The organism is Winogradskyella tangerina (assembly GCF_003260205.1).
In the GTDB taxonomy this organism is placed as follows: domain Bacteria; phylum Bacteroidota; class Bacteroidia; order Flavobacteriales; family Flavobacteriaceae; genus Winogradskyella; species Winogradskyella tangerina.
On record NZ_QERF01000011.1, the window covers coordinates 1 to 57,671 of the forward strand.

Below are 57,671 nucleotides of genomic sequence, written 5' to 3' on the forward strand. Positions count from 1 at the left end.
CTGGTTGAGCGCCTGTAACTTCTCCCGTGGCAGCGTCTATCACAGAACCATCCATTGGGTCTGGTGAAAATGCAAATACGCCACCTGCCGTTCCCGTTACTGTTGCCGTTCCTCCATCACAACTCGGAGTTAGTGTGAAGGTGGCATCATCGAGAGGTAAAACACTAAAAGTCTGTGTACTTGTAGTTGGACAAGTACCATTAGTTAAATATTCAATCGTATAAGTTGCACCAGGAGTACCATTAGTAACCTCTCCGGTGTTAACATCAATCACAGCAGCATCAGCAGGTGCAGGATTAAAGGAAAAAGTACCACCTGCTAGCCCTGATACAGTAACAGTACCACCATCACATGTAGGTGTTACTGTAAATGATGCATCATCCGTAGGTATTACAATTAGATTGAATACAGGATTAGCCGAGGCATTATAACAATTTGAATCACCAACACTTTCAACTCTAACAAAAATTGGCTGTGGTGAAATGGTATTTGGAAATGGACTGGATAATGCTCCAGTATCGGCGTCTGCATCAGCAAAACTTAAATGATAAGTTACATTGAAATCTGCTGCGGATTGCGCACCTAGGATTCCTAAAGTTTGAGATTCTAAATTAAATAATTCTGTTCCGTCATTCAAACCATCATCACATCGAACGAGGTCTGGAACTGGATTTATATCTGGTTGACCTGAAACATTCAAGGTGAATTGAAGAACTTCATAACACCCAGACGTTTGATATTCAACCCTAATGAAAATAACTTCTCCATCAGTACCTGAATAATTATTCAAACCACCTATTGCACCTGTATTAGCATCTGCATCAGCAAATGAGTTGTGATAGGTAACAACTAGATCGGCTGCATTTGGCGCACTACCAAGAACAACTGCAGTATTCGACTCTAAGTCAAAAATGTAAGGCGGCATACCGGTATCACAGACAAATAAATTATTAGGTGCATCTGTGATGATTTCTGGCAGAACATCAATACAAACTTCTTCGGTATACTCGCAACCAAAATCATCAGTAACTCTATACGTGTAACAGAATTGACCTTCAGAAGGTGGTGCTACAGTAATAACATTACCGGCTGTATTAGTAATTGTAGGGTCAGTATCCCAAGCTTGAGAAGTAATTGCAGGCGTAAACGATAATTCAGGAGGTTGAAGATTCGGGTCGAATTCTATACTCCATGAAAATATGTGTCCGTTATCAGCACCAATATTATCTACAACACGAATTGTCCAATCACCATTCAGTGGTGAACCAACAAGACCGGCTAGTGAATTAACCGATTCATAATTTCCTGCAGGAACAAATGAATCATTATAGGTCCCTGGTCCATTTCCGTTTGGAAAAGTACCACCAGTTTGAATCCCTTCAACTAAAGTTTGTAAACTTGGATCAGGAAGGAAACAGTAATCAAACCCTGTCCCTGGTGTTGTATTTGCGCTATTGCCATCTACTTGACCTGTTGCCCATGGAATACCTAAATTGGCAGAACCACCACCTTGATCATGCATTCTAACCACCTGACCATTAGGTGAAATAATTTCAATATCTAAATCTCCTAGGTATGAATGCTCCATGTTGAGACAAATACTCACAATTTGATTGACATCGGTTAGTGTTTGTGCTGAATCATAACAATCAACTGTTACGGATGTTTCATAACTCACACCATTACCATCTGGCAGGAAAGTCACTCCACTCACTGGCGGAGTACAGTCATTAATAAATTCTACTTCACTAACAACACCTTCAATCGTGGTACTATCGCCAAAACAGATCGTATTTTCGGCTGCTGCAGTTCCTGTGAAATCAGGTTCTGTTGCCACCTGTACCACTTGATTAATTAAATTATTATTGGTACAACCCAATGGGTCTTGTGTTGTATTTGTATCTCGAATATTCAGATTAACAATATAGACGCCTGGCGTTGGATACGAGAATGTTGCTGTTTGCCCAGTAACAGTATTGCCATCACCTAAATCCCACTCGTAAGTTGCTCCTGTTCCATCAACAGAGAACACGCCACTTCCTTCGAGGGTTATCTCTTCATTAGGGCAAACTCTAATATATCCATCAGCATTAGGTGCTGGAGTTGCGTTATCAATTTGCGAATTGATCGTCTGACAAGGTGTTAAACATGAAATATCAGCTGCCCATCCGGTTGTATTACCTGATCCATTGGAGATAAATTCAATGGTTAAACAACCTGAAGTGTTATCAGCAGTAGCCTGAAAAAATCCAGGATTATTCGCCCCAGAATAGGTTCCGAAGAGAGGTTCTGCCACCGAATCACCATTATAGATAGACATTGTATCTTGATTAAGCTGTGTGCTGAATTCTGTAAAATTGAGCTGTACTTTTTGTCCTGGATTTTCTGGACAAATAGTGAGGACTAAATTTTCATCATTACCGTACGGGCCAAATTCACCCCCAGAATCATAAAAAACGCCACCACATTGATTAACTGTGGCGGTTTGCATATTAACATCTTGGGCAAATAGTATAAATGAAAATGCGAGACTTATAGTAGTTAGTATATATTTCATACCAGAAATTTTATTGATGTTGGGACTTAATGATTATGTAGTAATTTGTGTTATCAACCTGATACATATAAGCACCAACTGAATAAAATTGGAAATTATACTTTAAAGGGTTAAAGTCCTGCGGATTAAAATTTTGATCCCGTTCTAATTCTGGAACATAAGCATTGAATAATGGAACCTCAGAAAGCTTTGGACAAGGTTTTTTATCCTTATCGTCATTAATCTGCTTAATGACCACTCTATTTCTGAGAATTTGCTTTATGGTTTTGAGTCTATTTTTATTGTTGAAAACATACTCATCTGCAAATTCGCCGTATACTTCGATTATTTGTTGACGCTCTTTCGCGGATAAAGGCAATTCTACGTTTTTTTCAAACTTCGCGAGCGGGGTCGGATGCTTTGTTTGTTTTTGCTGTCCGAACGCACAAAAAGGTAAGATCGTCAGAATAAGGATAGTTAGTAATTTATTCATGGTTTTAGCTAAATAATAAAGTTTCGAAAATTAAGAAAATTTTAATAATACAGTTGTTAATTCGTCAAGGTTATTGGTATTTTAACGGTTTTAATTATATAACAGTTATAATTATAAAAGTCCTACCCTAACTAAACTATTTTTATTGCTTATCTTTGCGATTCGATTTTAGATACTCTGATTATCTGACAAATACAATTAAATTATGAAAATCGACGGCGATTTTAATGATATAGATGCAATAGGTGATGATCACATTAGTTCATCAAGTGAGACTCCAATGCGCGATGATGCTTTCAGGCTTTCAAAAGATGAAAAGATTGAGATCATTAAAGATGATGTGAGGCACATCATGGAAACTCTTGGTTTAGACCTTAGTGACGATAGTTTGAAGGGAACACCAAATAGAGTTGCTAAAATGTTTGTGAACGAAATTTTTGGTGGTTTAGATCCTGATAAAAAACCAAGTGCATCAACCTTCGAAAATAAATATAAATATGGCGAAATGTTGGTTGAAAAAAACATTACAGTTTATTCAACCTGCGAACATCATTTACTTCCAATCGTTGGGAAGGCACATGTAGCCTATATTTCTAATGGTACTGTTGTTGGACTTTCTAAAATGAATAGAATTGTGGATTATTTTGCAAAGCGTCCACAAGTTCAAGAACGCCTAACTATTCAGATTGTACGAGAGCTTCAAAAAGTATTGAATACTGACGACGTTGCATGTGTTATCGACGCCAAGCACTTATGTGTTAATTCGCGTGGAATTAGAGATATTGAAAGTAGCACGGTAACTTCTGAATTTGGCGGAAAATTCAAGGAAAAAGAAACCCGAAGAGAATTTTTAGATTACATTCAATTAGACACTAAATTTTAGTTGTTTAATCATACATAGTTCGTTAGCTTTGTTCACATATTGAATGAAATTAAGCTGTATGCCTCTTTACGAATCCCAAACTATAAAAATTTACAACTCCCTTTCAGGTGAGAAAGAAACGTTCAAACCCATAAATGACGGTTATGTAGGTATGTATGTTTGTGGACCAACGGTTTACAGCAATGTGCACTTAGGTAATGTAAGAACCTTTATGTCTTTTGATGTTATTTTCAGATATCTGAAGCATTTAGGTTATAAAGTAAGATTTGTTCGAAATATCACAGATGCTGGTCACCTTGAAAATGACGCAGATGAAGGCGAAGACCGAATTGCAAAAAAAGCGCGACTTGAGGCCATTGAGCCAATGGAAGTGGTGCAGCGCTATACCGTAGATTTTCATAATATTCTGAATAAATTCAATTTTCTTCCTCCGAGTATTGAGCCAACTGCTACTGGTCATATTATTGAACAAATAGAGATCATAAAATCGATCATCGACAATGGTTTAGCTTATGAGGTGAATGGATCCGTTTACTTCGATGTGCACAAATACAACGAAACCAAAGCCTACGGAATTTTGAGTAAACGTAAGCTTGAAGACCTCATCCATAATACAAGAGCATTAGACGGACAATCTGACAAGAAAAATCCGCAGGATTTTGCACTTTGGAAACGTGCCGAACCACAGCATATTATGCGCTGGCCTTCGCCTTGGAGTGACGGATTTCCTGGTTGGCATTTAGAGTGTACTGCAATGAGTACCAAATATTTGGGAGAACAGTTTGATATTCACGGTGGTGGAATGGATTTAAAATTCCCGCATCACGAATGTGAAATTGCACAAGCACAAGCTTGCAATGGTCAATCACCTGTTAACTATTGGATGCATGCCAATATGTTGATCATGAATGGTAAAAAAATGGCTAAATCAACAGGGAATTATATTTTGCCAAACGAGATCTTTTCGGGTGATAATCCACATATAACAAAGGCATATGCGCCAAGCGTGGCTCGTTTCTTTATGCTTCAGGCGCATTACAGAAGTATACTAGATTTTACTAATAATGGACTTCTGGCTAGCGAAAAAGGCTTCTACAGATTAATGGATGCTATTAATCTCCTTAATGATTTGAAAACGAGTGATTCCTCGACTTTCAATGTTTCAGAATGGCAACAGAAATGTTATGATGCCATGAATGACGATTTTAATACGCCAATTTTAATCGCTACACTTTTTGACGCGGCTAAGTTTATTAATCAGGTTAAAGATGGTAGTGCTACGGTATCTGCGGAAGATCTTGAGCTATTAAAGCAGACCTTCGATATATTTGTTTTTGATGTTTTAGGCCTAGTAAATGTGGCTAAGGAAAGTTCGGGTTCTGACCAATTATCGGCAGCAGTAGAAATTTTGATCAACCTCAGAAAAGAAGCACGTCAGAATAAAGATTTTGCCTTATCTGATAAAATTAGAGATGAATTGGCAGAAGCAGGTATTCAGCTAAAAGATAGTAGGGAAGGCACAACCTTTACGACTAACTGATCGTGAAAAAATTCCTTACATACCCTTTTTTATTCTTAATTAAAGTCTATCAAACCTTAATTTCTCCACTTACACCTGCAACGTGCAGGTATCAGCCAACATGTTCTCATTACGCTAAGGAAGCCTTGGAAGTCCATGGTTTGTTTAAAGGTGGAAGGTTAGCTATTAAACGTATTTTTAGTTGTCATCCATGGGGAGGAAAAGGTTTCGACCCTGTGCCGCCGAAAGAGGATTAATATAACGTTAATCTCGTTTTCAATCTGTTTCAAAATAGTATATTTACGGCATAAAGTAAACATGTATGCATATTTTACAGACGTCCTGGAAACCTATTAAATCCATAGATTTAGGTTTTTTCGAGCTTCATTTTTATAGTGTGATGTGGATTATCGCCTTTGTATTAGGTTTTTACATCACAAAACGCATTTGGAAAAATGAAAATCAATCAAGTGAGTCGCTAGATTCCTTATTTATATATTCTGTTTTAGGAATTATGATTGGTGCACGATTGGGCCATGTTATCTTTTATCAACCTGAGTTGTTTAAAGACGACTTCTTTAGTATCTTTTTACCTTTTAGCTTTAAAGACGGAATTCGCTTCACCGGTTTTGCCGGTTTGGCTAGCCATGGTGCCGCCATTGGAATGATCATTTCAATGTATCTGTTTAACAAGAGAGTACTTAAAAAGAGTATTCTTTGGATCTTGGATCGGGTTGTTGTAGCAACGGCTCTAGGTGCCGTATTTGTTAGAATCGGAAATTTTATTAATTCTGAAATTGTCGGAAAAGAAACAGACAGTGCGTTAGGCGTTATATTTGTTGACAATGGTGAAACTTTTGCACGTCACCCTGCGCAATTGTATGAAGCTTTTTGTTACATCTTTGTGTTCTTGATCTTGTTTTATTTCTATTGGAAAACTAAAAAATCAAAGCAGGAAGGATTTTTATTCGGGTTATTTCTTGTTTTACTCTGGACCATCAGATTCTTTGTTGAGTTTGTGAAGGAAGCTCAGGTTGATGGCCGAGACGACTATGTGTGGTTTATGAATACCGGACAAGTATTGAGTGTGCCATTTATACTTATTGGTCTCTATTTCATGTTTGTTTACAAACCTAAAAAAGCATTGAATTAATGCGATTAAAGTCGTTCTTTAAATACATGATATTGTCTTTTGGACTTTTTGTAACCATTGGTTGCAAGGAGGAAAAGGTCAATAAAACAGAAGACAAAGTCGTTGTAAGTTTCAAGAAAGAAGGTATTCTTCAACTAAAAAAAGCAAATACAGATTCTATCATTAAAACGCTCGACATTGAGATTGCAGATAATGAATATGAAACCCAAACCGGTTTGATGTATAGAACCGAACTTGGTACAACTCAAGGCATGTTATTTATATTTCCTGATGTACAAATGCGAAGCTTTTACATGAAGAATACTAAAATTCCTTTAGATATCATTTATCTTGACGGAAACAGAACCATTGTAAGCTTTCAGAAAAATGCCAAGCCTTTTGATGAATCCTCTTTACCTTCAGAAGCTCCAGCGCAATATGTGTTAGAAATAAATGCTGGACTTTCCGACAAATGGCAACTTGAGGTTGGTGACCAGATGGAATTTCAAACAATTAAATAAGTAATAACCACGCTGAATGAAGAAAGCCATTTCACAATTCTTCAATGTTAATGAATCAGAAAAGAAATGGTATAAAATCATTTTATGGTGGGAATTAAGACGCATTCCCTACAACCTCATCTTGTTAATACTTGGTTTAATTTCATTGTATGTTTTATCTTTTTTTCCTAATGACGGATTTTTTAGATTAACCGCTGGCCCTGGATTAGTTGTTGGCTTTTATGCTTCAATACTTTTATTTGGTTTAGGCGCTAATTTGTTATTCACCTTAGGATGGATCGTTCAATTAATTCTGAAGCAATTCAATCATAAAACCATCAGATTGTTCATTAAAAAGTCCTTTATTCTAGGTTTGGTTATTTCAGCTTTAATTACATTAAGCCCCATATTGCTCTGGATCTTAAATATGATCATCGGCCAATTTGCATAGAAAAAGCCTTTCATTTCTGAAAGGCTTTTTTATTCAATCTAGAAAACGAAACTTATTCTTCGTCTTCTTCTTTTACTTTTTTCTTAAGTGATTCTGCTGCATCACCTTTCTTAGCTGTATCGTACATTAATGGTGTTGCGATAAACATAGAAGAATATGTACCAACAACTACCCCGACTATCAAGGCGAATAATAATCCTCTAAGAGATTCTGCTCCGAAAATAAACATCGCTAATAACACAACCAATGTAGTTACAGATGTATTTAAGGTTCTACTTAAAGTACTGTTTAATGATGCATTGATAGTCTTACCAAATTCCCATGAAGTATGCTCATTTAAGAATTCACGAATTCTATCGAACACAACCACGGTATCGTTAAGCGAGTAACCGATAACTGTTAAGATCGCCGCAATGAATGCCTGATCAATTTCCATACTAAATGGCATAAACTTCCATGTTAATGAGAAGATACCTAGTACGATTAACACATCGTGGAATACCGCCGCAACAGCACCAAGAGAGAATTGCCATCTCTTAAATCTGAATAAAATGTAAAGAAATACCACAACTAACGATCCTAATACCGCCCAGAAAGAGGACTTCTTAATATCATCTGCAATCGTCGGACTCACTTTACTAGATAACATCTTACCAATTTTTGCTTCACCTGAACCATCCTGGAATTCGGTATAAGTCATACCTGCTGGTAAGTATGGTTTTAAAGCTTCGAAAAGTTTTTGCTGTACGTCTTCGTCTGCTTCGACCGAGTTATCCTCTACTCTATATTTGGTGGATATTTTTAATTGATTTGCGGAACCGATCGTTTTAACTTCAGCACTAGAGAATACCGCAGGATCACTTAATACTGTCGTGATTTCCTCAGTACTTACTGGTTGCTCAAATCGTACTTGATAAGTTCTACCACCAACGAAATCAATCCCTTGGTCCAATCCTGTTGTAAATAATGAACCTAAACTTGCTGCAAGAAGCACACCTGAAATCGCATAAGCAATTTTACGTTTTTTCAAGAAGTTGATATTGACATTCTTGAATAATCCTTTAGTCATTGCAGTAGCGAAATCTAATGTTCCTCCTCTACTTACCCACCAGTCAATTAATAAACGTGTGATGAATATTGCCGTAAATAAAGAGGTTAGAATACCGATTATTAATGTTGTAGCGAAACCTTTAATTGGTCCGGTACCAAACACGAATAAAATAAGTGCTGTTAAACCTGTAGTGATATTCGCATCTAAAATTGAAGATAAGGCATTTGAGAAACCATCTTTAATTGATTCTTTTTGAGATTTGCCTTTAGCTAATTCCTCTCGAATACGCTCAAAGATAAGTACGTTAGCATCAACCGAAATACCAATGGTTAATACGATACCCGCAATACCTGGTAATGTTAATACCGCTCCTAAACTGGCAAGTACACCAAAGATCAATAAAATGTTTAACAATAAAGCGATATCAGCAAAAATACCAGCCTTACCATAATAGAAAATCATCCAAATTAAAACAAATGCTAAGGCAATAAGGAATGACTTCATTCCGCTATCGATAGCTTCTTGTCCTAATGATGGACCAACTTCATCCGCTTGAATAATTTCAGCAGAAGCTGGTAATTTACCTGCTCTAAGTACGTTTGCTAAATCTACGGCTTCCGTAAGAGAGAATGCCCCAGAAATCTGAGAATTTCCTCCTGCAATTGGACCAGTAGTTACGCTTGGCGCAGAGTAAACAATATCATCTAGAACAATAGCAATGTAACCTTGAGTTTCAAAAGCCACTTTAGTCATCGCTTCCCAGATCTTAGCACCTTTAGCATTCATTTGCATACTAACTGCAGGTCTGCTAATTTGATCATAATCTTGTCTCGCATCCGTAATTACAGCTCCACTTAACTGAGGTTGATTATCTCTATTACTCTTAATTGCATAGAGTTCTGAAAACTCAGAATCTTTGGCCTGAATACCCCAAACAAATTTTGCATAGCGCATTTCTGAAGGCAGTTTAGCTCTGTTCTCTGGTGCATTAAGTGCTTCTAATACTTTCTTTTTATCCTTAGCTAAAAAACGTGCAATAACTGGTCCGTTACCTGGTCCTTGAATTCCTAATGGATTTACATTTGCAACGCTAGTTGTATCGGTATCGATCTGACCTGTTAACTCTTCAATGGTACTAGATGTAGTGTCTTGCTCAACTTCATTTACCTCAGTGTCTTCAGTCTCTTGCTCTTCCTCTTTTGCAGCATCGACCATAGCTTGGTTAACCTCGAAAACATAAGACATCATTTCTTCAGCTTTGTAAGTCTCCCAGAATTGTAACTGTGCAGTTTTAGTGATAATATCAACAACACGTTTCTTATCTCTAGCTCCAGGTAATTCAATAAGAATACGCCCAGAGTTTCCTAATCGTTGAATATTAGGAGAAGATACACCGAACCCGTCAATACGATTTCGTAATACTTCAAAAGCCGAAACAATAGACTCATCGATTTTGGTTTCTAAAACAGCTTTTACTTCTTCGTCTGACATATCAAATTTGATATCGTCACTAAGATCACGATTGGCAAAAATGTCTGGCGAGGCTAATTTTGTATCGCCCTTGATGGCATCGAATGCTCTGAAGAATGACTCCAAATATGACTCCTGAGCATCTTTCTGTAATTCTTCTGCATCGGCTAATGCCTTATTGAAAACTGGGTCTTTACTATTGTTTGCTAATCCTTTCAAGATATCTTTTACAGAAATCTGAATGATCGCATTAATACCACCTTTAAGGTCTAATCCCAACTTCATAGCATTACCTTCTACCTCATTATAGGTATACTGAGAAACGAATAAGTCATAAACTTCGATGGATTCAAACTTATCCCCAACCTGAACTTTTGAGGTTTTTAAAGAATCTAAATAATCGATTTCCGATTGTGTTCTTAGATCCTGATAATCTTTTACTGTCTCGTCATATTTAGCTATAGCTGCTAATTTTGCCTCTTCTTCAATTTGGTTAGCCTTGAATGTAAATGATAATTGGTAGATACTAACTAATCCAAAAAGAAGTGCAAACAGTTTAATTATTCCTTTGTTTTGCATTTTGATTTGTTTTACGTCTGAATTTTTGGTTCGTAAATATCGATTTACGAGACCATCAGACTATTGGTTTAAATATTAAAATTATTTGAAATTTTGCTTTTCTTGATTGATAAAAGCGAACTGAAAATAATGAGATAACTTATAGTATGATCTCCCTAGGCTAAAGGCCCAGCTCTAACTTCAGGAAAGCTATAAGCACAGTGCTCTTTAATAAGTTTTTTATGAATGGCGTTCAAGGTAATTTTAACGCCTTCGGTAATAAATTCGGATTGAATTTGATGTCCTGAAAAATGCTTTTTAGGATTATTGAATCTATCACTTTTCTGATTGTGTTCTACAACCTGAATACCGTCAAAATCCCAGCTATTCGAGTTACTATTCTCATGAATCTCAGTAACATTGACTTTATAAGTATCGGACTTTTCATCCGGTGATCCATTACCCGAATGCTCTTTTTCAAAACCATAAGTCAGTTTGAAATTTGCGTTGTCTGAGAGAATATTTTGAATCTCCTCAACCGCGGTATCGCTGTAATAGGTGATTTTTAGGTGACCGTCGGCATCCTGCCCAACTTGAATCTGTTCAACCCCAATAACATGAAGTTTTGTTCTAATTGCATCAACTGTTTTCGCTGTAAGATTATCAGTGATCTCTGACTCTGAAAACTGAATAACAATCTGCTGATTAGGCGCAACAGGAGTTTCTAAAAACCTAACGATGAAGGTGATTAGAACAATTAAAATACCAAAATGCAGTTTGGATTTCATCCCGCGAATATAACAAAAATAAAGACTGTAGCGAACTACAGTCTTTATTTTAATATCTTATTTTTTGTTGAGGCCGTATTACATTTCTGTATAACCTTCAGGAGGATTCATACTAAACTTAGAATCATCCATTTTTTCCGCCTTCAATTCAGTTACTTCAGTTATAATCGTAAGCACTGTATCGCCTTGCAATACGGTAGCTTCACTATATAATGGCAAACCGGCAATCTTATCACCGTACTGAATAGTTTGTTGGTTTAATATTGGTCTGATCTTATCTGTTGTAAAAAATCTCATTTTCAGTTCGTTCTCACCTTCTTTGTAAGTAAGAATTTTTTCTTTACACAGGTAACCAAGAATTGTCTTTGTTTCAGTACCATCTTTAACCTTGATGTTTTCTAAACCAATATTATTGGAATCAATATTACTTATTTGATATTTTTTTCCCAACATCGGACTATCCATAAGTGTCAATCCTTGTAGAGTTTCAGAATCGGAGATGACGGCAACATCACCACTCATAGGATTAGATACCTCAACACGCGATTTAGAATCTTTAAAATAGGTAGTACTAACGACATCTCCCATCAACTCTAATTGTGCCTTAATGGTCTCATCGTCTGTTGTTAATGTTTGCTTCGCGATAAAAAATCCTTCTGTAATAACTTCTTGAGCAATTACTGTAGTACTGAATAATATCAACAAGGCGAAACTGAATAGTTTTTTCATAAATATTGTTTTTCGAAATATACAAAAAAACCTTACCAACCTATTGGCTAGTAAGGTTTATGTTTATTTATAATTCTTAATTATAACTCTAAAAGACCATTAGTCTTTTTAACACCCTCAGCACTTTCAGCTAAGTGTGCTTTTTCAGCATCACTTAACGGAACGTCTACAATGCTTTCAATACCGTTTCGTCCTAATATTACAGGTACGCCGATACAAAGATCACTTAATCCATATTCACCCTCTAAGAAAGCTGAGCAAGGGAACATTTTCTTCTGATCACATGCGATAGCTTGTACTAAAGCGCTCACCGCTGCGCCAGGTGCATACCAAGCTGATGTTCCTAATAATTTAGTAAGCGTTGCCCCACCAACTTTAGTATCTTCCTTAACTTGATTCAAACGTTCTTCAGAAATAAATTCTGAAACATTAATACTATTTCTTGTTGCGTGTGATGTTAATGGCACCATTCCTTTGTCGCTGTGGCCTCCGATAACCATACCATCAATATCGCTAATTGGTGCATCTAAAGCTTCTGCTAATCTATACTTAAAACGTGCAGAATCGAGTGCGCCACCCATTCCTATGATTTTATGTTTTGGAAGATCCGTAGTTTTATGAGCCAAATAAGTCATTGTATCCATTGGGTTACTCACCACTATAAGAATAGTATTTGGTGAATGTTCAACCAAACTCGCAGATACTGATTTCACGATACCAGCGTTAATACCGATCAATTCTTCACGCGTCATGCCTGGTTTACGAGGAATACCTGATGTAATTACACAAATATCACTATTTGCTGTTTTAGAATAATCGTTTGTACTACCTGTAATTTTGGTATCAAACCCATTTAATGACGCACATTGCATTAAATCCATGGCTTTACCTTCGGCATAACCTTCTTTAATGTCTAAAATAACGACTTCTGAAGCGAAATCTTTAATGGCAATATATTCTGCACAACTTGCGCCTACTGCACCAGCGCCAACTACGGTTACTTTCATTTTATAATTGTTTTTTAGCGTTAAAAAATTCGAATACAAAATTAAGGCTTTAAGGTCAAAATTCAATGACTTATGTCATAGTATTCAGAAATAAAAAAAGCACAAGACTATGCTTGTGCTTTCTCTATAAAACAATATAATAATTCTAATTTATAATGATATTCTTTGGACCAACCCAATCTGTTCTAGAGCCATCCACGCAGACTACTCTAATATAGAAATCGTATGGCGTATTTAGAAATAGTCCTTGACTGTAAAACTAAGTTCCTATCTAAATCCAAAATTCACACCAACTGAAAAGGCATTAAACTCAGATAAGTGGTATTCTGCGTTTAGTCTGAAAAAACCTAACTTCAATTTTGCTCCCACAGTACCTCTTAATGCTGAAACATCGTGTGAAACTGAGAAAGGATCTACAATGGTTTCTGAAGTAAGAAATCCATCAGTAACTCTGTAGCTTCCTAATAAATCTGACTCTGAATTTCCAGTTAAATAGCCCAATCCACCATAAAGGTTAACTACGGGAAGTTTAGTAGAAACTATAAGTTGAAAAAGCCATGTATCTGTATTGTTTTCGAGGCGTTGATTTTCACCTTCTATGCCCGAAGATTCCGTAATATCATAAGAACCATTCAAGTGATTATACGCCACTAGAGCCGAAAGAGACACTGGCCATAATTTATCTGCAGGTAGCCACTCCGTAAATTCAAGTTGAATACCAGCTCCGTACATTCCTAATTCAACATCATCTGTTTCTAGCTTTGGAAAGTATCTTGCTTTTAATTCAACTCCACTTCCTAAACCAACCGCAGCTTGAAGGAAGGCCGATGGCACCAAGTTTGCACTTGCATCACCAATTCCCTGTGGAAGTTCTAATTCAACAGTTTGTGATCCAAATATTGGATCGTCATATTCTACTTCAACAAAAATGGTTGGGTCGTTTTCACCTAATACACTAGCCACGTTCTGTTGACTCGGTCCTTGAACGAAGGAGACATTATTATACTCCGAGGTATCCATATTGAATACTTTGTCCTCATCGCTTACCAAAGCGGCATTAGCTACAAGTGAAATTTCAAAACCGCCTAAGGGTTTAACCTTTGCCGAATTAAACCAGTTCGCATTCATACTATGCATGAGGCCACTCGTTCCAGGTGCTAAATAATCTGTTGCAAATCGCTGTGCATCTTCGACACCAGCTGTAAGTAATACATCCAGGTCATTTTGCGCATTGACCGTAAAAACGGAGGTAAATAAAGTAATACCTAATAGTAGTCGTTTCATTTTGGTAGATTTGAATTTGGGCTAGCAATATACAAAAATACACATGCATTTTATCTATTTATCGTATTTTTTTGTATTTAGTCGGATTTTTAATCCCTAGTAAAAAACAAAAGCACCCCAAAACTGGAGTGCTTTTTCAATATAAATTGTTGTGTTATTTAAGCATCAATATTCGCGTAGATTGCATTTTTCTCGATGAATTCTCGACGAGGTGGTACTTCGTCACCCATCAACATAGAGAATATACGATCGGCTTCTCCTCCATTATCGATCTGCACTAAACGCATCGTTCTAAATTCTGGGTTCATTGTGGTATCCCAAAGTTGTTCAGCATTCATTTCACCAAGACCCTTATAACGTTGAATCTTAGAACCATCACCAAACTGAGCAATAATCTCATCGCGCTCTTTATCTGACCAAGCATACTGCTTTTTGGCACCTTTCTTTACTAAATATAAAGGTGGCGTTGCGATATAAACATGACCGTTTTCAATCAATTCTTTCATATATCTGAAGAAGAATGTAAGAATCAATGTGGCGATGTGACTACCATCAATATCGGCATCACACATAATCACGATTTTATGATATCTTAATTTTGAAAGATTAAGTGCTCGTGGATCTTCTTCTGTACCAATAGTGACACCTAGTGCAGTGAAAATATTCTTGATCTCTTCGTTTTCGAACACTTTGTGTTGCATTGCTTTTTCAACATTAAGGATTTTACCTCTTAATGGTAGAATTGCTTGGAACGCTCGGTCGCGACCTTGTTTAGCGGTCCCACCTGCAGAATCACCCTCAACTAAAAACACCTCACATTTTGCCGGATCCTGCTCTGAACAGTCCGATAATTTACCTGGCAAACCACCAATGCTCATTACCGTCTTACGTTGCACCATTTCGCGTGCTTTCTGTGCTGCGTGACGTGCCTGAGCTGCTAAGATCACCTTTTGAACAATGGTTTTAGCATCGTCTGGGTGTTCCTCTAAATAATCCGTTAACATCTCTGAAACGGCCTGCGACACAGAGGCTGATACCTCTCTGTTACCTAATTTGGTTTTGGTCTGACCTTCAAACTGTGGTTCAGCCACTTTCACAGAAACGATCGCTGTTAAACCTTCACGGAAGTCATCACCAGAAATATCAAACTTTAATTTATCTAGCATTCCTGAATTATCAGCATATTTTTTCAAGGTATGTGTTAATCCACGACGGAATCCTGATAAGTGCGTACCTCCTTCATGTGTATTAATATTGTTTACATAAGAATGAAGGTTTTCAGCATAAGACGTATTGTACACCATTGCTACCTCAACCGGAACACCGTTCTTTTCACCTTCAAAAGAGATCACGTCTTTCATTAACGGCTCGCGATTTCCATCTAAGAACTTAACGAATTCTGGTAATCCATTTTCAGAATGAAAAGTTTCACCTTCGAAAGAACCGTCTTCTTTTTTACTTCTTCGGTCTACAAGATGAATTGTGATACCTTTATTAAGATAGGCCAGCTCGCGCATACGACTTGCTAGCGTGTCATAGTTATATTCTAAAGTAATCTGAAAAATTTCAGGATCTGGCTTAAAGGTCACAGTAGTACCTGTTTTTTCTGAAGCTCCTACAACTTTCACTGGGTACATGGTTTTACCACGCTCGTACTCTTGCTCCCAGATCTTTCCTTCACGATGCACGGTAGCTTTAAGATGTTCAGATAGTGCGTTTACACAACTCACACCTACACCATGCAATCCACCAGAAACTTTATAAGAATCTTTATCGAATTTACCACCTGCACCGATTTTAGTCATTACTACTTCTAATGCAGATACGCCTTCCTTCTTGTGAAGACCAACAGGAATACCTCTACCATCATCTTCAGTAGTGATTGAGTTATCCTCGTTTATGGTTACTGTAATATTATCGCAATATCCTGCCAAAGCTTCGTCGATAGAGTTATCCACGACTTCGTATACCAGATGATGCAGACCTCTAACACCAACGTCTCCAATATACATGGATGGACGCATTCTAACGTGTTCCATCCCTTCAAGGGCCTGGATACTGTCTGCGCCATATTGCTTTTTATTCTCTTCGCTCATAATTATATTTACTCTTAGTTTTAGATTTGTTCTATACAAAAAAAAGACGCTTTAGCGCCTCTTCTGAGTACATACAAATATAAGAAATAATGAAGCTTTTTTAAAGCTTTTTATCGACTTTATGCAATAATTATTAACAATTGTTAAAAACGGAAAAGTGTCTTAAAACGCCTAAAAAGTAGCTTAAATTCAATTTTAACATATTTTTTCTAATAGACTTACTGCCAGAGTATTCAAAATTCCTTAGAACGCAGATTTACATTAAATTTTGTACTTCGAAAGTAATAACAAACCGACGAATTTCAATATATTTCATTACCATATTCTTAAAGATATATTGCAGGTGTTCGATTTGAAATTCTAAAAAATATTGTTGTTATGCTTTTGTTTTTTTCTTCTTAACTTTTCGGTTAGTAAAAGTGCAATCACTAAAATCAGTACCTGTAAAAGCATACCAATAGTTTCAGTTTGCTGAATCATTTCAGAAGTTGGTTCAATAGCATATTCCAAATTCCAGACACCTTCCCTATTTTCTTTTAGGCCAACCAAGGCTAAAACTACATTCAGCGCCATATGTAACCCTGTTGGCAATGCTATCCCTTTAGAATAGATCGCTGCCAAACCAAAAACAAAGGCCCAAACACCTGGTCCTAAAAGTTGTACAAAAAAGGATGCTCCAGAAAAATCGTGATACCATGCGAATAGCAGTGCTAATAATATTTGAGCTGGCCAAATGCCGTAGTTCTTATAAATTTTAGCGAAGGCATAGCCCCTAAAGATTACTTCCTCCATAAAAGCCAAGATAAAAATGCCTGCAAACCAAAGAGGTAAACTCGATAGATCCAGGTCTTCATTCAAGGAAATTCCTAAGCTTGAAAAATTCAATATAATGCCAATCATTACAAGAGCAATGACACTTCCAATTAGAAAGCCATACGCAAATTTTAATGGTGTTCTGGCATTCATTGAAAAGCCACCTTCTTTAAGTGATTTACCATCGATTCGTAAAGCAAAAAAGCTTACAATAAGGGCTATAACAGTAATTAATACCCCTCCAAATCCATACTTACTTACTGAACTAAATGGTAGTACACTCAATAGGATTAAAATTAGAATGAAAGAAATGGGCAATAGTAGAGCTGAGCTCAGTTTAATGAACTTGGTTTTCATAATAAAAAGTTTTAGATATAGATTAAAAGTTAACTGGTCTTATTTTTTAAGAACGGAATAGATAAAGGGTATTTACAGGTTTGTTTATTCAAGGCTGAGGATATATTGATCAAACAAACGATGATACCGAATACGAAAATCGCAGCAGTAAATATAAAGTTGAAACCGGGTAAGACGAAAAACATGAGGAGTGAGATAATTAGAAGAACATTAAGTGTTGCATGAAAATTTACAACGGCTCTACCATGCTCGTCATAGAGTTTATGATCATCTGCTTTACTTACCCATATGAAAAGTGGCACCAATACATTTGCCAAAGGAAAAATTAGCCCGAAGAATGGAGTTCCATGGATGAGTAACATCCATTTTCTTTCGACAACTTCCTCATTAGGATTTTCTAGTACCAAGAGTTCATCAACATCAATCTCCAAACCAGTGGCCAACAGCTTTACAGTCTGCAAATGTGGTTGAACTTCGCCTTTTTCGATTCGTTGAATAGTTCTAACAGCAACAGTACATTTATCTGAAAGTTCTTCTTGGGTATAGCCTTTTAACTTTCTTTGATAAACTAAATTCTCACTTAAGGATTGATTTTTCATTTCATTTGTTTTGATGACACAAATCTACATGATGCACATGGTTTTTTTCACGTCATTTAAATGTCACCTATCTGTCAGTTGCAGTAAATATAGTAGTTTACCGGGCTTCGCATGTCGTAATTTGAAAAATCTTTAGCAGGAATAAAAAAAGAGGTAAGCCAAAAGCAAACCTCTTTCATTTATGGTTAGGGTGAAAATTTTATTAATAAGCATCCTCATGAACCTTCGCTACCGCTCTTCCTGAAGGGTCATTCATGTTTTTAAAAGCTTCATCCCATTCTAAAGCAATTTTTGTGCTACAAGCTACGCTAGGTTCTTGAGGTACACTCAAGGCAGCAGCATCACTAGGAAAATGCGATTCAAAAATAGTTCTGTAGTAGTACTCTTCCTTATTCTGAGGTGTTTGAATGGGGAAACGGAAATGTGCATTGGCCATTTGCTCATCACTTATTTCTTTCTCCACAATGTCTTTTAGAGTATCGATCCAGCTATAGCCTACACCATCGCTAAACTGCTCTTTCTGTCTCCAAGCTACACTTTCGGGTAACATATCTTCAAAGGCTTTACGAACCACCCATTTTTCCATTCGTTCGCCATTAATCATTTTATCTTGTGGGTTAATGCGCATGGCCACGTCCATAAAATCTTTATCTAAAAATGGCACACGACCCTCAATACCCCAAGCTGCTAAACTCTTATTCGCTCTTAGGCAATCGTACATATGAAGTTTACTTAATTTACGTACCGTTTCTTCATGAAATTCTTGAGCATTCGGAGCCTTGTGAAAATATAAATACCCACCAAACAGCTCATCAGCGCCTTCGCCCGACAATACCATTTTAATACCCATAGATTTTATTACACGCGCCATTAAATACATTGGTGTACTTGCTCTTACCGTTGTAATGTCGTAAGTTTCTAATTGATAAATGACATCTTTAACCGCATCTAAACCTTCCTGGATAGTGAATTTAATTTCGTGATGAACGGTACCAATATGGTCTGCAACTTTTTGTGCAGCTGCCAAATCCGGTGATCCTTCTAATCCAACCGAAAAACTATGCAATTGCGGCCACCACGCTTGTTCTTTATCGTCGGCTTCGATTCGGCGCTGTGAATACTTTTTTGCAATAGCAGAAGTCACAGAAGAGTCTAATCCCCCTGAAAGAAGCACTCCATAAGGCACATCACTCATTAATTGCCTGTGAACCGCATCTTCTAAAGCTTGTCTCAATTCGGCAATACTAGTCTCGTTGTCCTTTACAGTATCAAAGTCTTCCCAATCGCGCTTATACCACTGAACTAATTCACCATCCTTACTACTTAGGTAATGTCCTGGAGGAAATAATTCAATTTTTGTACATACACCTTCAAGGGCTTTTAATTCTGAAGCAACATAGAATGTTCCGTATTTATCCCAACCCATATACAATGGAATAATTCCCATATGATCACGCGCAATGAAATACTCATCCCTTTCCACATCATAGATGGCAAAACCGAAAATGCCATTCATCTCATCAATAAATTCATGGCCCTTTTCTTTGTACAATGCCAAGATCACTTCGCAATCGCTTTCTGTTTGAAACTTATAATCGGGGAATTGCGCACGCAGTTCTCTATGGTTATAGATTTCGCCATTTGCTGCAAGGATTAATGACTTATCTTCACTAAAAAGTGGCTGCTTACCTGAAGCCGGATCAACAATTGCCAAACGCTCATGAGCCAAAATGGCTTTATCATCGCTATAAATACCACTCCAATCTGGTCCGCGATGTCTTATGGACTTTGCCATTTCTAATACCTGAGGTCTTAAAACTTCAGATTTTTGTTTTATATCAAACGCACATACTATTCCGCACATAATTTCTATTTTTTTTAGTTTGAGAAAGACTTTAATTCAACTAGTCTTTCTATTAATTATTAATTATGAAGCAAATATTAAGATAAACTTTCAAATATTAAATACAAAGACACCAAATAATAATGATTTGAAACCTTAATAAGTATTTTTAAAAAAATATATAACTTTATTCCGTGAAACAGCCTAATTCAGTTTAAATCTGTAAACTTTAATATTTCTTTACGACCTTATACTTTATGTAAGACGTAATTTTACATTCAATAAAACTTTAATAACTCATGAAAACAACACGACTAATGTCAACCATCGCTTTTGCATTTATGATGTTTTTATCATTTAATGCTGAGGCTCAAAAATTTAGAGGATTAGATAAAAGTCCAATGGACGCAGCTACTTTAGGTAGAGGAAGTAATACACTTGCTATTGTTTATTACAGTAGACCGCAATTAAAAGGCAGAACTGTTGGTAAGGAAATTGCCACTTATGGTAAGGTATGGAGAACTGGAGCTAATGAAGCCACAAAACTCATTCTGAGTGTAGATATGAAACTTGATGGAAAAAACATCGAAGCCGGAACTTATTCTATTTTCACTATTCCTGGTGAGAAAGAATGGAAGGTTATGATCAGTTCTGACACCAATAATTGGGGTTCTGGAGGCTACAGTGAAGACAATATTGTTGCTAGCATTTCAGTTCCTGTGACTGAAGGTAAAGAATCTCTAGAAGCGTTCTCAATGGCTTTTGAAGCCACTGATGACGGTGCACATTTACATATGGGCTGGGACAAAGTGAGAGTTGCTGTTCCTTTCACTAAGTAAAACAAGAAATACATATTAACTAAAAACACCTTGATTTCTCAAGGTGTTTTTTTATGGAATATTTAAATATTTATGCGTCTGGAGTGAAACCTTCCATTTAGGGTTGGCCATCACATAATTAACTATAAGGGGCATCATTTTATCTCGCTTGCTCCACTCTGGCTGCAGGTATAAAATACAATTCTCATTTACCTTTGAAGCTTGTTCTTCTGCAAATCGCAAGTCGTCTTTGTTATAAACAATACACTTTAATTCGTGTGCCTTTTCATAGATCTCCTCTTTTGGGAGTTTCACTTTTTTAGGCGACAAGCAGATCCAGTCCCACTCACCTGTTAATTTATAAGCACCTGAAGTCTCGATATGCGTTTGAACACCTTTTGCCTTTAGCTGTTCTGTTAATGGCCCCATATCCCAAGTTAGCGGTTCACCTCCAGTAACTACGATAGTGTCGCTGTAGTTCACAGCATTCTCAACAATCTTTTCTGTCGCAGTTGGCGGATGTAATTCGGCCAACCAGCTTTCTTTAACATCACACCAATGGCACCCAACATCGCAACCACCAATTCTAACAAAATATGCAGCTGTACCTTTGTGGAATCCTTCACCCTGGATAGTGTAAAACTCCTCCATTAATGGAAGTAAATGTCCTTTATCTATTAATTCTTGTCGTTCTCGTCTTGTCATGGCTGGCAAAGATAGGATATAAAGTTATAAGTTATAAGTTATAAGTTATAAGTTGGAAGTTGAGTGTACCTAGTCCTTCGACTTATTTAGCCGCTATCACATCGATCTCAATACTAGCGCCACCAGCCAATCCTGCAGCAGCAAAAGTTGTACGTGCTGGTTTTTTGGTAAAATATTTGGTGTATACCGAATTGAAGGCTTTAAAATCATTTATATCTTTCAGGATAACGGTGCATTTAACCACGTTATCTAAAGACAAATGATGATGCTCTAAAACGTCTTTGATGTTTTCAATGACTTGTTGTGTTTCAGCTTCAATTCCGCCAGTTACAAGGGTACCTTTTTTATGATCCTTTCCAATCTGACCCGTCAAAAACAAAAGATCTTCAGTTTCTACGGCATCGCTAAAAGGCACATTTGCTCTGCTGGGTTCGTGAGATTTATGAAAAATGATTTCTGAATTGGATTCAGAACAGGATAGAAAGCTGAATACAATTAAAAAACAAAGTGATGAAATTACTGACTTCATGGTTTCTGGTTTTAATCTTGATTAAAATTACATTATTTTTATGCAAATTTTCTGACCGATGACGAATTCTGATAAATTCATAGCTGATATTGCCGCTGGCAATACGTTTAAAGGAGACTACATTACCCTTGGAGCTGCCATGCTTGAAGGTGAAACCAAAACAAATGCTTTTGTAAATGTTCCCCTCAAAACCATGAATCGTCATGGTCTTATTGCAGGTGCTACAGGAACAGGAAAAACTAAAACATTACAAGTTTTGGCTGAACATCTTTCAGAAAAAGGCGTGCCCGTTTTACTGATGGATATAAAGGGTGATTTGAGTGGCTTGGCAAAAGCGAGTCCAGGGCACCCAAAAATTGATGAACGTCATGAGAAAATCGGTTTACCTTTTGAAGCTAAATCATTTCCTGTTGAGATCTTAACACTTTCAGAACAAGATGGTGTAAGATTAAGAGCAACGATTAGTGAATTTGGACCTGTTCTCATATCAAGAATATTAGGTGTCACTGAAACACAGGCCGGAATTATTTCAGTAATCTTTAAGTATTGTGATGATCATAAATTGCCACTTTTAGATCTTAAAGATTTCAAGAAGATGTTGCAATATGCCACGGGTGAAGGTAAAAAGGAATTTGAAGAATCCTACGGAAGAATTTCAACAGCGTCAACCGGTGCTATCCTCAGAAAACTTATAGAAATAGAACAACAAGGAGGTGATCTTTTCTTTGGTGAAACTTCCTTTGATACGCAAGATCTTCTAAGAATCGATGAGAATGGTCGTGGATATATCAATATTATCAGGCTAACAGATATTCAGGATAAACCAAAGTTGTTTTCAACCTTCATGTTAAGTCTTCTAGCAGAGATTTATTCTACTTTCCCTGAACAAGGCGATAGCGGTAGACCAGAACTCATTATGTTTATTGATGAAGCTCATTTAATCTTCAATGAAGCCTCTGACGCTCTTTTAAATCAGATTGAAAGTATTGTAAAACTCATCCGAAGTAAAGGGGTTGGGTTATACTTTGTTACTCAAAATCCGACCGACGTCCCGGAAGCCGTTTTAGGTCAATTAGGTTTGAAAGTACAACATGCATTGCGAGCCTTTACAGCTAAAGACAGAAAGGCGATTAAATTAACGGCACAAAATTATCCAGACACTGAATACTATGATACTGCTGAAGTTCTGACCTCTTTAGGTATTGGTGAAGCATTGGTTTCAGCATTAAATGAAAAAGGTAAACCAACGCCATTGGCTGCTACCATGATGAGAGCGCCAATGAGCCGCATGGATATATTAACTGAATCTGAACTAGGTAACCTTTTGGCGCAATCTCAACTTGCCAAAAAATATAATAAGGAAGTTGACCGTGAAAGTGCTTACGAGATGCTAAATGAGAAAATTGCGCAAGCGGAAGCTGAAGAAGCAAAACGTAAAGCAAAAGAAGAACAAGAAGCATTGAAGCGAGCAGAGAGCAAAAGAAAATCAAGCTCTAGTAGAAGACGTAGTAGTCGCCAAAACCCAATAGTAAAAGTATTATCAAGCCCAACCGTGATAAGAAGTGTTTTAGGAATTTTAACCAAAATGCTTAAATAATTAACCTTTTAAGATAACGAATGAAGAATTTTTTATTTGCACTATTAGTATGTGCTTTATTCCTTTCGAGCTGTACTAATGACAAGGCACCAGATCCATTTTTAATTCAAAAACATCACATCGGATTACTCACCGATTCTACTCAGGTAAAGGATTTAGATGCGATTTTTAAAAATGATTCGGTAGTACGATATATTGCAGGAGATGAGTTTGCTGGCTCTATTAATACTATTGAGATCTTTGAAAAAAGTGGTAATAAATTATTGGATCTTACTCCAAAAGAGGCTTTAGATTCAACATCGGTTATTGAGAGTGTTCGCATCATGGATAAGCGATATAAAACTCCTAAGAATATCACTTTACTCAGTACCTACAAGGAAATTAAAGAAGCTTATAAGATTTCTAAAGTCGACAACCTTATAGATTATATTGTTGTTTCAGTCAATGAAATCAATGCATCATTCGCAATAGATAAAAAAGAATTACCTGCCGAATTGCAGTATGATATGGATATTATTATCGAACCTATTCAAATTCCTGAAAAAGCAAAGATCAAATATTTTATGATTCACTGGTAAGCCTACGCTGAAGCTTCGGCTTACAAGTAATGCGCAAATAGCTTCGGCTTACAAGTAGTATGCAAATAGCTTCAGCTTACAAGAAGTTCTCTAAAAGAGTTTGGGACATGAAAAAAAACCGAGGTGTCGGTTTCAAAATAAACACCAAACACGCACAAACGTAAATGAATGCTATGATTTACGTCATAAATGCTAAGAAAAAATTAATTATGAACGAGGGAAAAAAATACAAGGTACAAACATCGCCATTTGTGGTACCTACTGATGACGGAAAAACTATTAAAGAACATTTCGGTCTAGCCAGTGATGGCAATTCTCAAATTAGTATTGCACACATGGTAGCGCCTCCAGGTTGGTCTGAACCTTTTCAGACTCCTGAATTTGACGAGTATACTTTTATAATCAAAGGCAAAAAACAATTTATTATTGAAGATGAAACTGTAGTTCTTGAGGCCGGACAATCAATTAAAGTGAACAAACATACCAGGTTACAATACTCAAATCCTTTTACCGAACCATGTGAATATATCGCTATTTGCCTCCCAGCTTTTTCGATAGATTCTGTTAATAGAGAGGAGAACTAGTATGAGCAGTTTTGTAATTAAAACCATTGGAGGAGCGTTAAATGCCACCAGTTTAGTTTCGTCCAAATACGCATCAAAGAAGGCATTAAATTTATTTGCCTCGCCACGCAAAGGTCGTTATACCGATGAGCAGCGTAAAGTAATTAGCACTGCCCTTTTTCAAGAAGTTGACTTTGATGGTACTTCAATTGCTACCTATCGATGGCATGGTAAAGGAAAGACTATTCTTTTAAGTCACGGATGGGAGAGTAATGCCTCTAGATGGAGCTATATTCTAGATGAATTAATAGCTCAAGGATATGATATCATTGCATTAGACGGACCTGCTCATGGACGATCTGGGGGGAAGTTATTTAATGCGCTTTTATATTCTGAATTTATCAATGTCATAGCTAAAAAATTTCAACCAGAAATCGTTATGGGCCATTCTGTAGGTGGTATGGCTAGTGTGTTTTTTATGCACAATCATCCTCTCGAATCTGTAGAAAAAATGATCCTTTTAGGTGCTCCGGCGCATTTCACCGGTGTTTTTTCAAGATATAAATCACTGATGGGTTATAACCGACGAATTTCTGAAGGACTCGACAATATTGTTTTGGAGCGCTTCGGAAAACCAGTTGATTATTTTTCTGCTGCTAACTTCACCAAATCTATCGATGCAAAAGGTCTGATTATTCATGACAAAAATGACAAGATCATACCTTATGAGGATGCGTTGTTATTTGCCAATCGCTATAAAAATTCAGAATTAATAACTACAAGCGGCTTTGGGCATGGCTTAAAAGATCCATCATTAACGCCTAAGATTATCGATTTCATAAATAGCTAATCTTTTTGGTACTTTTACATTATGTCAGACCAACTCATACGTCTTAATAAATTCCTCAGTGAAGCTGGGTATTGCTCTCGTCGTGAAGCCGATCGCCTGATCGATGCCGGAAGAGTGACCATCAATGATGTGGTGCCTGAAATGGGTACTAAAGTTGCTACTGGTGATGTGGTGAAAGTAGATGGTGAAATTATTGGCGAACGCAAAAAAGACTTTGTTTATCTCGCATTTAATAAACCTGTTGGCATTGTTTGTACAACCGACACACGTGTTGAAAAAGATAATATCATAGACTTCATTAATTATCCAAAACGTATTTTTCCAATTGGACGATTAGATAAACCAAGTGAAGGCCTTATACTTCTCACGGATGATGGCGACATTGTGAATAAAATTCTTCGCGCAAGCAATAATCACGAAAAAGAATATGTAGTTACAGTTGATAAGCCTATCTCTCAAACTTTCATTAAGCGTATGGCAGGTGGAATTTATATTGAAGAGTTAAAACAGCGGACCAAAAAATGTGAAGTCAGAAAAATAGACACCTTTACCTTTAGCATCATTCTTACGCAAGGATTGAACCGCCAGATCCGTCGCATGTGCGAATATTTGAACTATGAAGTTCTTACCTTAAAGCGCATTAGAATCATGAATATTTCTCTTGATATGCCATTAGGCACTTATCGTGAATTGACCGAAGAAGAATTCAAAACGTTAAGTGAACTCATTAGCGATTCGAAAAAAACGTTCCAACCGAAACAGCAACGTACCAGAAAAAGCAGACGTTAATTATATCCTAATTAACAAAAGAGTTGCCTGATTGATCTTTAACTTTAATTTTACTAAATCAATCAGTTAACATTATGAAATCAATCCTCACACTCGTTTTCTTCGTGTCGATTTTGGGATTTTCCCAAACCAATTATTCCGCTTCAGACACACATCCTTATGGTTTACCTCATCCCGATGCTCCCGAACAGATCAAAGATTTTGATGGTTTAATAGGTAAATGCAATTGCAAATCTGTTTCCCGAAATCAGGATCAGTCTTGGGCAGAAGCCGTAGATATGACCTGGGAATGGAAATATATAATGAACGGTATGGCCGTACAGGATGAAACCATCAAAGCGGATGGAAAACACTCTGGAAGTATTAGACAGTTCATTGCAGATAGCAGCAAATGGTATGTGCATTATTACTCTTCAAACTTTCCTACAACCAGCTTACCAACTTGGGAAGGTGGCAAGAAAGACGATGGCACAATTGTACTTTATCGCGATCAGACAGCTCCAAATGGTATGGAAGGGTTTTACAGACTTATGTTTTATGACATCAACGATACTGGTTATAAATGGATCGGTGAATGGGTAGATAAGACTGAAAAGATCGTATTTCCTACTTGGAAAATTGATTGTAAGCGAGAGCCTTCAGGCCATTCAGATCTTGAAATCATAAAGAAGAATTCAATGGCATTTTCAAAAGCTTACATGGATGGTGACGTAGACGCATTGGTTAACTTATATACTGATGATGGGAAGATATTTCCAAATAATCGCATGATTATGGCTGGGACGTCTGACTTAAAAAAGTATTGGATCATGCCCGAAGGCGTTAAAACCCTTCATCACAAGGTGACACCAGACGAAATTCATATTGAAAATGATATCGCCTACGATTATGGCTATTATGAAGGCAAGACCTTAACTAAAGACAAAAAGGAAAGTTCTTGGCAAGGCAAGTATTTGATCGTTTGGAAAAAGATTGAAGGCGATTGGAAGATTTACCTCGACATATGGAATAGTGTTCCTGAGTAATCCTTATTTTTGGTGAAACTTTTGAATTGTATGTCGAAACTTTCACCATTTCATTTGGCTATTCCCGTTCATAATCTCGCAGAATGTAGAGATTTTTACACCAATACTTTAAGATTTGAAGAAGGCCGCAGCAGTGACCATTGGGTAGATTATAATTTCTTCGGACATCAGTTAGTTATTCATTTTAAGCCGAAATCTGAAGAGGATCTTCACACCAACGCAGTAGACGGAAAAGACGTTCCTGTACCTCACTTTGGTGTAGTTTTACCATGGGATTCTTTTCAGAAGTTTGCTGATCTTTTAAAATCTAAAGGCATAAAATTCATCATTGAACCTTACATCAGGTTTGAAGGGCAAGTTGGTGAACAAGCCACCATGTTTTTTAAGGATCCTTCTGGGAATGCTTTAGAATTTAAAGCCTTCAAGGATATGAGTCAGCTATTCGCCAAATAATTTAGCTTCTATGTTTTCTGTGCTGTTCTCTAGCAAGTAACGTATTCTTTAAAAGCATAGCAATAGTCATTGGTCCTACACCTCCAGGTACAGGTGTAATAAAACTTGCTTTTTTGCTGACGTTTTCAAAATCGACATCACCAGTGATGTAATAGCCTTTTTCAGAATCATCTGCAACACGGGTAATTCCTACGTCGATAATAACGGCGTCATCCTTCACCATTTCAGCTTTCAAAAACCCTGGAACACCAAGCGCCGTGATAATAATATCTGCCTGCGACGTAATCTGCGTAATATTTTTTGTGTGACTATGGGTTAATGTCACCGTTGAATTTCCTGGGAAGCCTTTGCGCCCCATCAAAATACTCATCGGTCTACCAACAATATGAGATCTGCCAATCACTACAGTGTGCTTTCCTTTCGTCTCAACCCCATAACGGTCTAAAAGTTCTAAAATACCAAATGGTGTAGCCGGAATGAAGGTAGACATATCTAAGGCCATTTTTCCAAAGTTAGTCGGATGGAAACCATCAACATCCTTATCAGGGTTTACCGCCATTAATACTTTTTGTGTATTAATTTGTGGTGGCAATGGTAATTGAATGATGAACCCATCAATATCATCATTGTTGTTTAGGTCGTCAATAGTATCAAGAAGTTCAATTTCGCTGGTTGTATTTGGCATTCTAACCATGGTAGATTCAAACCCTACGCGTTCACAGGCTCTAACTTTACTTCCAACGTAAGTTAAACTTGCACCGTCATTACCAACTATAACTGCCGCTAAATGCGGAACTTTCTCACCATTGGCCTTCATTTTATCAACTTCTACCTTAATCTCTTCTTTTATGTCCTTGCTGGTCTTTCTTCCGTCTAGTATTGTCATAATTTAGTTTAGTTTTCAGTCGCAGTCTCAGTTTTCAGTCTCAGTTTTCAGTCTCAGTTTTCAGTCTCAGTTTTCAGTCTCAGTTTTCAGTCTCAGTTTTCAGTCTCAGTTTTCAGTCTCAGTTTTCAGTCTCAGTAATTAACAGTTTATGAATTTAATGCACTTTGACTCCAAATTTCTTTGGATTGTTTTTCATGTAATTTATCAACTTACCAACTTCGTCTACCTGACTTGCTAAATTGTTATGTTCTTCTCTTGTTATGTAGTTACATTTAAGTGCAAAATCTAGCCATGTACTCGTCTCTGAATTTTCACTGTCTGAGTCTGAAAGCTTGCTTACAAAATGTTTTACATATTCTCTTTTTCTATAGGCTTCCGCAATATTTGCACACACAGATCTTGAACTTCTTCTAATTTGGTCCGTCATTGAATAGGTTTCCTCCCTTGGGAAGGACTTTGAAATTTCATAAACAGCCATAGCCAAATCAAAACCTTTTTGGTAAGCCAATAAGTTTTTAAAATCCATAACATTAAGTAATAACTATCGAGACTGGGGCGTCTTTTTAGATTAATTATGTAAACTAATACCACCTACTTTGACTGTCTACTGTAACTGCCTACTGACACTGCCTACTGTGACTGTCAACATTTACCTCGGCATATTTTTCATCATCTGCATCATGCGTTTGCCGCCACCACCTTGCATCATTTTCATCATTTTACTCATTTGGGTGAATTGCTTCAGTAACTGATTAACTTCTTGCACTGAAGTACCTGAGCCTTTTCCAATTCGCTTTTTACGACTAGCATTTATAATAGATGGATTAGAACGTTCGGCAGGTGTCATGGAATGTATAATTGCTTCAATTCCTTTGAAGGCATCGTCATCGATATCAACACCCTTCATCATTTTTCCGGCTCCGGGGATCATTCCGATTAAATCCTTCATATTACCCATTTTCTTGATCTGCTGAATTTGCTTCAAGAAGTCATCAAAACCAAATTGATTCTTTGCAATTTTCTTCTGAAGTTTTCTAGCTTCTTCCTCATCAAATTGTTCTTGAGCTCTTTCAACAAGAGATACCACATCTCCCATGCCCAAAATACGATCAGCCATACGAGATGGATAGAACACATCGATAGCTTCCATCTTTTCGCCGGTACCGATAAACTTAATCGGTTTATTAACTACCGATTTAATTGAGATCGCTGCACCACCTCGAGTATCACCATCTAGCTTGGTAAGGATAACACCATCAAAATTTAAAATGTCGTTGAAGGCTTTCGCCGTGTTAACAGCATCCTGACCTGTCATTGAGTCCACTACGAATAGGGTTTCTTGCGGCTGAATGGCTTTATGGATATTAGATATCTCGGTCATCATGGCCTCATCAACAGCCAAACGACCCGCGGTATCTATTATCACCACGTTGTGTCCGTTAGCCTTTGCATGAGAAATACCTGCCTGCGCAATAGCAACAGGATCACTATTTCCTTTATCACTGTAAACCTCAACATTGATCTGCTCACCCACTACGTGAAGCTGATCGATCGCCGCAGGACGATAAACGTCACAGGCAACTAATAGAGGTTTTTTAGTCTTTTTGTTTTTGAGATAATTGGCAAGCTTTCCAGAAAAAGTGGTTTTACCCGAACCCTGTAAACCCGACATTAAGATAACGCTTGGGTTGCCAGATAGGTTGACACCTTCGGCATCGCCGCCCATAAGCTCGGTTAGTTCGTCTTTAACGATCTTAACCATTAACTGACCTGGTTGTAAGGTCGTTAGTACATTCTGACCTAAAGCTTTTTCCTTCACCTTATTGGTGAATTCCTTAGCAATTTTAAAATTAACATCGGCATCTAAAAGCGCACGTCTTACTTCTTTTAAAGTTTCAGCAACATTAACTTCCGTAATGCTACCGTGTCCTTTAAGAACGTGTAATGCTTTATCTAACTTTTCACTTAAATTATTGAACATAATCTTTATCTCTTTAGAAGGTGCAAATTTAAGAATTTACAAGAGATAAACGAATAGCATATCTATAATTCTGCGCTGCTTTCATTGAGAATATTACAAAAGAAAAGAGCTGCCTAGCGGTTGGCAACTCCTCTCATCAACTTAAACTTACTAAAATTACTAACTTACTTAGCGGTTCTCTTTATTAATCGCATTCTCTTTCGAGAACTAAAATATCGTCTCCTCGGTGCATTTCTAATCTGTTTTCTTCGCATTCAACGACTAGCCATTCACCAGTAATTGCCTGAATATTTGGCCCTGCAACATTGGTGAAGGTCACAATTACACCATCCTCAGACTGTGAGGTCGTCCAGTTGGCTTCAATTTCTGTTTGATTGTTGTAAATGATTACGGATTGACTGTTCGGTTGGAAATCTAAGTTCCATTCCATTAAATTGTCGCTTCCGTTATAATTGACCGGAATCCAGATGCATTCGGTAAGGAATCCGTCAACATCTAATTCTGAACAATCGCCTTCATTACAGTCTTCAATGATTAAAATTATCGGGAATACTTCAAACTGGTTACCAATCACCACTCTCGTGTAAACTATTGCTTCTAAGCCAACCATAGCATAACTTTCCGGGTTTGCTATTGGGTTAATTCCGGCATCGGCATCTTGAATAGTTTCGTGGTAGGTCACCTCATCTGCACTTGGATTACAATTTGCAAATGCAACGGTAAGATCAAAAGTATAAGGCCCATCAGTGCCATTATCGCATTGCTCAAGTACCGCATCAAAACTTGTGAAACAATCGAAATTATTACATTCTTCAGTTATGAGATAGATGGTAAAAATCTCGAAATTACCATTATCAGCTTCAATTCTTAGGAATACTTCACCTCCACTTGACCAATACGACTCCGTATTTACAATCGCATTAATATTGGTCTCAGCGTCTGCCTCTGTTACATGGAATGAAGGTGTGAAATTGTAAGCACAATCTGTTAAACCAATAGTATTCGCACTGAGATTAAATTCGGCTTCGTTATTAGGACCTAAGCACGCTACGAGTTCATAATCACCGAAACAATCGAACACCTCGTCATCGTCATCATCATCGCAATTTTGCTCAAGCTCTATTGGGTAATCTTCACGATAGATCTCTAATTCATCTTCATCACAATCAATTAGCCATTCACCTCCCAAATCTTGTTCAAAAGCAGTTAATTCGAATAAATTAAGCACTAAACCTTCGTCTGTTTCTGTTAAGCTCCATTCACCTCCAATGGCCGACGTCGTATCACCTTCTGTAATCGCCAAAGAACCGTCTTCATAAAAGATAATCTGATAAATCTCAAAATCGTCGTATTCATCTTCAATATCCCAAGGACATTCAAGTAGTAATTCTAAAACCTGTTCTTCATCGCATTCTTCCTCTTCATCGTCATCATCATCACAATCTTCATCAGCCGCTGCTATTGCATCTGCCAATTCCTGATTAGAGTTTACTTCGAGCGTTTCACCATTGGCATAAATTAGGGTCACTGGATAATTCAAACTAACAATTAATGCATTTTCATCATCTTCTAACTCATCTAAAAAGTTGTATAAAGCTTCATCATTCTCAATAACTACAGTATCTACAATATTGAAGGTAGCATCGAAAATTGAAAACGTAATTGGATAAACAAAATCAACACATTCAATGATGTCGTCGTCATCTTCGTCGAGTTCGCATTCGTCAATAAATGTTTCTAATTGCTCTATATTTTCAATAACAATTTCTGTATAATCACTAAAAATAATGGTGATAGGAAATACAAAATCGAAGAAATCTTCTTCATCTTCAAACTCATCAAAAAGATCTTCGAGTTCTTCAATATCGTCGAGTGTTTCAATCACAATTGTAGTATCACCGATAATAATAGTTACTGGTAATTCGATTGAAAAACAACTCGAATTGTCGAGAATATCGTCGTAGGCACCATAGTTGGCAGTGACATTATTCATAAATGTCGCAAGCGGTGAGTTGGGCTCTATAATTTCCTGTTCATCAGGGTCGACTACATCGACCTCTTCATTTAGACAGGACGTAAAAGTCAATAGGGCAAAAAAGGCGTAAAGTAATACGTGATTGATTTTCGTTTTCATCATTTTGGAGCTTTAGTATTTTATTATACAACAACTTCAGATTTATTTCTCCTACCTCACCCCTTAAAAAATTTATTTATACTTTGTGAGGCATAAGCTATGAACCAACCACTGCAAGACCATATCTGCAACGAGCAATTGTTTGAGCGTTTGTATAAAAAACACTCAAAGAATCTTCATGATTTCTTGTATTACAAGTTCGGTGATCGCTTAAATCCTAGAGACAAGGTTCAAGATGCTTTTATAAAATTATGGCAAAATTGTGGTAAGATCGCCCCTGATAAAGCCAAAAGTTTTTTATTCACTACCGCAAATAATTTAATGCTAAATGCCGCAGCGCATCAAAAGGTAGTTTTAAAGTTTGAAAAGCTACCCCAAAAGACAGCTACTAATCAGTCGCCAGAATTTATTCTTCAGGAAAAAGAATATCATAAGAAGCTACAAAATGCGCTTGCCAATTTAACTGAAGCCCAACGTGTTGCTTTTTTAATGAATAGAGTTGAAGGCAAACGATTTAAGGAAATTGCTGCAATTTTAGACATCTCGACGAAAGCAGTTGAAAAGCGAATTTATGGCGCCTTAAAAAAGTTACGTGAAGATATTGAAGGCCTCTAAAAAATTAAAATATGATATGGGGTAGGAATTTTTACTGCTAAGCTGTTATATTATTGAAATAGAATTATGAACAGAGATTCACTCATACAAAAATGGTTAGATAATAACCTGAGCCCAGAAGAGCGAAAAGCTTTTGAGCAGCTTGAGGATTACAATATTTTGATCCAAATGCAAGAGACCTTGATGTCTTTTAAAGCTCCTGAGTTTTCTGTTGATAAGAATTATGAGGAATTAAAGCCTAAGCTTCAAATTAAAAAGAGTCAGCAGAACTGGTTAAAACCATTACTAAGACTTGCTGCAGTCCTGGCGATTTGTTTCTCTGTGTATTATTACACAACAACACTCGATACTAAATTTGATACCCAAATTGCAAACAGAACTGACATTGAATTGCCTGACAATTCTGAGGTGGTTTTGAACTCAAATTCATCGCTAGTTTTTAATGAAAGTAACTGGTCTAAAAACAGAACGGTTACGTTAAATGGTGAAGCATTTTTTAAGGTTGCAAAAGGCGAAAAGTTCGATGTCGTTACAGAAAGTGGTACTGTTAGTGTGCTAGGCACACAATTTAATGTGAAACAACGCATAAACTATTTTGAAGTTGTATGTTACGAAGGACTGGTTGGTGTAAAAACTAAAGAAGAGTATGTAAAACTCCACCCAGGAGAGAGCATAAAAATCATAGATGGGAAATTACTTGCTGATGAAAAAGAAACCGCTACGCAACCATCTTGGTTGCGTGGTGAAAGTAATTTTAAGGAAACACCTTTAAAGCACGTTATTGCTGAGCTCGAAAATTATTATAATCTTGATATTACTGTAGATGATGCCGATAAGATGCGAGTATTTACAGGTAGCTTCACCCATAAAAATCTAGATTTAGCATTGCAATCTATTACAATACCTTTAAATTTAAGCTATAGTAAGTCTGGAACTTCTATTGTATTAAAGCGTGAATAAACTTTTACATCGATTAGTTTTATTTCTTTTTTTAACCACCTCGTTTAATTTAGCTCATAGCCAAAATGAGGGTCCACAACCGCTTGTTCTTATTCTTGAACAGATCGAAGATCATTACGATGTAAAATTCTCTTATGAGACTAAAACCATAAAAGATATATTTGTTTCACTTCCTAGTTTAGATCTTTCGATTGAAGATATGATCGGTGAACTTAGATTTCTTTCCCTTCTTGAATTTAAAATTTTAGATCGTCGTTTTATTGCCATTACAAAAAACTCAAAGTCTGTTCAACGGCTTGAAGAAGTTGTAGTGTTCAATTATTTAACCAAAGGTATTACTAAAACAAATACTGGCGCAGTTAATGTGCGGTCTAAAGCTTTTGATATTTTACCAGGTCTTATTGAACCCGACGTCCTTCAGATATTGCAAAATCTTCCTGGAATAATTAGTGTTGACGAACGCATTTCAAACTTAAATGTAAGAGGTGGAACTAATGATCAAAATCTAATTCTCTATGAAGGGATAAGAATGTATCAGTCTGGTCATTTCTTCGGGCTCATTTCGGCCTTCAATCCGTATTTAACCAACGATATTAAAATCTCTAAAAACGGAACCTCAGCGCTTTATGGTAATGGTGTTTCGAGTACTATTTCTATAACTAATAAAGATCGACTAGACCATCAATTTAATGGCGGAATTGGGTCTAATTTGTTAAATGCTGATGGCTATGCTACCATCCCAATAAATAAAAAAATGGAGCTTCAATTGGCTGCCCGACGTTCTTTTACAGACCTTTGGTCGTCAACCACCTATGATTCTTATTTCGACCGAATTTTCAGAGATTCGGAACTTAATATTTCGAACGATATTAATACAGTGATTGCTTTAGACGAACGTTTTTTATTCTATGACTTGAATGCAAAGTTTCTGTATGATATTGATGATACATCGAAGCTTAGGGTTAGCTTCCTTAACATTTATAATGATCTTGATTATAATCAGATTTTTACCAATTCTGATAACGACATTCAGGAAACCCGAAGCGCACTAAATCAGATCAGTTTTGGAGCAAGTGCAAGCTATTCAAAAGTGTTTGAAAATGACATTAGAGCCTCTGCCCAAATCTATTATTCTAACTATGATCTCGATGCTCAAAACAACGACATCACTAACAATCAAAGCTTAATTCAGGAGAATAAAGTAGAAGATTACGGTTTACGAGTAGACCTTTCAAAAACCATTGATAATAACACTGAACTGCGCGGTGGTTATCAGTTTAATGAAGTTGGAGTTACAGATTTTGAAGATGTTACCAACCCTAATTTCACGAGTTTGATAAAAGAAATTATTAGAACGCACGCCATTTTTGCTGAAACAGAGCGATTTTCAAAATCGAGAAATACGTATATCAGACTTGGTGCAAGAATTAGCTATTTTGAAAAATTACAAGAACTTGTTATTGAACCTCGATTTGCCTTCAACCAGAAGTTTTCAAACGCCATACGATTAGAAATATTAGGTGAATTGAAGAGTCAATCAATCACTCAGGTGACCGATCTTCAGCAAGATTTTTTCGGAATAGAAAAACGACGTTGGCAGTTGTCTAATTTAGACGATGTACCACTTGTAAGAAGTCAACAAATTTCCATGGGTGTCAGCTATAATCAAAACAACTTATTGATTTCTCTTGAAGGCTACTACAAAAATGTCGATGATATTACCGCTCAAAGTCAGGGCTTTCAAAATCAGTTTCAGTTTGTAAATGATATTGGTTCGTACACCGTGACTGGATTAGATTTTCTGGTGAACAAACGCTTCAATAATTTCAGCACATGGTTAAGTTATACCTTGAGTAATAACAATTATAAGTTTGACACCTTAAATGGTAGTTCTGCATTTCCGAATACCGTAGACCTTACCCATGTTGCTAATGCATCATTAACATATAGTCTCAATAGTTTTAAGGTTGGACTAGGGATTAATTGGCATTCAGGCAGAGCATATACTGAGCCATCAGAATTACAAATCGACAACAATCCTTTTATTGAATACGACGATCCGAATAACGCTAGATTACCCGATTATTTTAGAACTGATATTTCGGCGATATATAAGTTCAAATTATCTCATGGAGTTAGGGCTGAAGCTGGTGCATCGATCTGGAATGTATTCGATAGGTCTAATATCATCAATCGCTTTTATGCCTTAGATGCTGATGACAATATAGTTGAAGTTAATAACCGTTCATTGCGGTTTACGCCTAACTTCAGTTTGAGAATACAATTTTAGTTATTACTTTTAGTCAACGTTTAACTAACTCTATTCCAATCAAAACTTTAAAGGCACTCATAGTTGTTGTGCTCGTTATGCATTTTAGTCATTTAACGGGTCAAGACAAGGACAAGACAGACAAATCCCCATATTTTATTATACCTGAATTACAAATTGGTAAAACAATTCCGGCTAACACGGACTTCCCAGATACCGATTTTCAAAAGAGCGCATTTCTCAGTGTTGGGACTTATAATTTTTCAGAAGATAAAGAATGGGCAGCAAGATTAAATTATCCCAGAACCGGACTAACCATAGGATACACCGATTTTGGTAACAGTGACAAAGTTGGCCATGCGCTAACACTTTTGCCGTTTATTGAATTCGATATTCTAAAAAAACATATTCCTAAATTGAACCTGCAAGTTGGTGTGGGTACAGCATATGTGAACAAGCAATTCGACTCAATCACCAATCCTCTCAATAGAGCCATCACGACTAAATTCAGTTGGGCATTTCGTTCATTTTTATATTATGATGTGCTGAATACTGAGAATGTTACCTGGCGATTTGGATTGGGTTATTTACACCAATCTAACGGACATACCAGATTACCAAACCAGGGTCTTAATTCCTTAGCTGCAAGTATTTCAGCGCGGTTCGATCGCCGAAAAGAGCAAATCGAAACACCGACATTTCATAATTTTAAATCTAAATCTCAAAGCTATTTTTCAGCACGATTTGGAATTGGGCAAAATGTACTTTCAGAGGTGTTTAATGATAAAAAAGAAGTCTATTCCTTTGCTGCCGATTATGGTAAGATCATTAACAACACCTTTAAATTTGGTGTTGGTTTTTACTACCGTTTTTACGAACATTATTACGACTATATAAAAAACAATGAAGCTTTAGTTGAAGAGCAATATCCTGTTTTTAGAGATAATCCTTTTGGATATGCAACCAACTTTGGGCTTTTTGTGACTTCGGAATTGTTACTAAGTCATTTTGGTTTTGAATTTGATCTTGGCGTAAATATTTATAAACCTTTCTATAAGATCGATTGGCAGCTCAATGAAGGCTATTCTTATGTAAATCCAGACAACAATACTATTACTGTTTTAGGTGAATTAGATTGGTATTACGAAATAAAACGAACCATATCTACACGAATGGGTCTGAAATATTACCTCTGGAATACAAAAAATTCACCCAAACATAATATCTTTATAGGTGCACATATTAATGCCAATTTAGGACAGGCAGATTTTACAGACCTGAGTTTAGGCTACGTTTATAGATTTAATTACAGAACCAAGTAAATGAGCCCACTATGACAGAAAAAGAATTTTACAAACTGCGGTTTCCGGTCGGTGAATTTACTAAACCCGACAAAATTACCGCTGATCATCTCAATGAATGGATCTCTTCTATAGAATCATTACCTGCCCGAATAGAATCGATTACAAAAGATCTTACAGACGATCAGCTCAAATATAAATATCGCCCTAATGGTTGGACCATAAAACAGGTGGTTCATCACTGTGCGGATAGCCACATGAATAGCATCATTAGATTTAAACTGGCACTCACGGAAAAAACACCAACTATTAGACCTTATTATGAAGATCGTTTTGCGAAATTAATTGACTACGCTGACTCCATTGAGTCATCAATAGCGATTCTTAAAGGCGTTCACCACAAACTTGGCACATTGCTTAAAAGTTTTGATTCTGATGAATTAAAAAGAGAGTTTGTACACCCAGAACACGGGCAGCGATTTTCTCTAGAAGAAACCATCGGAATATACGCATGGCATAGCAATCACCACTATGCACATATTGAACAAGCATTAGAATATAAGGATACTTTTCAGTAGAATTCTGTAATAATAATTGATTCTAATTCCTTATGGGTTACTTTCTTTTCGCTTTTGCTTTTCGATACTTTTCCTGATCTTTTCAATTGCAGATTCTATAGATTTATCAGGTTCAATAACATTGAATTCACCCCAGAAATCTGGATCTGAAAATCCAGAGATTTTATCAGCTATAATTATGGTCGGTTTTAAGCGATTCTTCAGATTGATATCAATGTCATCTGTACGAGGTTCCCAATCGGTAACTGCCATTTCGCTTGCTAAAGAATATACTTTATTAAAAAGTTGTCGCTTCTTTTTCACCTTAAACCTTAAGTACAAGCTAGAATAGTTATAATACCACTTACCATCTTTTACTTTATAGTCTACTTTATAATTGGCCTCAAGCGGATAAACGACTACGCTTCTAGGCTTCTTCTTCACTAATAAATTCCTAGTTCTAGATTTATTACTTAGATCTAAAGAATAGTCTGCACTAACCAAAGCCAATGCTTGCGGATCAATAAAAAGCTGACCCGTATAATTGAGATTTAAACTATTGTTTTTTGGTTTGAAATTCACAACATAAACATTTCTTCCATTTATGGTGGTTGATGGCCCAAAAGTAAAGGCGTAACTATTCAAGGCTACGTCGGTAAATATATATTCAGGATACTTCATAATATCCAGGTGAATGGTTGAAAACGGTCCTCCCTGTAACTTCACAGACACCGTATCTAAACGTTTGTAATCTGTACTTTTTCTGGCTTTGTTTAACAATATCGCATCACGTTTTGAAGATGATAAGGGTTGCTTCAAAATATTAACTACTGCTTCTGTTAACGATACGTTTCTATTTCTCCGTTTTATAGTTTCTCTGTAAAATGCCGTCATGTAAAGTGGTGCTTTAAGTACATTTTTGTTTTTGTCCTTAAATACCATCCGGACTAAATTTTCGGCATCTTTAAAGGCTGAAATATTAACAGGTTGCAGTTGGGTAGCGGCTGCACGCAATTCAATTTTTATGTTATTAACCGACAGATCAGAAATCTCAACAACCTTAGTTTCGTAGCCGAGGAATGAAATAATCAATCGAGAATTTGAATAATTTGCGGGCACTTTAAGTACAAATTCCCCATCTGAATTTGAAATCGTTCCGATATTAGAACCTTCAATACTTAAACTTGCTGATTCGATTACTTTTTTTGTCTGACCATCAATTACTTTTCCTGAATACTCGGTAAAATTAACTTGTGCAGTTAACGAAAAACCAAGTAGCATGAAGATATACACCACAAAGTCTAATCGCGTAAATCGTATAGTTTTCATAGGACAACTATTTAGAATTAAGTCCTCTCTAATTTACGGAAAAACAAGATTTTAAGAATGAAAGAAATGTTAAATAGTCATTTAGACCTATTACATACGCTCTGGCACATCAATACCTAAAACACTGAATGCATTTTTTATGGTCTGACCAACAGTTTGAGAAAGCTGTACTCTAAAGATCTTTTCATCATTATTATCTGCCCCAAGAATTGACACATTCTGATAGAATGAATTAAAATCCTTTACCAGATCGTAAGTATAGTTTGCCACTAATGCCGGACTGTGTTGATCTGCTGCATTTTGAATAACCTCTGGAAATTGTTCGAGTTGCTTCAACAGTTGTTTTTCTTTCTCATGAAGTGTTAATCCTGAAGCATTAAAAGTTGCACTGTTTTCAATTTCAGATTTTCTTAATATGGATTGAATTCTCGCATAAGTATATTGAATGAAAGGTCCTGTATTACCTTGAAAATCAATAGATTCTTTTGGATCGAATAAAATACGTTTTTTAGGGTCGACCTTCAATATGAAATATTTTAGAGCGCCTAATCCAATGGTTTTATAAAGGGCTTTTTTATCCGCTTCTGAGTAATCATCAAGCTTTCCTAATTCCTTTGAAATCTCCTCAGCTGTGTCTGCCATTTCCTGAATAAGGTCATCAGCATCAACAACGGTTCCTTCTCTACTCTTCATTTTTCCACTCGGTAAATCTACCATACCGTAACTCAAATGGTAAAGATTATCTGCCCAATCGAATCCTAATTTCTTCAGAATTAAAAACAAGACTTTGAAATGATAATCTTGCTCGTTTCCTACGGTATACACCATTCCACCAACATCGGGATAATCTTTAATTCGCTGAATGGCCGTTCCGATATCTTGTGTCATGTAAACGGCTGTTCCGTCAGAACGCAACACAATTTTTTCATCGAGTCCGTCGTCAGTGAGGTCGCACCAAACAGAACCATCATCTTTCTTGTAAAAAACACCTGTTTTTAGACCTTCAGCAATAAATTCTTTACCAAGTAAGTACGTCTTACTTTCGTAGTAATACTCATCAAAATCAACACCGATGGCTTTATAGGTTTCTTCAAAACCATCGTACACCCAACCGTTCATTTTCTCCCAAAGTGCAACGACCTCAGCATCACCTGCCTCCCATTGTCTAAGCATTTCCTGTGCTTCTAATAAGATCGTTGCATTCTTTTTGGCATCATCTTCCGACTGACCATTGGCTACTAATTCTGAAATTTCCGCCTTGTAAGCCTTATCAAATTCAACATAATAATTTCCAACGAGTTTATCGCCTTTCAAACCAGAAGAATCAGGTGTTTCACCATTACCAAATCGCTGCCAAGCTAGCATACTTTTACAGATATGAATACCTCTATCGTTAATGATCTGTGTTTTGTAAACTGGTCTTCCCGAAGCCTTTAGGATCTCTGCCACAGAGTAGCCTAAGAGTACATTACGAACATGCCCTAAGTGCAAAGGTTTATTAGTATTAGGTGAAGAATATTCAACCATAATCGCTTTGTCAACCTTGCTTGTAGCAAAACCATACTCATGGTTTGTTTTTATGGAATTGAAAAAATCGAGGTAATAAGAATTGTCGATCTCAATGTTTAAGAAGCCTTTCACCACATTAAAATCTTTAACGAGATCAATGTTCGATTTTAAATAATCACCTATTTGCTCTCCAATAACTGCAGGATTGCCCTTAACCACACGTAACATTGGAAATACAACCACCGTTATATCACCGGCAAACTCCTTGCGTGTTGCTTGAAATTCTACCGATTCTAAATCTGATTGAAATAAGGCCTTCACAGCTGCCTTAACCTGTAATTCTAATGTTTCCTGAAGCTTCATTTCTTGGTACTACTTTGGCTTTTAAACGCCTGCAAAGATAGAAGATTTATTATTTCATTAAGGGTTTGAAGGTTTATAATTCCGTAAATTTAAAACAACAATCAATTCAGACTAAAATGGACCGTAAATCACACCTGCTCAGAGGTATTCCAGTAATGGCCTCACTGAATATTAAAAAGACCGTAGATTTTTATCAAACCAAGCTTGGGTTTGATCGCATTGGGTATTTAGATGAGAATTATGCCGTTATAGGACGTGATAATTTTGCACTTCATTTTTGGCAATGCAATAACAAGATGATTCCAGAAAATACAAGCTGTTATGTAGACGTTAAGGACATTGATACACTTTATGAAGAATTATTAGCGTTTAATGTCATTCATCCCAACGGGAAATTAGAAGATAAACCTTATGGTATGCGCGAATTTGCCATTTTAGATAACGATGGAAATTTGATTAAATTCGGACAAGAACTTGAAGAAGTACCGAGTTAGCGGTATTTTTGATAGTGCTATAAGAAAAATTGAATATGAAAGCCCTAAGACTATTGCTATTATGGTTATGCGTTGCTTGTTCCTCGAGTGATGACGCGAACACTACTGGAAATTCGAATACATTTTATAAAGGCATGGATCTGTCTTTCCAAAGTGAATTAGAAGATTATAACGTCGACTATAAAGATGCCGATGGCAACTCCGTGGAATTACTAGATTTTGTGCGTTCTAAAGGCACCAATCTGGTACGACTAAAACTATGGCATACACCACAAGATGGCGAAAATGGGTTAGAAGATGTAAAAGCATATGCCCAACGTATAAAATCTAGAAATATGGATTTTTTACTTAATTTTCACTACAGTGATTATTGGGCAGACCCAGGCACTCAAACACCTCCTGTAGCCTGGCAAAATATGAGTTTTACACAAGTACGAGCGGCCATTTATAGCTACACTAAAGATGTAGTTACCCAATTAAAAGCGCAAAACACTTTACCTGAAATTATTCAAATTGGTAACGAAACCGACAGTGGTTTTCTTTGGGATTTTGGACGAGTTTGGGGAAGTTTTAATAATAATTGGGGTAATTATGCTGAACTAGTCTCAGAGGCCATTAGAGCTGTTAGAGAAGTTGATACTCAAAATAGAGTGAAGATTATGCTTCATCATTCGAGTGTGGAAAATGCGATTTTTTTCTTCAATGAATTAGAGTCATTTAATCTCGATTTTGATATGATCGGATTATCCTACTATCCGCAGTTTCAAATTCGGGATCTCGATTTGGTTGCTTCAAAATTAAACGAACTCGCCAACACTTTCGAAAAAGATATTTTGATGGTTGAAGTGGCCTACCCTTTTACATTACAATGGAATGATAATCAGACGAATTACATCGGAAGTTTAGATCAAACTCTTATTGAATTTTCACCTACACCTGAAGGCCAAAAAGCGTACTTCGAATGGTTGGTAGAAACCATAAAAAATATTCCTGAAAATCGCGGCATTGGATTTTGTTATTGGGCACCAGATTGGGTGGCATTTGATGGCAATGAAGTGACCTCCACACAAGGGACTTCTTGGGAAAATCAATGTCTTTTTGATTTTGACCTGAAGGCTTTACCTACATTTGATGTTTTTGAAGATAACTAGTTGATGTTCAGGTATTTAAGCTAAACGTGCATTTCATCGATGAAACGGTAGTTTTTCCAAGATATTGACCGTTTGTCGATAGGACTTTTTTTTTGTGAATTTCATCCGTCACTTCATCTAATAAATCCGCATTAAATCCCAATTATTAGTGTATTTGAGCACATTATGGCATTTTTGGTAGGCTATTAAACAATGTCCCAAACATTAATGAGGCTTAATTATCGAACATTAACCACGTTGTTATTGTTTAGTGTTGACTTACTTTTGACATCCCTCTATAAAAGTTACGCACACCAAAACATAGTACTTCGTCTATCAACCGCTAAAAGATGAAGCAGTTACTGACATTAGCTGTTTGTCTTATCACTTTCATTGGTTTTTCTCAAAATGAAAGAATAGACGATCTTACAGTACAATTAGCCTATCAAAATGCTGATTCTACAAAGGTTGATATCTCGCTAATGCTCATTAACGAACTCTATGCAATTGAAGACTATAACAAGGCTCTACGCTATGTTAATCAGACTGCCAAACTTGCCGAAGACTTAAATTACACCAAGGGACTTGCTGAAAGCACCTATTTCCGAGCCTTAATTTACACAGAGCGTAACGATTACTTCAACGCCATCGACAACTACGATAAATCGAGAAAATACTTTCTACAGATAAGCGATACTTTGGGAGTCGCTAAAGTGAGTAATAGCATTGGCCTCATTGAGATTAAACGTGGTAACTATACTATTGGCCTTCAAAATTCATTGTCGGCCATTGATATTTTTGAAAAACGCGGATTGATCGACGAGCTAAGTTCGGCCTACAATAATTTAGCAGAAGCCTACTTCAAAACAAATCAAATTGATAAGGCTATCGATTTTAATTTAAAAGCACTCGATATCCGTAAACGCATTAATGATCGTAAAGGTATAATAGCATCAACTAAAAATATTGCCGATCTCTATTCGATTAGAAAAGAACATCGCAAAGCGATCGAGTATTACGAGAACGTGTTGGATATGTTAAATCCAACTTCCGACACAAAACTAAGGGGTGAAATTCTTCCAAAACTCGGTAGTGAGTATTTAGAATTCAAAGAATACGACAAAGCCTCATCGTATTTGGTAGAAGGATTAAGATACAACCGTCGGGAAAATAATCAGGAAGGGATCTTGCGAGCATTAAATGCCATCGGAAATTTAAACCTACAACGCCGTAAAGTTAGACTAGCAGAAATTCAGCTGAATGAAGCCTACGACATTGCACAAAAAATTGATAATAAAACAGCCTTGTTAGAAAATTACAAGCTTCATATTGCCTTAGATTCTACACGAGGTTACTTTCAGAATGCATTTTTCTGGCAGAATAAATACTACGACCTCAAAGAAGAGCTTTCAAAGATTGAATCTCCAACTTTCCCGGATGACGTTGAACCTATAGACATCTATGATAATCCGATCGAAAAGGAAATAGATAATTTTGAAGACGATAATAAAACGAAGCAATCGTGGGTAAATAACCCACTTGTGGTTTATGGTGCACTTGCAGCGGCGTTAATTCTATTGACGCTTCTAATATTTAACTATTTGAAAAGCAAAAGGTATCAGGAAATAATCACTGAACAAAAAGATAAATTGGCTCAAGAGAAAGTTCGAAATGAAGCCATCTTAGAACAAACCCATCATCTCGAAGAGGTAAATCAGGTTAAGGATAAATTATTCTCCATAGTTTCCCATGATCTGAAAGATTCTATTTCATCCATAAAAGCCTTTTTAGATCTTTTGAAGGAGGATAGCATTTCAAAAGAAGAGTTTAGAGAACTTATTCCTGAATTGAGTGAAAATGCAAATAATGCATCTTCGCTCCTTTTCAATTTATTGAACTGGTCTAAATCACAAATGCAGAGTTTAGAGCCTAAACCAGAGCTATTCAATATTCAGGAAGTATTCCATACTAAAATGGCATTGGTAGAGCAAAAAGTTGAAGACAAACGCATTGTATTAATGGACGAATCTCAGCGCGATTTTGTCTATGCCGATAAGAGCATGATTGAAATCGTGATTCAGAATTTAATAACTAACGCTGTTAAGTTTAGCCGAACCGGTGATGTAATTACAGTGTCGAATCAGGATGTTGATGGCAAAGCCTTGATCTGTGTTGAAGATACTGGCGTTGGTATTTCAAGAGAAAATATCGATAAGCTATTTAATGCGAATAAAAACTTTACTACCGTTGGAACCAAAAATGAAAAAGGTACTGGACTCGGTTTAACCATTGCCAAGGATCTTGTTGAATTGAATGACGGTAGAATTTGGGTTGAAAGTACAGTTAATGTTGGTAGTAAATTCTTTATTGAACTTCCGAAGGCTGTGCCAAATTCTTAATTAAATTATCTATATTTAAGTCTCAAAATATAGATACATGAAGCGCTATTTACCCTTACTTTTAGTACTACTTTTAGTTTTTAATTGTAAAAATGACACTAAACCAGATACTGTTGAATCTACGGAAGATACGGAGTTAAAGCAACTCTATGCGCTAATGCAAGGGTCTTTTAATTCTGAAGTACAATCTCAGGTAGATTCTACCTATTGGAATATCTCACTACACATGTATCCGATTTGGGAAGATCAAGGTCATTTTCTATATGTAGAACAAGCCATGAATAATAAGCAAAACAAGCCCTATCGCCAACGAATTTATGAGCTCACTAGATTATCGGATAGTACATTCAGTTCGGCTGTTTATACCTTAGATGTTGATTCGCTATGGATCGGTAAGTGGAAAAACCCAAAGGCCTTTGATTCTATTTCGCTGAAAGATATTGCTCTTAAGGATGGTTGTGAAGTTATCCTGAAACGCATTTCTGAGAAGCATTATATGGGTAAAACAGGAGATACAACATGTGCTAGTTCCTTATATGGAGCATCTTACGCCCGAAGCGAAGTTGAGATCTTAGAAGATAAGGTCATTTCGTGGGACCGAGGTTTCGATGCCGATGGTAATTATGTTTGGGGTGCCGAAAAGGGACCTTATATATTTAATAAACTAGATTAGGCTTTAGGTAAAAACACCTCAGCCATCATACAGCGCGCACTGCCACCACCACAAGTCTCAATAGTTTCTAAGGAGCTCGAAAGAATAGCACAATGTTTTTCAATCCGGTTTATCTGATCTTGCGTTAAGCTTTTATGCGCGGCTTCACTCATTACTAAAAAACGTTGATCATTAGAACCTCTTACTTGCAACATATTTCCCGCAAACTGATGCATTTGTGCTTCGGTAATTGTAATGATTTCTTTTTTGTCGGCTTTTAACTGTTTAACAACATTTTTACGTTCCTTTTTATCATCAATTGTATCTAGGCAGATAACAGCAAAATTTTCGGCCAAGCACATCATTACATTGGTATGATAGATCGCTAAACGCTCACCGTCTACAGTTTGATTGGCAGTAAAGATCACTGGCGTGTATTCAAAATCTTCACAAAACTCAATGAACAATTCCTCATCAGCTCTTGGTGATAACGCACAATACGCTTTTCTATTCACACGGTCTAAAGCAACACTTCCTGTACCTTCTAAAAATAACCCTTCATCTTCTGCAGAAGTATAATCTACAATGTTTTCAATTTTGAATCCTTCATCTTCCAATCGCATAAACACTTCATCGCGGCGTTCTTTCCTTCTATTTTCAGCAAACATTGGGTAGATCCCTACATCACCATTACTATGGAAACTCACCCAATTATTTGGAAAAATTGAGTCCGGTGTATCATCAAGTTCATCATCACTAACTACAACGACATTAACTCCAGCAGAACTCAATTTTTCAACGAAGGCGTCAAACTCTTTTTGAGCTTTTAGATTTATTTCAGCATTTTTAATATTGATGTCTTCTTGAAAATAATTATTGACCGCCGTTTGTTCGTTCATCCTAAAATTTACAGGACGAACCATTAAAATGGTATTTGTTGTTTGTTGCATTACTAATTCTTGAAAGTCTCGCAAAATTACTCATTTTTCTAATCTGAATTTTACGAAATTCGCAATTTTTATAAGCTAAAAGCTGTAAGTTTGAAACTCAATTACATACACTATGAAAAAATTCATAATCTTTCTATTAATCCTTTCATCTTGTTCAGAAAATTCAAACAAATCGAATGACAAATCGTCTAATTCAGACTTTATTACGACCTTCGAAAAGAGCAATGGATTAGAAACGGCAACCTATGAAGAAACAATCCATTATTATACCGACTTAGCGGATAACTATAAAGAAATTTCGATTCAAGCTATTGGAGAAACCGATTCTGGACAACCACTACACATTGTGACCCTAAATATGAATCGCTCTGGCGACGATTTTGAAGAACTTAGAAAAGATCATAGAATTTTACTAATAAATAATGGTATTCATCCAGGTGAATCAGATGGTATTGATGCCACAATGATGCTCTATAGAGACATCGTAAATGGTACTGTAGACGCTCCTAAAAATACTATTTTAGTGACCATACCAATTTATAATGTTGGTGGTAGCCTGAATAGAAATGCAGGTACCCGCACCAATCAAAACGGCCCAAAAGAATACGGCTTTAGAGGTAATGCAAGAAACTATGATCTTAATAGAGATTTTATCAAATCCGACACCAAAAACGCAAAGACTTTTGCAGAGATCTACCATTTAATACAGCCTGATGTTTTTATTGATAATCATGTAAGCAATGGCGCCGATTATCAATATACATTAACCCATTTATTCACGCAGCACAATAAATTGGGTGGTACTTTAGGTAATTATCTTCACAATGAAATGATGCCTTTACTAGAGCAAAAACTGGAGTCAAAATCTTGGGATATTACACCTTATGTGAATGTTTTTAACCGTACGCCTGATTCTGGGTTTACACAATTTATGGACTCTCCTCGCTATTCAACTGGGTATACGACATTATTCAATACGCTGGGAATGATGGTTGAAACACATATGCTTAAACCATATAAGCAACGCGTTGAAGGCACTTATGAGCTTATGAAAAGTATGATCGAAATTACCGAAGCACATGGCAGCCGAATTTCAGAATTAAGAAAAGAGCAAGACCGTTATTGGAGATCGCAAACTACATATCCAATAGGTTGGTCGGTTGATACAACCCAGACATCAACACTGAAATTTAAAGGTTTTGAAGGGCAAATGATACCAAGTGATCTTACGGGTGCACAACGATTAAAATACGATCGCTCTAAGCCATTTACCAAAGATGTTGAATACAAAAATTATTTTATACCGTCTTCAGAAGTTGAAGTCCCAAAGGCCTATATTATTCCACAAGGCTGGCATAATGTAATTGACATGTTGAAACTTAATAATGTTCAAATTTCAACCTTCGAAAAAGATACCGTATTAACCGTGGAGTCTTATAAAATTGATGATTATAAAACAAGGTCGTCAGCCTATGAAGGGCATTATCAGCATTACAACACGAAGGTAAAATCTACGGTAGAGACCTTAACATTCAGAAAGGGTGATCATCTCATTGTAACCGACCAGAAGGCTTTTCGTTATTTGCTTGAAACCCTTGAACCTGCGGCTCCAGATTCATTTTTTAACTGGAATTTCTTCGATACAATTCTTCAACAGAAAGAGGGCTTTTCACCTTATGTATGGGAAGATAAAGCCAAACAGGTTTTAAGAGCAAATCCAAAACTTCAGATTGAATATAATATTATGATCAGCTATGATGAAGACTTCGCAAACAACTGGTATGCTCAGCTAGAATGGATCCATAAAAAAAGTATGCACTACGAAAAAGCGCATTTGCAATATCCTGTTTATAGATTGAGATAAACAAAAAAGCCACCAATAATTGGTGGCTTTAAAGCCTAAGTTGTTGTCATTATTAATGCTATTAATGTACTTGAACTTTGGTCGTGAAGTTTCTAAATTCTGAGTTAAGTTGAACAATGTATGTCCCATTATTTAGATTACTCACATCTAATTGATGTGCGCCATCAGTTAAGGTTGTAATCACTCCACGTTTAAGTAATCGTCCTTGCATATCACTAATCGAATAATTGATAGTTTCATTATCCAATAGTGTTGTTTTGATATTTAACTTCGATTTTACTGGATTCGGGAATACAGTAGTCTCAGTAGTCTGCTTTATTAAGGACTCTTCAAAACTACTATAGCTGTCAAATTCCTCCATCATGTTGTTTACCATATCTACATCAGGATTAGTGCTTCCATCTGTTCTTAGGAATATATCGAAGATGTTACATAAGAAACCAGTTATCACAAGACTTACCGGACCTTTAACTTCTAATGATGCGCAAATATCACCACCTCCCTGAACTAATAAAGGAAGAATATCGAATGCCGTAGTTACTCCAAATTCTACAATACTAAGATCTAGAGTATTTGGATCATATATTAAACTATGAATTCTATAGAAACCTACATTACTGACAGTAAATTCAGGAATATCTGATACATCAAGAATAGTTAGTGTAAAAGCGTTAGTTAACACAAAAAGCTGTTGATAACCATTTGGAATGATCGGATCATTAACAAATTCTGCATATATTGTAGCATCTTCATATTTGGTGATGCATTGCACAGGATCTTCAGAATATAACTTTCCTGAGAATGCCTTACAACCTTCCTCTTCATCAACATGAATCGGCGCACCTGGTACATCTAGTGCTGCACATAAGTCGCCACCGCCTTGTACTAATAAACTGTTCACGTCAAATCCCGTGGTTACTCCTAATTGTACAACGCTTAAGTCTAAGCCTGTTGGGTATACTAAGGTATGAATGGTATAATCGCCAGCCTCTGTAACGGTGAATTCTGGTGTACCACCTACTTGCTCGATAACTAGACCTTCGCCACTTGTTAATACAAATAGTGTACTGTAACCCTCTGGTTGATTTGCATCGCCATTTGGTGTTGCAGCTATAACTGCTGATCCATTGCTAAGTGTTACACTAGTCTCTTCTGCTGTTAAAGTACCTGCATCTGGATTTGTTATATGAACTGGTGCGCCGGCAACATCTAATGAGGCACATAATTCGCCGCCGCCTTGAATTAATAAACCATTAACATCAAATCCTGTGGTGACACCTAATTGTACGATACTTAGGTCCAATCCGTTTGGATAAACTAATGTATGAATTGTGTAGTCGCCACCTCCTGTTACAGTAAACTCTGGTGATGGACCTACTTGCTGAATCACTAGGCCTTCACCTTGTGTTAGTACGAATAACGTACTGAAGCCTTCCGGTACGAAAGCATCGCCGTTTGGATGTGCTGAGATGGTTACCTCTCCTGTTGAACATACCTGAGTCGCTGTTGCTGTTAGTGTTCCTGCGTCAGCTAGGCATTCTTCTTCGCCTACATGAATCGGTGCACCTGGTACATCTAGTGCCGCACATAAGTCGCCACCGCCTTGTACTAATAAACTGTTCACGTCAAATCCCGTGGTTACTCCTAATTGTACAACGCTTAAGTCTAAGCCTGTTGGGTATACGAAGGTGTGGATGGTATAATCGCCAGCCTCTGTAACGGTGAATTCTGGTGTACCACCTACTTGCTCGATAACTAGACCTTCGCCACTTGTTAATACAAATAGTGTACTGTAACCCTCTGGTTGATTTGCATCGCCATTTGGTGTTGCAGCTATAACTGCTGATCCATTACTAAGTGTTACACTAGTCTCTTCTGCTGTTAAAGTACCTGCATCTGGATTTGTTATATGAACTGATGCGCCGGCAACATCTAATGAAGCACATAATTCGCCGCCACCTTGAATCAATAAGCTATTAACATCAAATCCTGTGGTGACACCCAATTGTACAATACTTAGGTCCAATCCGTTTGGATAAACTAATGTATGAATTGTGTAGTCGCCACCTCCTGTTACAGTAAACTCTGGTGATGGACCTACTTGCTGAATCACTAGGCCTTCACCCTGTGTTAATACGAATAACGTACTGAAGCCTTCTGGTACGAAAGCATCGCCGTTTGGATGTGCTGAGATGGTTACCTCTCCTGTTGAACATACCTGAGTCTCAGTTGCTGTTAGTGTTCCTGCGTGAGCTAGACATTCGTCAGATTCTGTAATAGTAAATATTATGATATCCCTATCACAATACCATCCTCTACCACCATCTCGAAAGTAAAGTGTTGCAGTTACTTTGAAAGTACCTGTGCCGATGTCCCAAGCGCCATTTCCGGCTGGGAAGGTATAAGGCAAAATATTTTCTACAATTTCAAAGGTTTCGCCTGAATCCATATTTTGAACCTTGTAGCGCAAACTCTGGGAATAACCATGAATTTCTGCATTAAGATAAAAATTATCCGGAAGTTCAGAGATGTCGTAAGTGCCGTTATTATCGACATGGGTTGATTCGTTACCGTTGGTAAATTCAAAACTCTCAATATTACCACAAAATCGAGATTCGTTTTGAGAAAAACCAAGCGATAAAAAACTGAAGAATAAAACAAATAGGTTGACTTTTAGATTTGGGGATTCTAGAAGTAATTTGTTTTTCATTGCTTTTGTTTAATATTTTCACAATAAAGTTAAACAAAATATAAATTGAGGGAATTCAAGCCTTTAAACTTTAAGAATTATTAACAAGAAATCGGATGAAAAGTTACTTTTTGCAGTTTAACAGTTTAAACTAAGATTTTGATATTTGCATAGCTATTTTCCAAGGCCTTTTGTGAGGCCTTATCGTCGAGCCATTTTACTTTGGTAATCCCTTCTTTTTCCTGTGGAAACAGTTTACCATCAAATTCAGTTTTCATTTCAAACCAATAGGTAATCTTTATCTTGTGCTTCCCATTTCGTTTGAAAATGTGGTAGGTCGTAGTAAGTGGTTTGGTGATCTTTAACCCATCTACACCAGTTTCCTCCTCCACTTCACGTATGGCAGTTTCTTCTATAGATTCTTTGCTTTCAACCTTCCCTTTAGGCAGATCCCATTTGCTGTTTCTATAGATAAAAAGAATTTCATTCTTGGCATTGTAAACTTTGCCTCCACCAGCTACAACATTAGGAAGTAATTTCAAGAAGAGTTTCAGAAGTTTTTCATGATTGTTATGAATTAAATGCACAGCCTGTAAATCTGTAGTTGTAAGAAGTTTGATAACTTTACCTATGTTGACCGATTTTAAAAGAAATGATTTGAAATTCGTTTCTTTTTCGACCTTGGTAGTCAAAATAATGGGCTTATCTCCAACATAAATAGTATACATGGATGGGGTCCGTTAAAACTTAACACTTGTAAAAGTATTATTTTTTGTGAAACCACTATTGAAATTAGAATTATTTTCGATTAAAATTTTTAGTTTTGCAACATGATCTTTAATAAGGAAACCGCAAAAAAAACCGCCGAAGTTCTATTGCAAATCAATGCTATTAAACTACAACCAAATGACCCATTTACTTGGGCTTCTGGATGGAAATCACCTATTTATTGTGACAACAGAATTGTACTCTCCTATCCTTTGATAAGGAACTTTATTAGAGAGTCGATGGCCAAACATATTGAAGACTACTATGGCAAACCCGATGTTATTGCTGGTGTTGCCACTGGTGCAATTGGTATTGGTGCTCTTGTGGCAGAATACCTTAACCTTCCTTTTGTTTATGTTAGACCTGAAGCTAAAAAACATGGGCGACAAAATCAGATTGAAGGTCATATTGAAAAAGGACAGTCTGTTGTTGTTATCGAAGATCTTATTAGTACCGGAAAAAGTAGTTTGAATGCTGTTAATGCACTGAAAGAAGCCGAGGTTAACATCAAAGGTATGGTTGCTATTTTCTCATATGGTTTCGAGGTTGCTGAGAAAAATTTTGAAAAAGCAGAAGTGGAACTTCACACGCTTGGTAATTACGAAAATCTTCTTGAGCAAGCTTTAGACACCAATTATATTACAGCAAAAGAACAAGACATTTTAGCACAATGGAACTCCAATCCGAGCGAATGGAACGCTAATTGATATACACTTTCAAAAACAGATATAAATGAATTTAGAATCACCAAAAGTAACCTTAGATAAATCCGCAGAAGAAACCTTCAATTTTTTATCTGACGTTAAGAATTTTGAAAGTTTAATGCCTGAAAACATTAGTAAATTCCAAGTTCTTGAAGAAGACACTTTTATTTTCGCGCTGAAAGGCATGCCAGAAATTACCCTACAGAAAAAAGAAGCGCATCCAAATAACAAAATTGTTTTGGGAGCTGCCGGCGGAAAGTTAGATTTTTCGCTAACTGGTAATATTACTGAAACCGAAGGAGGAAAAAGTGAAGTTCAGCTTGTGTTTAATGGGGAATTTAATGCCATGATGGCTATGATGATTAAAGGACCAATTAGCAAGTTTATTGAAACTTTAGCCAATAATATGACTACCGCCTTTTAGTAAAGCAAGGTTATTTCTTTCAGGTCGAAGGTTTTAAGAATATCATCTTCTAACCACAAGATGAGTTTACCAGATTCTGAAATCCCCTTTATTATTCCAGATATTTTTTCTCCATCTTCATACTGAAATGTTGAGGGTTTATCTTTCCGAAATAATAGGGCCTCATATTGAGATTTAATTCTCTCAAACGCTTTAGACTCTAGAAGGTCGAAGTAGTATTGAAGGTTTTTCAATATTTTAGATAAAACCTCATCCTTATCATAGATAATTCCTGTTAAAATGCTCAAAGAGGACGCCTTTGGTAAACCATCGAAAAATTTCTGATTAACATTCAAACCAAAGCCAATAACAGAGCCTTTAAACTGATTATTTTTAATGACATTTTCTATGAGAATACCGCAAATTTTCTGATTTGCTGACAAAATGTCGTTAGGCCATTTAATTGACAATTTTGGAATTTTAAAAGCCTTCAGTGTTTTATGTATTGCTAATGAGACTGCCATACTTATGTAAAACTGATCTTCAATTCTGAATACCTCAAACTTCTTAAACACACTAACGGTAAGGTTTTTACCCTTTTCAGAATCCCATTGCGTTCCCATTTGCCCACGGCCAGCCAACTGCTGTTCTGCAACGACCACAGTATAATCCTCAGGTAATGTCACCGCAGCCATTTCCTTTAAGTAGGTATTCGTGGAGTCAATGGCATCAAGTTTGATTATAAACATGTATAAGCGTTGTATTTTATGGTTTTCTTATGAGAATTAGAGCCTACAAGAACTAAAAAAATAATAACTTTGCATAAAATTAAATCAATTTAATGACGAAAGACAAAACTAGTGCAGACCAACTCATTACAACAATAATTGGTGGAATCGAAGAGGTTAAAGGGAAAGAAATTACAATTTTAGATTTAAGAGATATTGAAAATACGGTTTGTGATTATTTTATAGTTTGTGAAGGTACTTCAAACACGCAGGTTAACGCAATCGTCAACTCCATACAAAAACAAGTTAGCAAAACGACTAAGGATAAACCATGGCACATAGAAGGTACTGATAATGCCGAGTGGATATTAATGGACTATGTAAATGTCGTTGTGCATATATTTCAAAAGCATATCAGAGAATACTATGATATTGAAAGTCTTTGGGGAGACGCGAAAATGACGCAAATTGAAACAAGTTACTAAAAGAGAAAAGGCTAATAATGGCAAAAGAAAATAAAAATTTAAATAAAAAACCGAAGGTAAATCCATATTGGATATATGGAATTATCATCGCAGTGTTCCTTTCTATTCAGTTGTTTTCTGGTGGTTTTGGAGGGTCAACAGGCACACAAACGACGCCATCACAATTTCTAGAATATTTAGACAGAGGCGATGTTGCAAAGGTTGAAATTGTAAACAAACGTGAAGCTAGGGTTTACCTCACCAAAGAAGCACAAGAGCAAGAAATTCATAAAAAATCGAAACCAAAATCGATTCTTCCTTCAGTTACACCAGTTCCAAATTATAAATTTGAATTTGGTGACCTTCAAAATTTTGAAAAGGATATCCGTCAAAGTATTGAGGAAAACAATCTTACAACTGAGGTTAAATACGAAACCGAACAAAATGTATGGGGTGATTTCCTATTAACACTTCTTCCATTTGTGTTGATCATTGGCGTATGGATTTTTATCATGAGACGCATGTCGTCTGGAGCTGGCGGTGGCGCTGGCGGGCAAATATTCAATATTGGAAAATCCAAGGCTAAACTATTTGATGAAAAATCAGATACTAAGACATCGTTTAAAGATGTGGCCGGATTAGAGGGTGCAAAAGAGGAAGTTCAAGAAATTGTTGACTTCTTGAAATTCCCAGAAAAATATACTGCATTAGGTGGTAAAATTCCGAAAGGCGCCCTACTTGTAGGACCTCCGGGAACAGGTAAAACCTTATTGGCTAAAGCTGTAGCAGGTGAAGCAAAAGTACCGTTCTTCTCACTTTCAGGATCAGATTTCGTAGAAATGTTTGTGGGTGTTGGTGCTTCAAGAGTTAGAGACTTGTTTAAACAAGCGAAAGAAAAATCACCTTCAATCATATTCATCGATGAGATCGATGCTATTGGTAGAGCTAGAGGAAAGAATAATTTTTCTGGATCTAACGACGAAAGAGAGAATACCTTAAATCAGCTTCTGACAGAAATGGACGGTTTTGGTACAAATACAAATGTTATTGTACTTGCCGCTACCAACAGAGCTGATGTATTAGATAACGCTTTAATGCGTGCTGGTCGATTTGACAGACAGATCTACGTGGATCTTCCTGATGTGCGTGAACGTAAGGAGATTTTTGAAGTACATCTTCGTCCGTTGAAAAAAGACGAAAAACTTGATGTTGATTTCTTAGCAAAACAAACACCAGGATTTTCAGGAGCAGATATTGCTAATGTTTGTAATGAAGCCGCTTTAATTGCCGCAAGAAAAGGAAAGAAAGCTGTTAACAAACAAGATTTCTTAGATGCAGTAGATAGAATTATTGGTGGTTTAGAGAAGAAAAATAAAATCATTACTCCTGAAGAAAAACGTGCTGTAGCATTCCACGAGGCTGGACATGCAACTGTTAGCTGGATGCTTGAGCACGCCGCTCCATTAGTGAAGGTAACTATTGTACCTCGAGGGCGTTCGCTTGGTGCCGCTTGGTATTTGCCAGAAGAGCGCCTTATTGTAAGACCAGAGCAAATGCTAGATGAAATGTGTGCAGCTCTAGGTGGTCGTGCAGCTGAGCAAGTGATCTTTGGGAAAATTTCAACAGGTGCACTTAGTGATTTAGAAAAAGTAACAAAGCAAGCAAGAGCAATGGTAACCATTTATGGTCTTAGTGATAAAGTTGGTAACCTTACCTACTATGATTCTTCCGGACAATCAGAATATGGATTCACAAAACCATATAGTGAAGAAACCGCCGTTCTTATAGATAAAGAAATTTCGGATATTATTGAGGAGCAATATGATCGTGCCGTTAAATTACTTGAAGAGAATAAAGATAAACTTACCGAGCTAGCTGAAGTATTGTTAGATAAGGAAGTGATCTTTAAAGACAATCTTGAAAAGATTTTCGGTGAACGAACATTTGGCAAACAAGAAGTCACTGAAACTGCGGAAACTACGGAAGCAACTGAAGCACCAGAAACTACCGGAGACGCCGTAATAGAGGAAGAATAAACCATACGATATTCATATAAAAAACTTAAATTGACTGAATGTTAATTTAAGTTTTTTTATATTTGGATATCCCCTCATAAAAAAGATTATTAGCAGTCATTAAATGAGCTTATTTCGTAAACTCTTCGGAAAAAAGTCTGATCAGTCTGAAGAACAAATACCAAATCAAGAACGAGGCAAATATATGCCCGAAATAAAGTTGCCTGCTGATGAACGCTTCACAATTAACTTCAAGGCCAATGGCGGTAAATTTTTATACTGCGAAAATATGGATGAAGTTAAAGATAGTTTCAATTCTATTTTAGATGAAAACCAATGGCATAACGATAAAGTTTTTCTCATTGATGAACGACTTTCAGCGCTGTTTAAAGATTTCAACTTAAATAGCACCACAAAGATTTCTGAAAGCTCTTATTTCTTGTCGACCTGTGAGTATTTAATTTCAGATGATGGATCACTTCTTATTTCTT

General features: G+C 36.7%; 52 protein-coding genes (1 of these 52 running past the window's edge). 29 read left to right on the forward strand and 23 right to left on the reverse strand.

The annotated features are described in order from the left end of the window. Together DDY94_RS14950 and DDY94_RS14955 are read right to left on the reverse strand one after the other, a co-directional pair. The coding region (locus DDY94_RS14950) for a PKD domain-containing protein (protein WP_114317117.1) at positions 1-2,557 on the reverse strand (2,557 nt) is incomplete at its 3' end. A gap of 10 nt (positions 2,558-2,567) precedes the next feature. Next, complete coding sequence (locus tag DDY94_RS14955) at positions 2,568-3,029, reverse strand: hypothetical protein (protein ID WP_111685416.1); 462 nt, start codon at positions 3,027-3,029, stop codon at positions 2,568-2,570. A gap of 205 nt (positions 3,030-3,234) precedes the next feature. Here DDY94_RS14955 and folE point away from each other — a divergent pair, with 205 nt between their 5' ends. The 6 genes from folE to DDY94_RS14985 all read left to right on the forward strand — a co-directional run bounded on the left by folE (position 3,235) and on the right by DDY94_RS14985 (position 7,514). Next, positions 3,235-3,912: a GTP cyclohydrolase I FolE gene (gene folE, locus DDY94_RS14960; RefSeq protein ID WP_111685417.1), complete on the forward strand. Its 678-nt coding sequence runs from the start codon at positions 3,235-3,237 to the stop codon at positions 3,910-3,912. A gap of 58 nt (positions 3,913-3,970) precedes the next feature. Further along, positions 3,971-5,452 carry a cysteine--tRNA ligase gene (cysS, locus tag DDY94_RS14965; RefSeq protein WP_111685418.1) on the forward strand — a complete coding sequence of 494 codons (1,482 nt, stop codon included), beginning with the start codon at positions 3,971-3,973 and terminating at the stop codon, positions 5,450-5,452. A gap of 2 nt (positions 5,453-5,454) precedes the next feature. Next, the gene (gene yidD / locus DDY94_RS14970) at positions 5,455-5,688 is read left to right on the forward strand and encodes a membrane protein insertion efficiency factor YidD (protein WP_111685419.1); all 234 of its coding nucleotides are present in this window, start codon (positions 5,455-5,457) and stop codon (positions 5,686-5,688) included. A gap of 65 nt (positions 5,689-5,753) precedes the next feature. After that, entirely contained in the window at positions 5,754-6,584 is an 831-nt protein-coding gene (gene lgt, locus DDY94_RS14975) for a prolipoprotein diacylglyceryl transferase (protein ID WP_111685420.1), read from the forward strand. Further along, the gene (locus DDY94_RS14980) at positions 6,584-7,084 is read left to right on the forward strand and encodes a DUF192 domain-containing protein (protein ID WP_111685421.1); all 501 of its coding nucleotides are present in this window, start codon (positions 6,584-6,586) and stop codon (positions 7,082-7,084) included. Before lgt ends, DDY94_RS14980 begins: the two co-directional genes overlap by 1 nt. A gap of 16 nt (positions 7,085-7,100) precedes the next feature. Beyond that, positions 7,101-7,514: a hypothetical protein gene (locus DDY94_RS14985; protein WP_111685422.1), complete on the forward strand. Its 414-nt coding sequence runs from the start codon at positions 7,101-7,103 to the stop codon at positions 7,512-7,514. A gap of 52 nt (positions 7,515-7,566) precedes the next feature. Here DDY94_RS14985 and secDF read toward each other — a convergent pair whose 3' ends face one another. The 9 genes from secDF to asnB all read right to left on the reverse strand — a co-directional run bounded on the left by secDF (position 7,567) and on the right by asnB (position 20,130). Further along, the gene (secDF, locus tag DDY94_RS14990) at positions 7,567-10,614 is read right to left on the reverse strand and encodes a protein translocase subunit SecDF (protein WP_111685423.1); all 3,048 of its coding nucleotides are present in this window, start codon (positions 10,612-10,614) and stop codon (positions 7,567-7,569) included. Between the two features lie 155 nt (positions 10,615-10,769). Next, positions 10,770-11,381 (reverse strand): hypothetical protein, encoded by a 612-nt coding sequence (locus DDY94_RS14995; protein ID WP_111685424.1) that lies wholly within the window; start codon positions 11,379-11,381, stop codon positions 10,770-10,772. A gap of 78 nt (positions 11,382-11,459) precedes the next feature. Next, positions 11,460-12,110 carry a hypothetical protein gene (locus tag DDY94_RS15000; RefSeq protein ID WP_111685425.1) on the reverse strand — a complete coding sequence of 217 codons (651 nt, stop codon included), beginning with the start codon at positions 12,108-12,110 and terminating at the stop codon, positions 11,460-11,462. Between the two features lie 80 nt (positions 12,111-12,190). Beyond that, on the reverse strand, positions 12,191-13,117 hold the full coding sequence (gene mdh, locus DDY94_RS15005; RefSeq protein WP_111685426.1) for a malate dehydrogenase: 927 nt from the start codon (positions 13,115-13,117) through the stop codon (positions 12,191-12,193). Positions 13,118-13,384: 267 nt separating this feature from the next. Beyond that, positions 13,385-14,401, reverse strand: a complete 1,017-nt coding sequence (locus DDY94_RS15010) for a DUF6588 family protein (RefSeq protein WP_111685427.1) — start codon at positions 14,399-14,401, stop codon at positions 13,385-13,387. A gap of 158 nt (positions 14,402-14,559) precedes the next feature. Further along, a complete protein-coding gene (gene gyrB / locus DDY94_RS15015) occupies positions 14,560-16,497 on the reverse strand; it encodes a DNA topoisomerase (ATP-hydrolyzing) subunit B (RefSeq protein ID WP_111685428.1) in 1,938 nt (645 codons plus the stop codon). A 360-nt stretch (positions 16,498-16,857) separates the two neighbouring features. Beyond that, positions 16,858-17,667, reverse strand: a complete 810-nt coding sequence (locus DDY94_RS15020) for a CPBP family intramembrane glutamic endopeptidase (protein ID WP_111685429.1) — start codon at positions 17,665-17,667, stop codon at positions 16,858-16,860. Positions 17,668-17,696: 29 nt separating this feature from the next. Next, positions 17,697-18,266: a helix-turn-helix domain-containing protein gene (locus tag DDY94_RS15025; protein WP_111685430.1), complete on the reverse strand. Its 570-nt coding sequence runs from the start codon at positions 18,264-18,266 to the stop codon at positions 17,697-17,699. Between the two features lie 202 nt (positions 18,267-18,468). After that, positions 18,469-20,130 (reverse strand): asparagine synthase B, encoded by a 1,662-nt coding sequence (asnB, locus tag DDY94_RS15030; RefSeq protein WP_111685431.1) that lies wholly within the window; start codon positions 20,128-20,130, stop codon positions 18,469-18,471. A gap of 278 nt (positions 20,131-20,408) precedes the next feature. Here asnB and DDY94_RS15035 point away from each other — a divergent pair, with 278 nt between their 5' ends. Then, a complete protein-coding gene (locus DDY94_RS15035; RefSeq protein WP_111685432.1) occupies positions 20,409-20,948 on the forward strand; it encodes a DUF2911 domain-containing protein in 540 nt (179 codons plus the stop codon). 51 nt (positions 20,949-20,999) lie between these two features. On the opposite strand, the gene DDY94_RS15040 is transcribed toward DDY94_RS15035, so the two are convergent. Both DDY94_RS15040 and DDY94_RS15045 read right to left on the reverse strand, forming a co-directional pair. Next, positions 21,000-21,632 carry a 7-carboxy-7-deazaguanine synthase QueE gene (locus DDY94_RS15040; RefSeq protein ID WP_111685433.1) on the reverse strand — a complete coding sequence of 211 codons (633 nt, stop codon included), beginning with the start codon at positions 21,630-21,632 and terminating at the stop codon, positions 21,000-21,002. A gap of 82 nt (positions 21,633-21,714) precedes the next feature. Further along, entirely contained in the window at positions 21,715-22,161 is a 447-nt protein-coding gene (locus DDY94_RS15045; RefSeq protein ID WP_111685434.1) for a Rid family detoxifying hydrolase, read from the reverse strand. A 58-nt stretch (positions 22,162-22,219) separates the two neighbouring features. Between DDY94_RS15045 and DDY94_RS15050 the strand changes: the two genes are divergently transcribed. The 7 genes from DDY94_RS15050 (at position 22,220) to DDY94_RS15085 (ending at position 28,016) form a co-directional block, all read left to right on the forward strand. Next, positions 22,220-23,758, forward strand: coding sequence for a helicase HerA-like domain-containing protein (locus DDY94_RS15050; RefSeq protein WP_111685435.1), 1,539 nt, complete (start codon positions 22,220-22,222; stop codon positions 23,756-23,758). A 20-nt stretch (positions 23,759-23,778) separates the two neighbouring features. Next, positions 23,779-24,336: a hypothetical protein gene (locus DDY94_RS15055; RefSeq protein WP_111685436.1), complete on the forward strand. Its 558-nt coding sequence runs from the start codon at positions 23,779-23,781 to the stop codon at positions 24,334-24,336. Positions 24,337-24,545: 209 nt separating this feature from the next. Next, positions 24,546-24,920, forward strand: a complete 375-nt coding sequence (locus DDY94_RS15060; RefSeq protein WP_111685585.1) for a cupin domain-containing protein — start codon at positions 24,546-24,548, stop codon at positions 24,918-24,920. A gap of 1 nt (position 24,921) precedes the next feature. Continuing rightward, the gene (locus tag DDY94_RS15065) at positions 24,922-25,749 is read left to right on the forward strand and encodes an alpha/beta hydrolase (protein ID WP_111685437.1); all 828 of its coding nucleotides are present in this window, start codon (positions 24,922-24,924) and stop codon (positions 25,747-25,749) included. Between the two features lie 21 nt (positions 25,750-25,770). Continuing rightward, on the forward strand, positions 25,771-26,538 hold the full coding sequence (rluF, locus tag DDY94_RS15070; RefSeq protein WP_111685438.1) for a 23S rRNA pseudouridine(2604) synthase RluF: 768 nt from the start codon (positions 25,771-25,773) through the stop codon (positions 26,536-26,538). 74 nt (positions 26,539-26,612) lie between these two features. Then, positions 26,613-27,563, forward strand: coding sequence for a YybH family protein (locus tag DDY94_RS16290; protein ID WP_232817886.1), 951 nt, complete (start codon positions 26,613-26,615; stop codon positions 27,561-27,563). Between the two features lie 30 nt (positions 27,564-27,593). Next, entirely contained in the window at positions 27,594-28,016 is a 423-nt protein-coding gene (locus DDY94_RS15085; RefSeq protein ID WP_111685439.1) for a VOC family protein, read from the forward strand. Between the two features lies 1 nt (position 28,017). On the opposite strand, the gene DDY94_RS15090 is transcribed toward DDY94_RS15085, so the two are convergent. The 4 genes from DDY94_RS15090 to DDY94_RS15105 form a co-directional block, all read right to left on the reverse strand. After that, positions 28,018-28,902 carry a bifunctional 5,10-methylenetetrahydrofolate dehydrogenase/5,10-methenyltetrahydrofolate cyclohydrolase gene (locus DDY94_RS15090; RefSeq protein WP_111685440.1) on the reverse strand — a complete coding sequence of 295 codons (885 nt, stop codon included), beginning with the start codon at positions 28,900-28,902 and terminating at the stop codon, positions 28,018-28,020. 154 nt (positions 28,903-29,056) lie between these two features. Then, positions 29,057-29,428: a four helix bundle protein gene (locus DDY94_RS15095; protein ID WP_111685441.1), complete on the reverse strand. Its 372-nt coding sequence runs from the start codon at positions 29,426-29,428 to the stop codon at positions 29,057-29,059. Positions 29,429-29,551: 123 nt separating this feature from the next. Beyond that, positions 29,552-30,883 (reverse strand): signal recognition particle protein, encoded by a 1,332-nt coding sequence (gene ffh, locus DDY94_RS15100; protein ID WP_111685442.1) that lies wholly within the window; start codon positions 30,881-30,883, stop codon positions 29,552-29,554. A gap of 184 nt (positions 30,884-31,067) precedes the next feature. Beyond that, the gene (locus DDY94_RS15105) at positions 31,068-33,020 is read right to left on the reverse strand and encodes a hypothetical protein (protein WP_111685443.1); all 1,953 of its coding nucleotides are present in this window, start codon (positions 33,018-33,020) and stop codon (positions 31,068-31,070) included. Positions 33,021-33,116: 96 nt separating this feature from the next. Here DDY94_RS15105 and DDY94_RS15110 point away from each other — a divergent pair, with 96 nt between their 5' ends. The 5 genes from DDY94_RS15110 (at position 33,117) to DDY94_RS15130 (ending at position 38,740) form a co-directional block, all read left to right on the forward strand. After that, positions 33,117-33,632, forward strand: coding sequence for an RNA polymerase sigma factor (locus DDY94_RS15110; protein WP_111685444.1), 516 nt, complete (start codon positions 33,117-33,119; stop codon positions 33,630-33,632). A 66-nt stretch (positions 33,633-33,698) separates the two neighbouring features. Further along, positions 33,699-34,592, forward strand: coding sequence for a FecR family protein (locus DDY94_RS15115; protein ID WP_198658967.1), 894 nt, complete (start codon positions 33,699-33,701; stop codon positions 34,590-34,592). Next, positions 34,585-36,882, forward strand: coding sequence for a TonB-dependent receptor plug domain-containing protein (locus DDY94_RS15120; RefSeq protein WP_111685446.1), 2,298 nt, complete (start codon positions 34,585-34,587; stop codon positions 36,880-36,882). Before DDY94_RS15115 ends, DDY94_RS15120 begins: the two co-directional genes overlap by 8 nt. 77 nt (positions 36,883-36,959) lie before the next feature. After that, the gene (locus DDY94_RS15125) at positions 36,960-38,183 is read left to right on the forward strand and encodes an acyloxyacyl hydrolase (RefSeq protein ID WP_111685447.1); all 1,224 of its coding nucleotides are present in this window, start codon (positions 36,960-36,962) and stop codon (positions 38,181-38,183) included. Positions 38,184-38,194: 11 nt separating this feature from the next. Then, positions 38,195-38,740, forward strand: a complete 546-nt coding sequence (locus DDY94_RS15130; RefSeq protein ID WP_111685448.1) for a YfiT family bacillithiol transferase — start codon at positions 38,195-38,197, stop codon at positions 38,738-38,740. A 30-nt stretch (positions 38,741-38,770) separates the two neighbouring features. Here the strand turns inward: DDY94_RS15130 and DDY94_RS15135 are convergent, their stop codons facing one another. Both DDY94_RS15135 and argS read right to left on the reverse strand, forming a co-directional pair. Continuing rightward, positions 38,771-40,048, reverse strand: coding sequence for a carboxypeptidase-like regulatory domain-containing protein (locus DDY94_RS15135; RefSeq protein WP_111685449.1), 1,278 nt, complete (start codon positions 40,046-40,048; stop codon positions 38,771-38,773). 90 nt (positions 40,049-40,138) lie between these two features. Next, entirely contained in the window at positions 40,139-41,920 is a 1,782-nt protein-coding gene (gene argS, locus DDY94_RS15140) for an arginine--tRNA ligase (protein WP_111685450.1), read from the reverse strand. A 116-nt stretch (positions 41,921-42,036) separates the two neighbouring features. Here argS and DDY94_RS15145 point away from each other — a divergent pair, with 116 nt between their 5' ends. The 4 genes from DDY94_RS15145 (at position 42,037) to DDY94_RS15160 (ending at position 46,616) form a co-directional block, all read left to right on the forward strand. Next, positions 42,037-42,414 carry a bleomycin resistance protein gene (locus tag DDY94_RS15145; RefSeq protein ID WP_111685451.1) on the forward strand — a complete coding sequence of 126 codons (378 nt, stop codon included), beginning with the start codon at positions 42,037-42,039 and terminating at the stop codon, positions 42,412-42,414. Between the two features lie 35 nt (positions 42,415-42,449). Continuing rightward, on the forward strand, positions 42,450-43,565 hold the full coding sequence (locus tag DDY94_RS15150) for a glycoside hydrolase family 53 protein (protein WP_111685452.1): 1,116 nt from the start codon (positions 42,450-42,452) through the stop codon (positions 43,563-43,565). Positions 43,566-43,894: 329 nt separating this feature from the next. Further along, entirely contained in the window at positions 43,895-45,943 is a 2,049-nt protein-coding gene (locus DDY94_RS15155; protein ID WP_111685453.1) for a tetratricopeptide repeat-containing sensor histidine kinase, read from the forward strand. 37 nt (positions 45,944-45,980) lie between these two features. Beyond that, entirely contained in the window at positions 45,981-46,616 is a 636-nt protein-coding gene (locus DDY94_RS15160) for a chromophore lyase CpcT/CpeT (RefSeq protein WP_111685454.1), read from the forward strand. Here the strand turns inward: DDY94_RS15160 and ctlX are convergent. Then, positions 46,613-47,545, reverse strand: coding sequence for a citrulline utilization hydrolase CtlX (gene ctlX / locus DDY94_RS15165; RefSeq protein WP_111685455.1), 933 nt, complete (start codon positions 47,543-47,545; stop codon positions 46,613-46,615). The genes DDY94_RS15160 and ctlX overlap by 4 nt on opposite strands. Positions 47,546-47,657: 112 nt before the next feature. On the opposite strand from ctlX, the gene DDY94_RS15170 reads away from it, so the two are divergent. Beyond that, the gene (locus DDY94_RS15170; RefSeq protein WP_111685456.1) at positions 47,658-49,409 is read left to right on the forward strand and encodes a M14 family metallopeptidase; all 1,752 of its coding nucleotides are present in this window, start codon (positions 47,658-47,660) and stop codon (positions 49,407-49,409) included. 61 nt (positions 49,410-49,470) lie between these two features. On the opposite strand, the gene DDY94_RS15175 is transcribed toward DDY94_RS15170, so the two are convergent. Both DDY94_RS15175 and DDY94_RS15180 read right to left on the reverse strand, forming a co-directional pair. Next, positions 49,471-52,119: a T9SS type A sorting domain-containing protein gene (locus tag DDY94_RS15175; protein ID WP_111685457.1), complete on the reverse strand. Its 2,649-nt coding sequence runs from the start codon at positions 52,117-52,119 to the stop codon at positions 49,471-49,473. A 125-nt stretch (positions 52,120-52,244) separates the two neighbouring features. Then, positions 52,245-52,826, reverse strand: a complete 582-nt coding sequence (locus DDY94_RS15180) for an NUDIX hydrolase (protein WP_111685458.1) — start codon at positions 52,824-52,826, stop codon at positions 52,245-52,247. Between the two features lie 102 nt (positions 52,827-52,928). On the opposite strand from DDY94_RS15180, the gene pyrE reads away from it, so the two are divergent. Then, on the forward strand, positions 52,929-53,573 hold the full coding sequence (pyrE, locus tag DDY94_RS15185; RefSeq protein ID WP_111685459.1) for an orotate phosphoribosyltransferase: 645 nt from the start codon (positions 52,929-52,931) through the stop codon (positions 53,571-53,573). 25 nt (positions 53,574-53,598) lie between these two features. After that, positions 53,599-53,994 (forward strand): SRPBCC family protein, encoded by a 396-nt coding sequence (locus DDY94_RS15190; RefSeq protein WP_111685460.1) that lies wholly within the window; start codon positions 53,599-53,601, stop codon positions 53,992-53,994. Here DDY94_RS15190 and DDY94_RS15195 read toward each other — a convergent pair. Further along, entirely contained in the window at positions 53,991-54,722 is a 732-nt protein-coding gene (locus DDY94_RS15195) for a biotin--[acetyl-CoA-carboxylase] ligase (RefSeq protein ID WP_111685461.1), read from the reverse strand. The genes DDY94_RS15190 and DDY94_RS15195 overlap by 4 nt on opposite strands. A gap of 92 nt (positions 54,723-54,814) precedes the next feature. Here DDY94_RS15195 and rsfS point away from each other — a divergent pair, with 92 nt between their 5' ends. The 3 genes from rsfS to DDY94_RS15210 all read left to right on the forward strand — a co-directional run. Beyond that, on the forward strand, positions 54,815-55,186 hold the full coding sequence (gene rsfS / locus DDY94_RS15200; protein ID WP_111685462.1) for a ribosome silencing factor: 372 nt from the start codon (positions 54,815-54,817) through the stop codon (positions 55,184-55,186). 17 nt (positions 55,187-55,203) lie between these two features. After that, positions 55,204-57,201 carry an ATP-dependent zinc metalloprotease FtsH gene (gene ftsH, locus DDY94_RS15205; RefSeq protein WP_111685463.1) on the forward strand — a complete coding sequence of 666 codons (1,998 nt, stop codon included), beginning with the start codon at positions 55,204-55,206 and terminating at the stop codon, positions 57,199-57,201. Positions 57,202-57,304: 103 nt separating this feature from the next. Beyond that, positions 57,305-57,671: the 5' portion of an LUD domain-containing protein gene (locus DDY94_RS15210; protein ID WP_111685464.1), read on the forward strand. It continues 242 nt past the right edge of the window; 367 of the gene's 609 nt are visible here — the first part of the coding sequence; it begins with the start codon at positions 57,305-57,307; its stop codon lies off the right edge, out of view.

What these genes read in the sequence shown, in the direction of transcription:
- DDY94_RS15175 (WP_111685457.1), bottom strand. Translation starts at nt 52,119, where the DNA reads ATGAAAAACAAATTACTTCTAGAATCCCCAAATCTAAAAGTCAACCTA.
- DDY94_RS15190 (WP_111685460.1), top strand. Translation starts at nt 53,599, where the DNA reads ATGAATTTAGAATCACCAAAAGTAACCTTAGATAAATCCGCAGAAGAA.
- DDY94_RS15040 (WP_111685433.1), bottom strand. Translation starts at nt 21,632, where the DNA reads ATGACAAGACGAGAACGACAAGAATTAATAGATAAAGGACATTTACTT.
- secDF (WP_111685423.1), bottom strand. Translation starts at nt 10,614, where the DNA reads ATGCAAAACAAAGGAATAATTAAACTGTTTGCACTTCTTTTTGGATTA.
- DDY94_RS15125 (WP_111685447.1), top strand. Translation starts at nt 36,960, where the DNA reads ATGCATTTTAGTCATTTAACGGGTCAAGACAAGGACAAGACAGACAAA.
- DDY94_RS15035 (WP_111685432.1), top strand. Translation starts at nt 20,409, where the DNA reads ATGAAAACAACACGACTAATGTCAACCATCGCTTTTGCATTTATGATG.
- DDY94_RS14985 (WP_111685422.1), top strand. Translation starts at nt 7,101, where the DNA reads ATGAAGAAAGCCATTTCACAATTCTTCAATGTTAATGAATCAGAAAAG.
- pyrE (WP_111685459.1), top strand. Translation starts at nt 52,929, where the DNA reads ATGATCTTTAATAAGGAAACCGCAAAAAAAACCGCCGAAGTTCTATTG.
- gyrB (WP_111685428.1), bottom strand. Translation starts at nt 16,497, where the DNA reads ATGAGCGAAGAGAATAAAAAGCAATATGGCGCAGACAGTATCCAGGCC.
- DDY94_RS15060 (WP_111685585.1), top strand. Translation starts at nt 24,546, where the DNA reads ATGAACGAGGGAAAAAAATACAAGGTACAAACATCGCCATTTGTGGTA.
- lgt (WP_111685420.1), top strand. Translation starts at nt 5,754, where the DNA reads ATGCATATTTTACAGACGTCCTGGAAACCTATTAAATCCATAGATTTA.
- asnB (WP_111685431.1), bottom strand. Translation starts at nt 20,130, where the DNA reads ATGTGCGGAATAGTATGTGCGTTTGATATAAAACAAAAATCTGAAGTT.
- ctlX (WP_111685455.1), bottom strand. Translation starts at nt 47,545, where the DNA reads ATGCAACAAACAACAAATACCATTTTAATGGTTCGTCCTGTAAATTTT.
- DDY94_RS15160 (WP_111685454.1), top strand. Translation starts at nt 45,981, where the DNA reads ATGAAGCGCTATTTACCCTTACTTTTAGTACTACTTTTAGTTTTTAAT.
- DDY94_RS15065 (WP_111685437.1), top strand. Translation starts at nt 24,922, where the DNA reads ATGAGCAGTTTTGTAATTAAAACCATTGGAGGAGCGTTAAATGCCACC.
- DDY94_RS15020 (WP_111685429.1), bottom strand. Translation starts at nt 17,667, where the DNA reads ATGAAAACCAAGTTCATTAAACTGAGCTCAGCTCTACTATTGCCCATT.
- DDY94_RS15050 (WP_111685435.1), top strand. Translation starts at nt 22,220, where the DNA reads ATGACGAATTCTGATAAATTCATAGCTGATATTGCCGCTGGCAATACG.
- DDY94_RS16290 (WP_232817886.1), top strand. Translation starts at nt 26,613, where the DNA reads ATGAAATCAATCCTCACACTCGTTTTCTTCGTGTCGATTTTGGGATTT.
- DDY94_RS15150 (WP_111685452.1), top strand. Translation starts at nt 42,450, where the DNA reads ATGAAAGCCCTAAGACTATTGCTATTATGGTTATGCGTTGCTTGTTCC.
- DDY94_RS15000 (WP_111685425.1), bottom strand. Translation starts at nt 12,110, where the DNA reads ATGAAAAAACTATTCAGTTTCGCCTTGTTGATATTATTCAGTACTACA.
- DDY94_RS15195 (WP_111685461.1), bottom strand. Translation starts at nt 54,722, where the DNA reads ATGTTTATAATCAAACTTGATGCCATTGACTCCACGAATACCTACTTA.
- DDY94_RS15095 (WP_111685441.1), bottom strand. Translation starts at nt 29,428, where the DNA reads ATGGATTTTAAAAACTTATTGGCTTACCAAAAAGGTTTTGATTTGGCT.
- ftsH (WP_111685463.1), top strand. Translation starts at nt 55,204, where the DNA reads ATGGCAAAAGAAAATAAAAATTTAAATAAAAAACCGAAGGTAAATCCA.
- DDY94_RS15170 (WP_111685456.1), top strand. Translation starts at nt 47,658, where the DNA reads ATGAAAAAATTCATAATCTTTCTATTAATCCTTTCATCTTGTTCAGAA.
- ffh (WP_111685442.1), bottom strand. Translation starts at nt 30,883, where the DNA reads ATGTTCAATAATTTAAGTGAAAAGTTAGATAAAGCATTACACGTTCTT.
- DDY94_RS15110 (WP_111685444.1), top strand. Translation starts at nt 33,117, where the DNA reads ATGAACCAACCACTGCAAGACCATATCTGCAACGAGCAATTGTTTGAG.
- DDY94_RS14980 (WP_111685421.1), top strand. Translation starts at nt 6,584, where the DNA reads ATGCGATTAAAGTCGTTCTTTAAATACATGATATTGTCTTTTGGACTT.
- rluF (WP_111685438.1), top strand. Translation starts at nt 25,771, where the DNA reads ATGTCAGACCAACTCATACGTCTTAATAAATTCCTCAGTGAAGCTGGG.
- argS (WP_111685450.1), bottom strand. Translation starts at nt 41,920, where the DNA reads ATGAAGCTTCAGGAAACATTAGAATTACAGGTTAAGGCAGCTGTGAAG.
- DDY94_RS15025 (WP_111685430.1), bottom strand. Translation starts at nt 18,266, where the DNA reads ATGAAAAATCAATCCTTAAGTGAGAATTTAGTTTATCAAAGAAAGTTA.
- rsfS (WP_111685462.1), top strand. Translation starts at nt 54,815, where the DNA reads ATGACGAAAGACAAAACTAGTGCAGACCAACTCATTACAACAATAATT.
- DDY94_RS15135 (WP_111685449.1), bottom strand. Translation starts at nt 40,048, where the DNA reads ATGAAAACTATACGATTTACGCGATTAGACTTTGTGGTGTATATCTTC.
- DDY94_RS15155 (WP_111685453.1), top strand. Translation starts at nt 43,895, where the DNA reads ATGAAGCAGTTACTGACATTAGCTGTTTGTCTTATCACTTTCATTGGT.
- DDY94_RS14995 (WP_111685424.1), bottom strand. Translation starts at nt 11,381, where the DNA reads ATGAAATCCAAACTGCATTTTGGTATTTTAATTGTTCTAATCACCTTC.
- DDY94_RS15145 (WP_111685451.1), top strand. Translation starts at nt 42,037, where the DNA reads ATGGACCGTAAATCACACCTGCTCAGAGGTATTCCAGTAATGGCCTCA.
- DDY94_RS15090 (WP_111685440.1), bottom strand. Translation starts at nt 28,902, where the DNA reads ATGACAATACTAGACGGAAGAAAGACCAGCAAGGACATAAAAGAAGAG.
- DDY94_RS15115 (WP_198658967.1), top strand. Translation starts at nt 33,699, where the DNA reads ATGAACAGAGATTCACTCATACAAAAATGGTTAGATAATAACCTGAGC.
- DDY94_RS15105 (WP_111685443.1), bottom strand. Translation starts at nt 33,020, where the DNA reads ATGATGAAAACGAAAATCAATCACGTATTACTTTACGCCTTTTTTGCC.
- DDY94_RS14955 (WP_111685416.1), bottom strand. Translation starts at nt 3,029, where the DNA reads ATGAATAAATTACTAACTATCCTTATTCTGACGATCTTACCTTTTTGT.
- DDY94_RS15130 (WP_111685448.1), top strand. Translation starts at nt 38,195, where the DNA reads ATGACAGAAAAAGAATTTTACAAACTGCGGTTTCCGGTCGGTGAATTT.
- cysS (WP_111685418.1), top strand. Translation starts at nt 3,971, where the DNA reads ATGCCTCTTTACGAATCCCAAACTATAAAAATTTACAACTCCCTTTCA.
- mdh (WP_111685426.1), bottom strand. Translation starts at nt 13,117, where the DNA reads ATGAAAGTAACCGTAGTTGGCGCTGGTGCAGTAGGCGCAAGTTGTGCA.
- DDY94_RS15010 (WP_111685427.1), bottom strand. Translation starts at nt 14,401, where the DNA reads ATGAAACGACTACTATTAGGTATTACTTTATTTACCTCCGTTTTTACG.
- DDY94_RS15180 (WP_111685458.1), bottom strand. Translation starts at nt 52,826, where the DNA reads ATGTATACTATTTATGTTGGAGATAAGCCCATTATTTTGACTACCAAG.
- DDY94_RS15085 (WP_111685439.1), top strand. Translation starts at nt 27,594, where the DNA reads ATGTCGAAACTTTCACCATTTCATTTGGCTATTCCCGTTCATAATCTC.
- DDY94_RS15045 (WP_111685434.1), bottom strand. Translation starts at nt 22,161, where the DNA reads ATGAAGTCAGTAATTTCATCACTTTGTTTTTTAATTGTATTCAGCTTT.
- DDY94_RS15055 (WP_111685436.1), top strand. Translation starts at nt 23,779, where the DNA reads ATGAAGAATTTTTTATTTGCACTATTAGTATGTGCTTTATTCCTTTCG.
- folE (WP_111685417.1), top strand. Translation starts at nt 3,235, where the DNA reads ATGAAAATCGACGGCGATTTTAATGATATAGATGCAATAGGTGATGAT.